Genomic DNA, 57671 nt, shown 5'->3' on the forward strand with positions numbered 1-57671 from the left:
ACTCTTTTAACTGGCTGATTAATATAAATTAATATTGCTCATCATCTAAAGTAAAACGCAATCTTGAATAGATTTAATATCAGAATCTGAATTAGAACCATTTTTTGCTTGGACGGTTAACTCACGAATACGTTGCAAGTTATTATTAATCTCATTCAAAGCCCCTTCTGTGGTTTGGGCTATCGAAATACCATCGTTCGCATTACGTACCGCTTGAGTTAAACCTTTAACATTAGCCGTAAAACGGTTTGCTATTGCTTGACCCGCTGCGTCATCCTTGGCGCTATTAATACGTAAACCAGAAGATAAACGTTGAATCGCATTACCTAATGCACTTTGTGAACGATTCAAATTATTTTGAGTGACCAATGACAGGTAATTGGTATTAATGACTTGTGCCATACAATATTCCTTCAACTTGATTTTAAAATACTTTTAAATGAATAGGTTTGTTATTACGTCACTGTAATAACGTTGCCTAAACACTATCGTCATCAAATTTGAGGGATTTACGATTTTTGGCGTCGCGAAAATAGCAAAAAAAGCCAGTTAGTTAATTTATAAGAAGTAATTGATTGCAGAAAAAAGTAAAAGAGATTGAGAGAAAAAATAAAACTAAAAAAAAGTGAGTTTAAATATAATAGACTGAGAATCTATATTTTAAATAATTCAAAGTGCAGAACTAAGCGACAAGCGAATATATCCTTAAAAACGTCTAGTTACATAAGCATGTAACTTGATAGATAAAGAAAAAATATAAATACTTTTTAACACAAAACAAAAAAAGGCCCTCTTACGAGGACCTTTTGAATATAGAAAGGTATCTTTTATGTCAGTGTACGAATTAACGTAACAGAGACAGAACAGTTTGTGGTACTTGGTTTGCTTGAGCAAGTACAGAAGTACCAGCTTGTTGCAGGATTTGACCACGGCTCATGTTAGAAACTTCTGTTGCGTAGTCAGCATCTAAGATACGGCTACGTGAAGCAGATAAGTTGTTAACAGTGTTGTTCAGGTTATTGATAGTAGATTCAAAACGGTTTTGAATCGCACCTAATTTAGAACGGCTTTCATCAATTGTATTGATAGCTTTATCTAAAGTTGCTAAAGCGTCATCTTTAACGTCTAAAGTTTTAACGTCTTTACCTGCATCAGCAGTAAATTCATTAGCAGTGGTTTTTGAACCTGCTTTGATATTGATTTCTTCTTTAGGAGTACCAGTCAGTTCAAGGTCTGAAGCTGATACTAAATAATCTTTAGTACCATCATTGAAAATGAATTTATCTGCTGACTCTACAGTATCAACAGTATATTTAGATAAAGTTGTACCAGTAGCCGTTTTTGTTGCACCTGAAACAACTTTATCAAGATCACCAGCTACTGTAATGCCACCGCCTTTTGCCGTTACGCCTTTTTTAGCTGTAGTTTCAGTAAACAGTTTGTCACTTGAAACACCTAAAGTATCGTTATCAACTTTATCTAAGTTAAACTTGATAACTTCTTTATCGTTAGTACCTACTTGGATAGTCATTTCAGACTTCTCACCACTCAGTACTTTAACACCGTTAAACTGAGTTTGTTCAGAAATACGGTTGATTTCTGCTAAACGTTCAGTTACTTCGTTTTGGATTGAAGTGATGTCTGAATTAGAGTTAGTACCATTTTTAGCTTGAACTGTTAACTCACGGATACGTTGTAAGTTGTTGTTGATTTCGTTCAGCGCACCTTCAGTAGTTTGAGCGATAGAGATACCATCGTTCGCATTACGTGATGCTTGAGTTAAACCATTTACGTTTGAAGTGAAACGGTTAGCAATCGCTTGACCTGCAGCATCGTCTTTAGCGCTGTTGATACGTAGACCAGAAGACAGACGCTCGATTGCACTTCCTAAAGCTCCCTGAGATTTGTTCAGGTTGTTTTGAGTTACCAGAGATAGATAGTTGGTATTAATGACTTGTGCCATAGCTAGATTCCTTTAAAATCAAGTCGATAAAATAAAAGTTTGCCTATTCATTTACGGTGTCAATCACCGGCAACAAGTTTATCGGCACCCCACATGCAACCTTTAATTTTTCCTACAAATATTTCTGCGATTTTTTATATAACCAACATCAACCCAATGATAAATAAGGAAATTAATTTATTATTTTTTTATTCATTTTTTATCAATTTTCGTCTCAAGCTATTTTTATTCATCTAAATTCGACTTTGGTTCCCAATGCCAATAAATGGCTTCTATATGGCAGCCTGTTTACGTCATCAAAAATACCAAATAGACGTAAACTTTTCGCCGATTCTACCGATAACGGTTCTTGAGGATTATTTTACGAACACAGAAAGGAGACCGGTATGGCTGGTATTGCTTCACTAGGCGTGGGCTCAGGGATGCCTCTTAGCCAAACATTGGCACAATTAGAGGCGGCGGAAAATAAACGCCTTGAACCCCTAGATAAAAAAATGAAAAGCTACGAAGCGCAAATTACCGCTTATGGTAAGATCCGTAGCCAACTTGATAAGTTACAAAAAGCGTCAGAAAACTTAAAGAAATTTGACGAAATTGTTGCCACCAAAGTAGACGATGAGTTTGATGCCTTTAAAGTGACGACGGATGGTAAAGCCAGCATTGGTAACTATACCGTCTCGATAGATAAAATTGCTCACGCACAAACATTGAAATCAAAAGCGGTAAGCGATGTAAAAGTACCTATTGGAAAAACATTAGGTGATGGTAATAAACGCACCTTAGTGATTACCCAAGAAGGTGAAAAAGAACCTTTACGCATTGAGTTAACTGATGAGCAAACCTCTATGATTGAATTGCGTGATGCAATCAATAAAAAAGAGGGTAATGTTTCTGCCACTATCGTTAAAGCAAAAGATGGTGTTAACCACTTAGTACTAACTTCTCGTAAAGAAGGTACTGATTCACAAATGGAAATCACTGTTGAGGGTGATGATGAGCTAAATAATTTTCTTAGTTATTCATCTAAATCTAACAGTGGCGCGATGCAAGAAATCGTTAAAGCAAACAATGCTAAATTAACGATTAATGGCATTGAAATTGAGCGTCAAACCAATGAGATTAAAGATGCCCCTGAAGGGATCACATTAAATCTTAAGAAAACAACGTTTGATAATAAAGACAAAGCAGATAAGCCTGAAATAGTCACTGTTGCTCGTGATATTGAGCCAATGAAAAAAGCGATCCAAGCTTGGACTGACGCTTATAACGAATTAAACAGTACCTACAAATCTCTTACTAAATACACGCAAGTAGAGAAAGGCGAAGCAGCATCGAAAGATAATGGTGTATTACTGGGTGATACTACCAGCCGTATGATTATGTCAGAACTAAAAAGCTTTGTAACAAGTTCACAAAGCACCTCTGATTTAGATACCCTTAATAAAATGGGGATTAAATTTAAGGTTGATGGCTCTTTAGATATCGATAGCAAAAAACTGGATGAAGCGTTAAAAGAAAAACCCGCTAACGTGAAAGAGTTTTTTATGGGTGACGGTAAAGAAACAGGCTTTGGTACTCAAACCTATAATTACCTAAAGAAAACTCTGCAATCTAATGATGGTACTTTAGATGTTGCCACTGATGGCGTGAAAAAACGCAAGAAAACATTAGATAGTCAAATTAAAAACACAGAGCGCAATATTGCCGCCACGATGGAACGCTATAAAAACCAGTTCCAACAGTTAGATAAAATGGTCAACTCCATGACTAACTCTAGTGCCTCAATTGGCCGTTTATTAGGTTAATTTTTAAAAAGTAGGATAATATGTATCAACAATCAGCCAGTAAAATGTATGCTCAAATCGACGTTGAAAGCGAGATTTTAAATGCTTCTCCTTACCAGCTGATCCAGATCCTATTTAATGGGGCGCTAAGCGCCCTTCGCCGTGCATTAATATTAATGGAACAAGGAAATATCGCCGGTAAAGGCGAAAATATTTCTAAAGCCATTAATATTATTGGTAACGGATTAAAACAAGGTCTGGATAAAGAAAAAGGCGGTGAGCTTGCAGAAAATCTGGAGCTCCTTTATGACTATATGGTTAATCAGCTACTCGATGCTAACTTAAAAAATAATCCAGAAAAAATTCATGAAGTCATCAAGCTCTTAACTGAAATTTCTGATGCTTGGCAACAAATCGGCACACAGATTAATTCTTATTAAATTAGAGTGGACAACAATATGGATATTATGGCGGCTTACGAGCATGTTTTAAAATCAAGTGAGCAAATGTTAACGCTTGCCAAAGATCAGCAATGGGACAAGCTGATAGAAATGGAAATGGATTATTTAAAAAGCGTAGAAAATATCACTAAGATGATAAAACCGGCTGATGGTGAGCTGAGACTACAACAACGCCTCACGGATATGCTAAAAAAAATCTTAGAAAACGAAAACGAGACGCGCAATTTATTACGGGCTCGTCTAGATGAGCTTGGCATATTAATAAGACAGACTGAACAAGAGCAGAGGGTACAGAATAGCTATGGTCAGTTTACAGAACATAGTTATTATCCTGATCTCAATCTTAAATAACTCTCCTCTGCGCCAAAAGCGGTTTTATTAGCTAATGGCGTCTTTACTTAGAAAAGCCACTCCTATTATTCAGCTTAACTTGTTATCGGTAACGTAAAAATCAACGTCTACCACTTTTTATTTTTGTTTTTTATTTTTGATTACATAGACATAGATTGCACAGATTGCACTAACACCATATCAATATGTGGAATGTTGTCTTCAAGATACGTTTCTGAATCGATAACAAAACCATGTGATTGATAAAATGAGACTAAATAAACCTGTGCCATTATTTTTATTGTATGGGTATTAAATTGATGGCATGTTGTTGCAATCGCCTCTTTTATTAACTGATGAGCAATACCTCTTCCCCGCTGTTTTTGAGCAACAATTACCCGCCCTATTGAAGCTTCTTTAAATGCGATGCCTTGTGGCAACAAACGAGCATAAGCAATAAGTTGCTGGCTATCTTCCTCTTTCGCAAGCAGATGTAATGTATTTTGATCTACCCCATCCAGATCTTGATAAGCACATTGCTGTTCACAAATAAAAACCTGATTTCTTAAAGCTAAAATAGCGTACAACTCATCGGTGGTGAGTTGTGAAAATGATTTTAAAATCCAATTCATGTGATTAGCTCGTGATTTTTATCTCTTGATTATAGTGCATTAGTATAATTTCAATAATTTTTTATTATCTTTCTACGAAAGCAAATAAAAAATCGCCTACTTAACTGTAGGCGACATATTAGCTCATAATAATCTGATAACTAGTAATTTATTTAATTACATCATAGAGTTGCTGATTAGATAAATAATCCGCTGTTAAACCCACTGATGGGTTATATTGTTCACCATAGATCTCAGAGAATGCTTTCCCCTCTTTACCTAATGAAACTTTGCGTTCATCTTTACCCGTACTTTCATGGATAGAGTAGGTTTTACGGCGCATTGCTATATATTTATCTGCATCATTAGCAATATCAGTCTGATAATCTGTTATTTGTGTATCCGTTAAGGCTAATTTATTTGCTAAATCACAACCCCAGCGAGTTAAACAGACTTCTGCAAAGTGGCGAACCACTAAACCCGGTGCATACAATGCATTTTCACCTGTACTACCATCAATAGAAGCATTGCCGACTAATGTGGCGTGGCGTCCTGAAATAGGGAAAATATGCATTTTAGTATCAGCAGCGACGGTTGGGATCACGCAAGTAAATCCTTTAGAGCGCTCATCTCTTGCATAAAATCCGACATATTCTTTGACGTTTTTACCCAGCGTGACTTTTTCTGGTTGGAAATTCAGTGGACCTGGAACAGGGTCAATAGCAAAAATATTCACTGGTATATCTTTTAATTGAGGATCTGCCAACATCGCATTCGCTAGCATATGGCAAGTAATACCACCACGACTCCACCCCACTAAGTTAACTTGTGTTGGAATAATGCCATCTTTACGGAAGATACGAATAATTTGCTGTTGAAGTTGTTGCTGAGTGACTTGACGGTCGCCATAGTCATATTTACGCCATAAAAAAGAGCCTGTGACTTTGACGTCTTCAATAGGAATACCAGCTTTTTTCAGTTGGTTATACTGCACTTCGGTTAACTTTTCACGTTGCCAATCAAAGTTACCTTTCATTAAGCAAAGTGCGTGATTGACATTTTCTTCCCAGCCACTGCCAAATAACGATCCCTTAATATCAGAGTAATTAGGGCTTTCAACCCATAAATCATCTTCTTGCAGATTACCACTACCCGGGCCATCAATAATAAACCACTGTGCAAACTCTCTTCCTTGATTATTTTGCGCTAACGTGGAGACTAATTCACCTTGCCAGAAAGTCGGATTATTATTATCAAATGAGTTAGACCCAGTACCACATAAATAAACGGTTAATACTGTCATAATTAAATTTCCTTTTATTAATAACTAAAAAATCAAAATAATGATTTTTATTTCCTTGTATTGAGCTATTCCTTAGCTCACCAGCACATTAACCATAAGCTTTTTTTTATTCAATGAGTAAAAGTAAATTAATAGAGCTGAGATCACATAATTAAATATTATTTAGGTAAAAGAAATGAAAAAAGTCTATCAGATCAATGTAATTATATTTTATAAGTGGATACCTTACTTTTTTATTAATTCTATTAGTTAATCAGTTCATAAAAAGTGTATTAAATAACCAAATTTTAAATTTAGATAAAAAAAATCCCACATTAATAAATGTGGGATTTTCTATTAGGAAGAATATGTTATAAACGATTAAAAGCAACTACTCTCACTGCAGGAATATCAGCTTGTGCTCCTTCAGCAACTTCCTGACATGCTTTTTCTAACGCAATATGGGGTGTGATCCCACTTTCTGTTTCTACAATTTTATGTCCGGCGTAGGTATCACCATTTCTGGAACGCACTTTATACGCAATAAACCAATATTCCATATCATCACCGTTTACGTTATTAATCATGTAATTACCATAGCGGTTTATGACCTACTTTAATGTGATAATAATCAATAAATTTTAGTTTAATAAAACCGTTTTATAAAAAGATGAACTTCATCGTAAGAAAATTAAGCGCACTTTCCTTTAGCTAAATTTTTGTCATTACATATTTGAATTATTTTTTGTTGCAATGATCTTTTCATATTCTCTCTAGTTTTATTTTTTGCGCGATAATAACTAGATAAGCGTAAATACGCTATCCATGAAATCTGTTCCATAATTGAATAAGTAACCAAGCCGCGATAATCCAGCAGATAACTGCCGTTGCCAGTGCCGAAAGTAATTTTACATAGTTGATCATCACATAGAGTGAAATTAGATAAACCAGATAAGGAATAACAGCCCATAGACTAAAAATAATGGTGGTACACAACGCTTCAATAGAGCGTTCAGAGCCAACAATATAGTGTGCAATAAGTGCAAACGTTGGAAATAACGGAACCAATCCCGCAATATAGTAATGACGAGATTTCGATAATACCGCGATTAATACCACTACAAATGCACCTATCAGCGCTTTAATCAGTAATCCCATGATGTTTTCATCAAGTTATAAAAATCTTAGTTTTATCATACCTATTCATATTTGTATGTGGGCTGGTTTTATTTTTAGTTATTTAAAATGTAATTAAATATTTAGAAAATATAATAGAAAAATTAAGAAGAAAGACGATGACCAAGCTTTATACAAAACTAATCCAACATAGGTTAAGTAACTTATTTAACAATTACTTTTGATCTTTTTTGAAAGATAAGAAGAGATAAGAGAGCAAGCTGCTTTGAAATGGATGTGCAAAATCGCACATCAATAAAATGACGTGTCTATCCCATCTGCAAAAATCGGGGCACTCATTACCATAAATAGCAAACAATAATATAAGTATTCGAATGTTTAATCACATTCGAAAGCTTATATCATCTATTCAATGATTTTGAGCAAGCTGCCCCATTCTATTGTGATTAGGTGCTTCTTTATAGTTATATAAAAGAAAAGCTACCGTTATCAAATGATAAGGTACTACACCTGCATCGACATGATTTCTTGATAAGCAGTCACGAGCTTATTACGCACTTGTATACCCATTTGCAATGAGATACTGGATTTTTGCATATCCACCATCACATCGTTTAATTCAACACCCGGTGTACCTAAAGTAAACGCTTGAACTTTGTTGGTTGCATTCATTCGAGTTTCATTAATTTTACCCACGGCTTGAACAAGCTGAGTTGCAAATCCGGCTTGTACGGGTTGGGGTTTCGCAATATTGGATGCTTGTAAAGTCTGGATTTGCATTTTATCCAGAACACTTTCAATAGCTGGAATTGACATATAAACCTCTGCGTTAATCATCTAATTCAATTATTGAATCAATGTCATAGTAAGGAAGTGAACCAACACGCTTACCGAGTTATACCCTAACACAGGGGCTTCATTCCAAAGCGAGTAATTAACGCAAAAGTTAAGGGCTAATTACGCCATTAAATGAAACGCAAAAGGCCAATAATGAGACACCTGAGAGTAGGTTTATTTATTTGCGTAAGGGGAGTCTGTTTTGTTACGCCACGCTTTTAGTATTCATCCCGAACTACAAGGCAAGGATTGTCTATGAATGCCGAAAAAACCGACGTTGTGAACCAGAATAAGGGTTTTAACGCCATTATTAACCGGATAAAAGCCGATCCGAAAATTCCGCTCATTATTGCGGGCTCGGCGGCGATTGCCATTTTTGTTGCTGCATTTTTATGGTTACAAAGCCCTGATTATAAGGTGCTTTATAGTAATCTTAGCGATAAAGACGGTGGCGAAATTGTCACACAGTTAACACAGATGAATGTACCTTATCGCTTGTCACAAAATGGCGCGGCGATTATGGTGCCTGACAATCAGGTTCATGAATTACGCCTGAAACTCGCACAAGCGGGGCTTCCAAAAGGCGGTGCTGCCGGTTTTGAACTGTTAGATAAAGAAAAGTTCGGGATCAGCCAATTTAGTGAACAGATTAATTATCAACGTGCACTTGAAGGTGAGCTTGCTCGCACTATCGAAACATTAGGTCCTGTACAAAATGCTCGAGTTCATTTAGCACTGCCAAAACCATCTCTTTTTGTTCGTGAACAGAAATCCCCTTCTGCATCCGTTACGGTGGGTCTTTTACAGGGTAGAGCGCTGGATGAAGGTCAAATTAATGCCATTGTGCATATCGTTGCGAGCAGTGTTGCAGGTATGCCTGACAGCAGTGTGACCATCGTTGACCAGAGTGGCAAACTATTGACACAACCAGATGCGTTAGGTCGCGATCTTAACTCTATCCAACTGAAATATGTTCAAGAGCTAGAAAGCCGTTATCAGCAGCGTATTGAAACGTTATTAGGCCCAATTGTGGGTCGTGGAAACGTTCATGCACAGGTGACAGCTCAAGTTGACTTCTCTCATACAGAAGAGACAGCGGAAGAGTACAAACCAAACCAGCCACCAAATCAAGCCGCGGTGCGTTCAAAACAGTTGAGCCAAAGTGAGCAAAATGGCGGCATGTTAGCTGGCGGTGTCCCCGGAGCATTATCTAATCAACCTGTTGCTCCACCACAAGCGCCAATTGAAACGCCAAAGGCGCAAGAAGGTGAAAAAACAGATGGTGCCAATGCAACGGGAACTAATCGCTCATTAACACGCAATCCAAACAGCAATAGCCGTTTAGATGAAACAACCAACTATGAAGTTGATCGCCGAATTCGCCATATCAAACGTCCTGTAGGTAATGTCGAACGTCTTTCTGTAGCTGTTATTGTGAACTACAAAACAGTTGAAGATAAGAAAGAAGCCGCTGAAGGCGAAGAGCCTGTTGTTGAAACTAAACTTGTTCCGCTAACTGATGAGCAAATCCAGCAAATTGAAGGACTTGTTCGTGAAGCGATGGGGTATTCCCAAGAACGTGGTGACTCTTTAAGTGTCGTAAACTCACAGTTCAACGATATTGAAGAGAAAGTGATCACCGTTCCTGTATGGGAAAATCCTGAAATTATTGCGAAAGCATTAGATTTAGGTCGCTGGTTATTACTTATCATCATCGCATGGATCTTGTGGCGCAAACTGGTGAAACCACAGATTGAAAAACGCCGTGAAGCTGAAGCTGCAGCACAGAAAGCCGTGCTGAAAACCAAGCTAGAAGTTAAAGATGATGTTGATGAAGCAGAATTAGATGACGAAGCAAGACGTAAGCAAGCACGTCAACGTGTAAGTGCCGAATTGCAGAGCCAACGTATCCGTGAAATGGCAGAGAAAGATCCTCGTGTCGTCGCAATGGTAATTCGTCAATGGATGAGTAAAGAACAATGAGTAATAACTTAACTGGAACCGAAAAAAGCGCCGTTATGTTACTAACACTCGGTGAAGATCGAGCGGCGGAAGTATTTAAACATCTAAGTACACGCGAAGTTCAACAGCTGAGTATTGCAATGTCTTCAATGCGTCAGATTTCAAATCAACAATTGATTGATGTTATGGCAAGTTTTGAAGAAGACGCTGTTCAATACGCAGCATTGAACGTCAATGCGAACGATTATTTACGCTCAGTTCTTGTTAAAGCCTTGGGTGAAGAACGTGCAAATAATCTATTAGATGAGATATCAGAAACTCGCGAAACAACGACGGGTATCGAGACACTTAACTTTATGGAGCCACAAATGGCTGCCGATATTATCCGCGACGAACATCCGCAGATTATCGCAACCATCTTGGTTCATCTCAAACGGGGTCAAGCAGCAGATATTCTTGCCCTATTTGATGAGAAATTACGTAATGACGTAATGTTACGTATCGCAACATTTGGTGGTGTTCAACCGTCAGCATTAGCAGAGTTAACTGAAGTACTGAATAACCTGCTTGATGGTCAAAACCTCAAACGCAGTAAAATGGGTGGTGTTCGTACTGCTGCTGAAATCATCAACTTGATGAAGAGCCAGCAAGAAGAGAATGTCATTACTGCGGTTCGTGATTATGACGGCGAATTGGCACAAAAAATTATCGACGAAATGTTCCTGTTCGAAAACCTTATCGATATCGACAACCGTTCTATCCAGCGCATTCTACAGGAAGTGGAATCCGACTCCTTGGTTGTGGCATTGAAAGGATGCGATCAAGAGCTACGCGATCACTTCCTCAACAATATGTCACAACGTGCTGCTGAAATCATGCGTGATGACTTGAGTTCTCGCGGCCCTGTTCGTATGTCTCAAGTGGAAGCAGAGCAGAAAGCCATTCTGCTTGTGGTACGCAAATTAGCAGAGACTGGAGAGGTTGTTCTTCATGGAGGAGACGATACCTATGTCTGATAAACATACTGATACTAACTGGAAGCCTTGGGTTCCAAAAGAACTCACTGATTGGGCATTAACTGTCGAGGAAACGACAGAAAACGAAAAGGAAGTCGAAAAACAGGAAAAAGAAGTCGTTCAGCAACAGAAAGTCCTTGAGCAAATTAATATGCTTGATGACATGAAAGAAAAGGCCCAGAAATTGGGCCACGCTGAAGGCCTTGAGGCAGGGAAAAACCAGGGTTATCAGGAAGGCTATCAGGCTGGATTACAATCAGGTATTGAAGAAGGTATTCGCCAAGGCATTGCTCAGCAATCACCATTAATTAATGAATGGCAAGGTTTGTTGGCTGAGTTTAGGCACTCTTTAAATGGGTTAGACAGTGTTATTGCTTCGCGTTTAATGCAAATCGCCCTCACTGCGGCAAAAGAAGTTCTCGGTCAGCCTGCGGTTTGTGATGGTTCTGCATTACTGGCGCAAATCACCTTAATGTTGCAACAAGAACAAATGTTCTCAAGTAATCCACAATTAAGAGTTAACCCAAAACATATTCCACAAATTGAGAAAGAGCTGGGTGATTCACTTTCTGCTCATGGTTGGAAAGTGGTTGCCGATAACAGTATTCATGTTGGTGGATGCCGTGTTGTGACAAATGATGGCGATCTTGATGCCACGATTGCAACTCGTTGGCATGAGCTTTGCCGTCTTGCTGCTCCGGAGGCGTTGTAATGACAGCAAGATTGGGGCGTTGGTTAGAAAAGCTCAGTGATGCAGAAGCGCGTTTAAATAAAATTCCGCGTGTACGTCAATATGGTCGTTTAACCAGAGCTACAGGTTTAGTCATGGAAGCTAAGGGGCTTGTTATGCCCCTTGGCTCTACATGTTTAATAGAACGTACCATTGGTAAAACTGTTGAAGAAGTTGAAAGTGAAGTCGTTGGGTTTAATGGTAGCCAAATGTTGTTAATGCCTTTACAAGAAGTCGAAGGATTAACACCGGGTGCTCGTGTTTATGCACAGGCTACTCCGGGTGGGGAAAATGAAGGTCGTCAATTACCTCTTGGAGATGCGCTGTTAGGGCGTGTTTTAGATGGCTCTGGTTATCCTTTAGATGGATTACCACCACCAGATACAGGTTATCGTGCCCCACTTATTACGCCACCTATCAATCCACTACAACGTACCCCTATTACTGATGTACTGGATGTGGGCGTGCGTGCAATCAATTCACTGTTGACTGTAGGTCGTGGTCAGCGTATGGGGCTTTTTGCAGGCTCTGGTGTCGGTAAAAGTGTGCTATTAGGCATGATGGCGCGTTTTACTCAAGCTGATGTGATTGTTGTTGGATTAATTGGTGAACGTGGACGTGAAGTTAAAGATTTTATTGAAAACATTCTCGGTACAGATGGTTTAGCGCGCTCTGTCGTTGTAGCAGCACCAGCGGACGTGTCACCACTTCTTCGAATGCAAGGCGCTTCCTATGCAACACGTATTGCCGAAGATTTTCGTGATCGCGGAAAACATGTCTTACTGATTATGGACTCACTCACACGTTACAGTATGGCGCAACGTGAAATTGCCCTTGCTGTCGGCGAGCCACCTGCAACCAAAGGCTATCCACCTTCTGTATTTGCTAAATTGCCCGCACTGGTCGAACGTGCAGGAAATGGCGTTGATGGTGGCGGTTCTATTACGGCTTTCTATACTGTTTTAACAGAAGGTGATGATCAGCAAGATCCTATTGCAGACTCTGCGCGTGCAATTTTAGATGGCCACATTGTGCTTTCGCGTTCTCTGGCAGAATCAGGGCACTACCCTGCTATCGATATCGAAGCGTCTATAAGCCGTGCAATGACCTCATTGATTGATAAAACACATTATCGTCGCGTACAAGTGTTTAAACAACTTTTGTCTAGTTATCAACGTAACCGCGATTTAATTAACGTAGGTGCTTATGCTGCGGGGAGTGATCCTATGCTTGATAAAGCCATTGCACTTTATCCATCCCTCGCGAAGTTCTTACAACAAGATATCCAAGAGCAATGCAGTTATCAAAGTGCATGTGAGCAACTTAATCAACTGATCACAATAAACTAATTCTGAACATAATCAGAGAAAGTAAAGAGGGTTCCAATGCGGGAGCAGTCACCTTTAGTGACACTGAGAGAACTGGCACAGACAGCGGCTGAACAAGCCGCTATTCAACTGGCTCAGGTCCGGCAGAGTCATCAACAAATGGAACAGCAACTCAATATGTTGATTGGGTATCAGGATGAATACCGTGTACGTCTAAATGAAACGTTGAATTTAGGGGGGATGTCGTCAGCATCGTGGCAAAACTACCAACAATTTCTAAAAACGCTCGAATTGACTATCGAACAACATAAACAACAACTTCAACATTGGCAGGCGCAGCTAGATCTTGCAACTGAGCAATGGAGAGAAAAACAGCAACGACTCAATGCATTTGAGACTTTGGAGCAACGCGCTGAAGATAGCCGTAAGCGACATCTTGATCGTATTGAACAGAAACAAATGGATGAGTACGCACAGCGTAGTACTTTACGGAGAACAACTTGATGGAGATAACGCTTCTGACCATGGATGTCGCAGCAGCCTCTCCGGGAACGACATCCGCTTCAAATAGTCAACCCGGTGATAATGCCCCGACATTTGCTCAGCTTTTGGGTTCTCAACCTCAAAATGCACAGAGTGATAAAAAGACAGCCAATATCACAAATCATTCAACAAAAGAAAATAAGGCACATTCACACTCTGATGAAGACAAAACAAAAGAAGACGGTAGTCATCTTGCGTCTGCTATCACAGAACCTAGTGTGGTAGAAGAGTCATCTCTTGAGAAATCTCAATTGGCTCTTACTTTGCCAGATAATGAACAATTTGCGACTATTGTTGAAAATAAAACCCCTTCTTTATTAATGTCAGCAGAAGAGCTTGCAGCCGAACTGCCTGTTCAATTAGCAGGATTACCTGGATTAAAACGCTTAACCCTGCCCACAGAACAACTGACTCAAGCATTACAACAGCATCAATCAGTTAAAGGTGATGAAGGCTTAGCCTCGTTAGCGCGTACTATTTCAAAAGATAGCGATATGTCGGAATTCAACCTTACCGACAAGCTAAATCTATCAAAATCAGATGAAAAGTCCTTGTTAACCCAGCTACGTCCAGAAGCTGCAACATTAGCAACAGAAAGTACACTTGTCGGCGCTAATCAAACAGAAAAATCTTCTGTGAAAAAAGGAGATAGCGTCGCAACGCTTTTAACGCCAACAGCAGAAAAAGTGAATGCATTACTAAACGGCGATAAGCAAGTTACAAATGCAAAATTAGCAGACAATGTTGCTCAACAACTGGTACCCCGTAATCCTGTTGTAGAAAGTGATCTTCATAACCCGCTTTCTAGCTCTTCTTCTTTGGCTTCACAAAGCATTGCGGGTCATGCTCACTCTTCAACACAACCACAAATGCAATTCTCACCGATGGCAACACAGGTATTAAATGCACAAGTGGGAACACAAGAGTGGCAACAGCAGCTAAATCAACAAATTGTGATGTTTAGTCGTAATGGCTTACAAAAGGCCGAGCTACGTTTACACCCTGAAGAGCTAGGTTCATTACATATCCGCATGAAAATAGAAGATGGGCAAGCACAGCTACACCTAGCTTCACAAAACGGACAAGTTCGTTCTGTATTAGAAAATGCCATGCATCAATTGCGTCAAGCGCTCTCTGAAAATGGGATCCAGCTCACGCAGAGTCAAGTGTCTAGCGACACTAATGACAGTTGGCAACAACAAAATATGTCAGATTCCTCTCAATTTAGTGGAGATGGTGCCGATAATCATCAAGGAAGCGAGGGTAATTCTCTGCAATTAGCCTCTGAAACGGCACTACAAAAGATAACTCTTACGCCTCAAGAATTAGCATCTGCTCGTGGTGGTGTTGATATTTTCGCCTAATACAAATGTATTGGGAGGAGACACTATGTCAATAAACGTAAGAGTTAATGGTTTTTTCCCTATCTGTTTCTGCAATTAAAAAACAGAAATAGCGGGATAATTAAGGTTGATTTAGATGGATATGGAAGTCCACAACAGTGAACACGTATCCACTACAAAACAGGAATTTAACTGTCCATGTCTAATTACAGCAATGAACGTAAAAGCTATAGCTTAATTCTGATCATCGTATTATTGGTGATCGCCATTATTGCAGCGGCATTCGGTGGATATAGTTGGTGGGCATTGAAGCATGCTAAATCAGGTTCAGCGGGCACAAGTCAGCAAAAAGTTATACCAGCACCCGTTTTTATGTCATTAGAACCCTTTACGGTAAATCTAATTGATGACGAAGAACACTTAGACAGAGTGCTCTACATAGGGATCACATTAAGATTACATAATGAAGACACTCGTAAGCGTCTACATGATTATTTACCTGAAGTTCGTAGTCGCTTGTTATTACTGCTTTCTCGTCAGCAGGCTAATAAGCTCGCGACAGACAATGGAAAACTCCAGCTAATGACGGATGTAAAAGAAACGCTGAGACCGACTCTCGTACCGGGAGAATCTGAACAGATCCTCTCCGATGTACTGTTTACCACGTTTATTCTGCGATAATCATTATGAGCGATAATATCCTTTCACAGGCAGAGATTGATGCTCTGCTGAATGATGACACATCAGGTGACGACGCCAAAAAAAGCGCGAACAGGGAACCTGCGATAGCGAAGGATCCGAATGAACCGGATATTCAGCCTTATGACCCCAACACGCAACGTCGTGTGGTTCGAGAACGTTTACAGTCGTTAGAGATTATTAACGAACGCTTTGCGCGTCAATTCCGTATGGGGCTGTTTAACATGCTTCGCCGGAGTCCTGACATTACTGTTGGTGGCATTAAAATTCATCCATATCACGACTTTGCTCGTAATTTACCTGTACCAACGAATCTTAACTTGGTGCATTTAAAACCGTTACGAGGAACAGCATTATTTACTTTTGAACCCAATCTGGTTTATATCGCGGTAGATAACCTGTTTGGTGGTGATGGACGTTTTCCAATCCCTGTGGAAGGGCGTGAATTTACCAACACAGAGCAGCGGATCATCAACAAAATGTTGAAATTGGCACTTGATGCCTACCGTGATGCTTGGGATTCCATATTCAAAATTCAGGTGGAATATGTTCGTTCTGAAATGCAGGTGAAATTTACCAATATCACCTCATCACCGAATGACATTGTTGTTACGACACCTTTTCAGGTAGAAATTGGCTCCATGGTTGGGGAGTTTAGCATTTGTATTCCATTTGCCATGATTGAGCCATTACGTGAACGACTGATCAATCCACCAATTGAAAATGTTCGTCAAGAAGATGGGGTTTGGTTAGATAGTTTAGTCAACCAAGTTCAGCATTCAGAGCTTGAACTGGTCGCAAACTTTACTGACATCCCACTGCGCTTATCAAAAGTGTTAACACTTAAAGAAGGGGATGTTATCCCGATTGATAAACCAGAAAGATTGATTGCACATGTTGATGGTGTGCCCGTATTAACGAGCCAATACGGTACAGTAAATGGGCAATATGCCCTTCGTGTTGAACACCTAATTAACCCTGTTTTAAACGCTCTGGATGAGGAACAAACCAATGAGTGATGCAAATCGCCCAACTGATAATTCACAATCGGCTGAGGATATGTGGGCTGATGCAATGGAACAGCAAACTGGTAAAAGCCAGGATAATAGTTCCGATCTATTTGAACATCTTTTACCTGAAGACGACACATTGAACCATCTATCTGACATTAATTTGATTATGGATATTCCAGTCAAATTAACAGTAGAGTTAGGTCGCACCAAAATGACCATTAAAAAATTACTTAGCCTGTCACAAGGTTCTGTCGTTTCACTGGATGGTTTAGCTGGTGAGCCTCTTGATATTCTTATCAATGGCTATTTAATCGCTCAAGGTGAAGTTGTGGTTGTTTCTGATAAATATGGTATTCGCATTACCGATATCATTACACCATCAGAACGTATGCGTCGCCTGAGTCGTTAATCTATGGAACAGCTTCCTTCCTTTTCCAGCCAAGGTGCGGTAAATACTACCGCGCCCGCTACAACACAAACTGTTCAAACACCGACACAACCGTTGCCTGTAGGCCAAAGCCTTGCTCAAGTTAGCACGGCACTTGCAGGCATCATTGTTCTTATTATTGTTGCAATGTGGTTATTTCGCCGTTTTGGCTTTACCCGTGGCTCATTAAAAGGAACGACTGCACAACTTAATGTTAAAGCAAGTTGTTCATTAGGTGCAAAAGAGCGTGTGGTGGTGGTTGAAATAGAACAGGAATGGCTCGTATTAGGGGTAACTACATCGCAGGTAAATCTGCTGCATAAATTACCCGTTCCTGATAAAGCCTCGCAGGAAGCGATCTCATCACCAACATCGTCACTGTTTACTCAAATATTACAAAAAACGCTAAAGCGAGATAAAGGCAACTCATAATGCATCAGTGTGTCACTTTTTTTAACGCATTAAAGCGTTGGCGTCTCTTCGCTAGTGTGCTGGTTTTACTCTTGTTACCTACCAGTGCGTTTGCCCAATTTCCGGGTATTATTACACAGCCTTTACCGGGTGGTGGTCAAAGTTGGTCATTACCAGTACAAACTTTAATCTTCATTACAGCATTAGGGTTTATTCCTGCTGTTTTACTGATGATGACAAGCTTTACCCGCATTATTATTGTCCTTGGATTATTACGTAATGCGTTAGGTACACCTTCTGCTCCGCCAAACCAAGTGGTTCTTGGTTTAGCGTTATTTATGACATTTTTCATTATGGCACCGGTTTTTGATAAAATTTATCAAGATGCCTATATGCCATTTACTGAAGATCAAATTACCTTCGAGCAAGCCTTAGAAAATGGTTCGAAACCTCTACGTCAGTTTATGATGCAACAAACTCGTGAAACTGACTTGGCTCTGTTTGCTCGTCTTGCTGATGCACCTGCGTTTGAAACTCGCGAAAGTGTGCCAATGCGTATTTTAGTGCCTGCTTATATCACCAGTGAACTAAAAACCGCCTTTCAAATTGGTTTTATGATTTTTATTCCTTTTCTTATTATCGACTTAGTTGTTGCCAGTGTGTTGATGGCGCTAGGTATGATGATGGTGCCACCAGCTACAGTTTCATTGCCATTTAAACTTATGCTTTTTGTTTTAGTAGATGGCTGGCAATTAATACTAGGCTCGCTTGCACAAAGCTTTTTTAATTAGCGCAGAGGTAACCCTATGACACCAGAATCCGTCTTAGCACTAGGTACTGAAGCGATGAAAATTGCTTTGTCACTAGCAGGCCCGCTTTTATTGTCCGCTCTGGTGACGGGGCTTGTGATCAGTATGCTTCAAGCTGCAACGCAAATAAACGAAATGACATTATCGTTTATTCCAAAAATTCTTGCTGTATTAGTCGCTATTTTAGTTGCGGGTCCTTGGATGCTAAGTTTACTTGTCGATTATATGCATAACTTATTTACAGGCATTCCAGGGATGATTGGTTAATAGCAATGATAACCCTGACCAGTGAAATGCTTAGCGGCTACATTAGTGATTTTTTCTGGCCATTTGTGCGAATACTCGCCCTTTTTAGCACCGCACCGCTATTTAGTGAAAAACAAACACCTAAAAAATTTCGTATTGCACTCGCCTTTTTAATTACCGCATTAGTCGCACCAGGTTTACCGCAAAGTCATGTGCCTTTATTCTCGCTAATTGCCTTTTGGGTACTATTGCAACAAATTTTGATTGGTACAATTCTAGGGTTATCAATGCAGTTAGCATTCGCTTCTGTTCGTCATGCGGGTGAAGTGATTGGTTTACAGATGGGGCTTTCATTCGCCACCTTTGTCGATCCATCAGGTGGCCCTAACATGCCTATTCTGGCACGTATTTTTAATATGCTAACAATGCTGTTATTTATGGTCTTTGATGGTCATTTATGGTTATTGTCTGTATTAGTTGATACATTCTATGTTGTTCCTATTGGAAATCAGACTTTTAACTCATTAGGTATACTGACTTTAGTTCAAAGTGGTGGCTCAATCTTTATTAACGGTATGATGTTAGCTATGCCATTAATCACCCTACTTTTAGTGCTCAACCTTTCATTAGGTATTCTAAACCGTATGACACCACAACTTTCTGTCTTTGTGGTGGGTTTTCCGCTGACATTAACCATTGGTATGCTCGCGCTATCAATGATTATGCCCGCTCTTCCTGTCTTTACTGAGCGTGTCTTTAGCGATACGTTTAATCGCATTACTTTAATATTACACCAGTTGGTTTCTTGATATAAAACTGATTAAAAATAAAAAATATCTACATTATTGCGCATTAATAAGTTTAAAAAGTATTTAAAACCGATGTGAAAAATTGGAAATAAATTTGTTTTTATCAAAAAAATAATATGTGTGGGACTATTGTTAGCCTATTCCCTGTAAACTTGCGATATAACAACGTTAATTTACAGGAAATATCAAAAAAACACTTATTAATCAAAGGTTGGGATTAGCCAAACAGAACCATGATAACTACCTGCTGCCGTATTTTCCCCTTGAATATGGCTACTCACACTGATAGTTTTTATATCATCAATCGTGACTTTCAACTCTTTTCCTGATTGCCCCGTTGAATCATCTGCCAATTTTAATTCACTGTAGATTTTATTATCCGGATTTTCCTTACTGACCAAAATCAATATCTTGTTTTAGTGATTCTTGTTTAATATTACAAGGTGTATTCACTACAGAACCTGTGAAATTAATTACACCCGTATTAGAACCAGTAACAGGTGTGACAGCATCGTCGGCCATAGAAGCGAATGACACAATAGCAGCAGCAAAAACAGAAGCAATAGCTAATTCAGTTAATTTTATTTACCTTTAGATTAAATATACATACGATGAGTCTTCTCAATAATAAAATTGATAAAAGGCTCTTTTATTAAAAATCAACATTATTATTGACAACACACTCATACTTGAATTGATGAGAATATGTATCCTATATAAAGCTATATATAAAGTTTTCATAGATAATAATAATTCTCTACAAAATAATTTATTAGTCATTTAATTAAAAAGAATAAAAATAAAAACCATACCTATTTTTACATTTTTTTATTTTCATACTCTCGTATAACATGACAATAAAAATCCCCCCAGTCTTTATCTAATTTTTGTAAAATGACATATAATGTTTCAATATTAATACTCGTCTCTGCATTTTCATATCTTGATATTTGTTGCTGACTGACATTCAATAGCATTCCTAATTGTTCACCTGACAATGATTTATTTATACGCGCTTCTTTTATATACTTTCCGATTATTTTACGTAATGGTTCGCAACAATGCCTTCTCATATTAATAACCTATTTTTTTATATATCATTAAATAAAATTTATAAAAAATAAAAATATAATCATTTTAATTTAGAAAACCTAACACTTCTAAATTTTCACTTAAAATACAATCTCATATATTCATAAGTATTTATTACTAACCAAATGAATTTTTTAACAATATAAATTTATAAATATTCACTGTAAATACGCTATTATCGATCAATAACACCATTCTTGATAGTTTTCACCTATCAAATAACCACAAAGTGATCGTTACACGCTATTGATGTAAGGTTTAAAATCTTATTTATCAAATAGATAATTAAAAACAGAAGAGAAAATCATTATTTTTTTATAAATATTAGCTTTACTTAACCCACAATGACCTATTTTTATACAAATCTTAAAAAATAATAATCAATTTTATATTAAATTAATGAATAAAATATATATCAAGACTAAAGTAAAAATAATATCCATTGACTTATCCGAATGAATTCCAATTAATTATCTTTAAAGGAATATCTTTATTAGATATTCTTTTTACTTTTTAAATCAATAATGTAAATTAAAAAAAGAAAATCATATTATGACGAGTGATAAATTGCTTTGTATAGTTTATACACACAACGACTCCTATTAGGATTTATCCTAATTGAAGTTTAATAACGACATTACTTTCAAATTTAGAATATAAAATCAAAAAAACAACTAATATGCGTAAAATAAACTGATGATAAGGCAGCTTTATTCTGCAAGGAGCATCTACACAAGAAGGCTGGATATAAAATTAGATGTAGTGAAATCACATTAGATAACTGGATAAAGCAAGGGAATTAAAAAACAATGATTAGGTATATCTCGTATTTTGTAGTTTATAAACAAAATAATTACTATGTTATCTAGACTTACTGTTGATATTATTTTAATAGGAAAGGCCTTGATGCTAATTTATTAAGAAAGGTAGTTTTACAATATTTTATACTGCCAAAAATATTGGCGTTAACTAACTATAATTAGTACCTTTAAAAAATATAAAACGGCTTTATCTTTATCAAGGTTTTGAAGCTTCATCAGAAAAACACTCTATTTCTAAAATTAGAAATAATCTGTCTGTTCTATCCATACATAATAAAAAAACCCTGATAAATAAATACCAGGGTGATATCAAAATGCTTTAAGACAAAGCTAAATAATTAGCGATACATTTTGAACATAGACATCTCTTTCATGTCGTTAAAGACTTTATAAGAAGCCTGTAATACAGACTCTTCTTGATAATAATCAGAAATGGCTTGTGTCCAATCTAAGTCACGTAACTCACTTAAACGTTTTGCATTTCTTAAAGATGCGTCAGCCCCTAAATCATCTAAATTATCGAGCTCTTGAAGTTGTAAACCTAATTTAGCTTCTACACTTGAAATATTATTTAATGTTGCTCGGTTCACACGGTTTGCTGCATCAATTTTATCTAATGCCGCATCACGGTCAGCTTGTGGTTTACCAATTAAAGGTTCACGTAATGCTTCGATAGCATCATCAAGAGCATTAAAAATATCAGGCTCTGTCCCTTTACCACCTGAAGATTGTAATGTTTCAATCCCCGTGAAGTTGGTGGTCATTTCAATATTACTATCTACTTTTTGGGTAATTTGCTTATCACCACCTTGATAGGTGATTTTACCCGTTGCATCAGCAACAAAAGGTGGCTTATCTGATTGGAAGCCAGCAAAAATATAACGACCCACGCCATCTTTTGTATTACCAATACCCACTAGCTGATCTTTTAAACCTTGTAATTGATCAGCTAAAGATGCACGGTCTTCATCACTTAATGTGGCATCATTACCCGCAGCAACCAATGTTTCTTGAATTTTGGTGGTGATATTCACCATTTGGCTGGATAAACTCATTTGCAAAGACATGCTGTTTTTAGCAAATCCACGTGCTGTCGCATACTGCTGATTGCGCGATTCAGATTGTTTAACCATAACAGCTTGAGAAGCAGCCATGGGATCATCTGAAGGCTTTTCAACGCGACGACCACTTGAAATTTTATTTCCTTCAGTCATCCATTTGCTTTGCGAGCTAGTGATATTATCCACGCGCTGGCTAAAAATTTGATTTGAACTTAAACGCACCGTGTTATTCCTTATTCTGATGAAGGGTTACTTAGAGAACTTGCATAATCGCATCAAACATACTGTTTGCAGTTTGAATTACTTTTGCATTTGCCATGTAATATTCTTGGATACGATACATTTCACCGTACTCTTCATCCAAGTTCACACCAGAAACAGACTGCTGTTGTTTTACAATACTTTTAGTAATAGAAACCTGAGCATCGAAATCAACTTGCGCGGTATTCACTTTATTACCCACCATACTGATCAGTGAGCCATAACCACCTGCAATCGTTGTTTTACCATCAATCACTTTTTGGTCTGGTAACTCAAACAGTTTTTTCATGTTTTCGTTATCACTTGGTGCCGTTGTTCCATCCGCGTTTAGCGAGCCAGCAGCAGCTATCTTGCTTGGATCTGTCACTGCAACTTCCATACCTGCAATTACATTACCGACAGATTGAACGACAATGGAATCACCTTCTTGGGCGCTACCATTGACTGTGATATTCATGCCTTCAAAGGTCAGTTCTTTCTTTGCTGCATCAAAATTAGCGGCAACTTTACGTCCACCCGGCTCAACCGTAACATTCCACTTACCAGCTGCATATTCAACCGTGTAGTCAGCAGCTTTCACTTCTTTGGTGTCGGTATATTTCACATCAAAAGTGGCATCACCTTTATTTTTACCGTTTGGCATAGTGTGAGCGCCACCGATTTTGAAGAACTCCTCACCTTTTTTTCCATCTAAATCAAAACCTTGCTCGTGTTGCTTATTAAATTGATCACCCAACACTAATGCTAATTGATTTAATTGGTTACGGCTTGGATCTAACACTTCTTCACGGCTACGATACGCACCACCAAGTTCGCCACCTTTAATGCGTTTTGCATCTACTTCACGAACTTCATCAATACCATTGCTATAGCCAAGAACAAGGCGTTCACTGTTTTTATTAGATGGAATAGCAGAAACTTCGTAAGAGCGAGTACCAGATACTAATGGCAAACCATTAGCAAATGTGACGTTAACAAAACCACCATCTTGTTGAGTCACTTGAACATCAACTAGTGTGTTTAGCTCTTGAATTAAACGATCGCGTTGGTCTAATAAGTCGTTAGGATCAGCACCATTAAACCCCTTAGAACGACTGATTTCGTTATTGAGTTTTGCGATCTGTTTTGTGTATTCATTGATATTTTTAGAGGTGTTTGTCACCTGACTATTAATATCTTTTTCTAAATCGCGCAATGATTGGTCTGCTTTAGCAAACATATTAACCATTGCTTCTGCTTTACCAATAACCGTTGTACGCGCAGGATTATCTTCTGCATTATTGGTAACGTTAGGTAAACTGGTAAAAAATTCGTCAATTGCACTGGAAACGTCATTCCCTTTATCTGCTAACAAATCATTGATTTGTGAGATATTTTGGGTATAGCTATTAAGTGCACTTTGTTTTGACATTGCTCGGTTCATTTGACCGGCAAGAAATTCGTTATACTCACGATGGATACGGCTAACATTAACACCATTACCGATATAACCATTACCGGTCATTGTGCCACTGTTTTCATTAAAAACAGTCATTTGACGGTTGTACCATTTTACATTTTGGTTAGCGATGTTATTACTTACAGTGCTCATCGCAGCTTGTGCCGCATTAAGTCCGCTCATCGCTGTATTAATTAAACTGTTGGACATTTGTCTATCCTTTTACGTTTAGTCATCACCCGTATGCACGGAGCATAGCTGGCAAGTTGGAATGAATGCTCTGGTCTTTATTATCGGTTCTTCCCCTCTAAACTTGAGGGGAAAATGATTAAAATAGATCGCTTAAATCGTGAGTATAAGTTTTAGCAACTTGCTCACCACTTCCTTTTAATTGACCAATAATTGAAACCAGTTTTTTTGCATAACCTGGGTCAGTGGCATAACCTGCTTCTTGAATACGATAAGCCGCTTGTTCAGGCGTTTGAGCTTGAGGTACTTTGGCGTAACGAGGACTTTCTGTGATCAGTCTGAGGTAATCTTGAATAGCTTCGACATAGGAGCCATAAACTCGGAAATTATCCCGCATTTTAATTGATTTACCGTCAATGACTTCGGTTGTCATGATATTTGTGACAGGCCCTTTCCAGCTACTTCCCGCTTTAATACCAAACAGGTTATAACTTGGTTTACCATCACCAGTTAGAATTTCACGTTTTCCCCAACCTGATTCAAGCGCAGCTTGAGCAACAACTAAAAGATGGTGTACACCAGTACCTTCTGTCGCTTTTTTCGCAGGCCCTAACAGTTTTGATGCAAAAGAAGCACTGCTTTCAGATAAGCCCTTAAGCTTACCAATCGTACTTTCAACTGCATTTTGATAAGGCTGCATTGCACGGTAAATTTGTCCCAAAGCTTGCGTTGGCATAGATTGAAAAATATCACTACCATCTAATGGCATTGGTGTTTTTCCAGCCATTTCACTTGGTTCCATCGTGACTTTGGCAGAAAGTTGTTTTTCTATCATGTCAGCAAAGCCCAAGCCTTTTTGTGATAAGTCTTGAGCAATTTGTTGATCATAAAGAGAGGTGTACATCTTGGTACTTTCTGAGTTGAACATGCTTTCTTGAGGAATAGCATCACGCATGCTTTTTAACATCATTTGAACAAAAACACCTTCAAGTTGTTGCGCCACTTGGCGCAACCCTTGCTGATCAGCATTTTGTCCAACCTGATATTTAAGTTTATTCAATGCATTGCTGTCATATGCCGGAGTAGAAACGTTCGGCATTGAAGAAAGCAGAGATAAATCTTTCATCAGATAATCTCCAATCTCGCACGTAAGCAACCCGCACTTTCCATTGCTTGCAAAATTGACATTAAGTCTGTTGGTGTTGCACCAAGTGCATTTAATGTACGGATCACTTCGTTTAAACTTGCACTAGCATTCACCTGCTGTAATGAGCCACCTTGTTCACTCATATTCACGCTAGTATTACGCGTTACAACAGTGCTCCCCCCCGCAAATGGGGTATTAGGTTGGCTAACATTGACTTGGCTATCAACGGTAACGGAGAGATTTCCTTGAGCAATAGCACAGCTTCCTAATGTCACATCACGATTCATAACAACAGAACCGGTTCTTGCATTAATGATCACTTTCGCATCAGCAACAACACGTTTAATTTCAAGATTCTGAACTTCAGCCAAGAAACGTACTTGTTCGCTTTTACCAATAGGAACACGCAATTGAACTGTACGTGCATCTAAAGGAATAGCCGTTCCCACACCGCGTAATTTATTGACGGTATCAGAGATATGTTGTGCCAGAGTGAAGTTTTCTTCATTTAGTTGTAAATTTAGCAGACCTGTTTGGCCAAATTGCGAAGGCAGTTCACGTTCAATAATAGCTCCGCTACTAATGCGCCCACCCGCTAGCTGATTAACTTTAACGCTATTACCACCCGCAGATGCGCCGGCTCCTCCGACAACAATATTGCCTTGTGCTAAAGCATAAATCTGATTATCAACACCTTTTAATGGTGTCATCAGCAACGTACCACCACGTAAGCTTTTTGCATTACCTAAGGATGAAACAACGACGTCGATTGATTGCCCGGTACGACCAAAAGGCGGTAATTTTGCAGTGACCATTACCGCAGCAACGTTTTTCAATTGCATATTGGTGCCGGGTGGTACTGTGATCCCCAATTGTGAGAGCATGTTATTCAGACTTTGCGTGGTAAACGGGGTTTGCATTGTTTGGTCACCCGTTCCATCTAATCCCACGACCAAACCATAACCAATCAGCGCATTTTCTCTTACCCCTTCAACAGAGGTGAGATCTCTGATCCGTTCGGCATGAGCGGAAAAACCGACACATGTCATCACGATAAAGAAAAGGCTCATCGCTATTTTTTTCATCTGGACCCTACTCATTAAAAAGGTGATACATTTAAGAAGAAGCGTTGTAGCCATCCCATAGATTGAGCTTCATTGATATAACCGTCTCCGATATATTCAATACGAGCATCAGCAACTTGGGTTGAATTTACGGTATTGGAACCACTAATTGTTCTTGGATTCACAACACCTGAAAAACGGATAAATTCAGTACCTTGATTGATAGCAATTTGCTTTTCACCAATAACGTGCAGGTTGCCATTGGCAAGAAGCTGATCGACGGTAACAGTAATGGTGCCTTTAAAGGTATTGTTCGCATTTGCGCCACCTTTACCGCCAAAGTCACTGTTTCCTTCCATTCCCATATCAGCGCGACTATTACCAAACAACCCTTCTAAGAATCTTGGGGTGATCGAAGCAAGGAACCCAGCTTTACCATTACGACTTGCATTAGCAGATGAGTTTTTGCTTGCACTGACATTCTCTTGCAACGTGATAGTCAGCGTGTCACCTATATTTCGAGGGCGTCTATCTTCAAATAAAGGCTGATAACCAAAATAAACAGGCTGAGTTGCCTGAAAAATAGAGCCATTTGGTGCAGGTGCTGTTGGTGCCGTTGGAACCGCCGTTGTGTTACCTTCTACCAACGGTTTTTTCGGTATATGTGCGCATCCCGCTAGTGTCAGTACCAACAGGGCGGTACCTAAACGTTGATGACGACGCCATCTGACACTAAGCTTTCTTGCCCCAGAATTGTCAGTAATGACCTTTGTATCCATCTTCGATACTCTTTTAGTAATATGCCTGACAGGAAATCCTGTCAGGCTAATGAACAAACGAAATTAGAGTTGCGTTAGTTTCTGTAACATCTGATCAGATGTTGAAATTGCTTTACTGTTAATTTCATAAGCACGTTGAGTCTGGATCATATTGACCAGCTCTTCAGCTACGTTAACGTTAGAGGTTTCAACATATCCCTGATACAACAAACCTGCGCCGTTGATACCTGGGGCATTTTCAGTAGGTGCGCCAGAACTTGCGGTTTCTAAATATAAGTTTTCACCAACACTTTCTAATCCGCTGTCATTAATAAAGGTTGTTAGTGTCAATTGCCCCACTTGTTGTGGTGCAGGTGAACCTTCAATTTCAACACTAACAGTACCATCACGACCAATCATGACCTTCTTCGCCGTTTCAGGCAAAATAATGGCTGGAACGACTTGGAAACCACTGGTTGTCACTAATTGCCCATTCTGATCCATTTGAAAAGAACCATCACGGGTATAAGCGTCTGTGCCATCAGGTAACTGAACATGGAAGAAACCCTGTCCTTTAATCGCTACATCACGCGTACCATTAGTTTGAGCCAAGTTACCTTGGCTATGTAAACGTTCAGTTGCAACAGGACGAACCCCCGTACCAATTTGTAAACCTGACGGCGCATTCGTCTGTTCTGATGTCATAGCACCCGGTTGACGAATAGTTTGATACAGTAAATCTTCGAAAACCGCACGTTGGCGTTTAAAACCATTGGTGCTGACGTTTGCGAGGTTGTTGGAAATCACATCCATGTTTGTCTGTTGTGCATCCAACCCAGTTTTAGCAATCCATAAAGAACGGATCATGGTTTTCCCCTTACACTATTTAACTCAGTGATAGCAATTGGTTAGCTCGTTGTGCATTATCGTCAGCACTATGAATAACCTTCATTTGCATTTCGAAACGTCTAGCGTTTGCTATCATATCGACCATGGCTTCTGCTGGATTAACATTACTGCCTTCTAACACACCAGCTAACACCTTCACGCTATCATCTGCTGGTAATTCCTCACCCGCACGTGCAACGCCTTTCGGTGATAAATGGAATAAACCATCATCGCCACGAATTAAATCGTTTTGCTCTGGTTTTACCATTTTCAAGCGACCAATTTGCCCCAACATTTTGGGTGGATCAGTCGGTACATGCGCGGTCACAATACCGTTATTGGCAATACTGACATTTGCTTGAGGAGGTACTTCAATCGCACCGTTATCCCCCATTAACAAACGTCCTTGTACCATCAACATGCCGTCAGCGTTACGTTGAATATTCCCGTTTCGGGTATAGGCTTCGGTACCATCATCAAGCTGAACAGCCAAATAGCCGTTATCGCTTAACGCAACGTCCATTGATCTGCCGGTATAGTTCATCGTTCCTTGACTCTGATCGCTACCTGGCGTTGAGGCGACCGTTAATGTACGAGTCGGTAAGGTATCGCCATTGACAGGTACGGCTCGCATTGCACTAAGCTGCGCTTTGAATCCCGGCGTTGATGCGTTTGCTAAGTTGTTCGCCACGACAGCTTGATTTTCCATCGAGTGTCTGGCGCCGCCCATCGCGGTATAAATCACATGATCCATAACAGATTATTTCCGGTTTTATTAGCGCAAGCTAACCAGAGTCTGCAGGATCTGATCCTGAGTCTTAATGGTTTGTGCGTTTGATTGATAGTTACGTTGAGCAACGATCATGTTGACTAACTCTTGGCTCATATCCACGTTAGACGCTTCTAATGCGTTATTGGTTAATTTGCCGAAAACACCAGAGCCTGCAACCCCCACGATTGGTGAACCTGAAGCGTTAGTTTCAGACCACATATTGTCGCCTTGTGAGCTTAAACCGCCAGCGTTTGCAAAGTTAGCTAATGCGATTTGACCAACCACTTGGCTTTGTTGGTTTGAGTAAGTCGCCATGATTGAACCATCTTGCTCAATACGGAAATTGGTGAATTCACCCGCTTGATAACCATTTTGTGCTAATTTAGAGACACTTGATTCTGATACTTTCTGTTGAGTACTACCGGTAAAATCAAGTTCAATTTTGCTCGCAGCAGAACCATTCAAAGAGGCAATATCCATATCGGTTTTTGTATAACTTTCCAGCACACCCGCGTTGGTATATTTTAAAGTGCCTAAATCTTGGTGAGGCGTTGGCGCACCACCTACTGCCTTGGTTGACGTATCTTGTCCATAAACTTTCCATTCATTGTCATTTGTCTTTACAAAGAATAAGTTCAGATTATGTTCATTACCTAAGCTATCGTAAGTGGTAACGTTAGTACTAAAGTTATAAGTATCACTATCTTTAGGATCGAACGTTGTTTTAGCAGGTTTTTCTTCACCTGAGTTCAGGTTAACCGCCATATCAATTTTATTGGTTGCACTGGCATTCATCATATCGGTAGGGATCACGATAGGTGTTGGTGTTGCCCCTTTTTGAACCACGTTTTTACCATCAACTACCTGCACGGGATAACCTGTGATACGCATACCTTGCATATTGGTCAGGAAACCATCTTTATTTTTTCCAAACTCACCATTACGTGAATAAAACACACCACCGTTTTGATCTTCAATACGGAAAAAACCACCGCCAGAAATTGCCACGTCAGTTGGGCGGTTAGTGGTTGTAATACTACCGTCTTTAAAGTTTTGGCTAATACCCGCAACTTTAACACCTAGACCAGCACCAGAGCCGGCGAAAACGTCAGCAAAAGAGACTGTTGCGCCTTTAAAACCGTAGGTTGCGGAGTTAGAAATATTGTTACCGATAGTATCTAAGTTAGCGGCTGCTGCGTTTAAACCACTTACTGCTTGTGAAAAGGACATGCGCCCTCCAAGTTGAATATGTGTTAGTTAAAGAACCTGACGAATTTCATCCAATGAAACGGTATTACCTAAGCCAACATCAAGGCGGGCACCACCATCCACCATGGACACACTATTCACCAGCGCATAATTCAGTGTCTTAACAGGGACCTGAGCATCATTAAGCGTGGCGTTAACGGTAAATTTATAGCTTCCTGTTGGAACAGGATTATCATCTTCATCAGTGCAATCCCAAGAGAAGTTATAAACATCCGGTAGCATCTTTTTGTCCATCTGGATTGTACGAACGGTAACACCACTCGCATTGGTGATGTTTATCGTAAGAGAATCGGTTGGACTGAGTAATTCAAAACCAAAAGGTGTTGAAAAAAGGTGTTCATCGCTAGGCGTAGTTGGGTCAGTACCTTCTGATTTATACGCTCCCATTTGCTGGCGCGTTTTTTCATTTTGAGTATCAGGTGTTGGAATTGTGTCATCCCCGTTACCAGGTTTTTCAGTCTCACCTTTACCGTCGGTTGGCTGAAAGACAACAATTTTATTCCCAGAGACCATGACACCATGGCCAACTAGAGAAGAAGCTCGCAATGCCTGACTTTGATCAATCTGACCAACAATGTTATTCACTGTTTTATTCAGTGTTTCAATGCCTTCAACGGTTGAAATTTGAGCTAACTGGGAGGTTAACTCATTATTTTGCATTGGATTTGTTGGGTCTTGGTTTTTCATCTGAGTGATGAGTAGTGTTAGGAAATTCCCTTTGATATCCTCGCTACCACTTTTTTTCGTATGGTATGAAGAAGGTGCATCCCCGATAATGGTATTATCATAAGGTTCATTCATTGAGGCGGAAATACCCACAATTTATTCTCCCTATTGACCTATCATCAGTGTTTTTTGCATCAGCGATTTTGCCGTGTTCATCACTTCGACGTTAGCTTGGTAGCTTCTTGAGGCAGAAATGGTGTTAATCATTTCACCCACGACATCAACATTCGGCATACGTACATACCCTTTTTCATCGGCAAAAGGATGTCCCGGCTGATATTCCATACGAAATGGAGCAGGATCATCCACCACTTCAGTGACACGAACACCACCAACCTCTTGGCCAGCAGGTGCATTGACCTGAAAAACAACCTGTTTTGCACGATAAGGTTCACCATCTGGGCCCGCAACACTGTCGGCATTTGCCATATTGCTGGCGCTTACGTTTAAACGTTGAGATTGCGCTGAAAGTGCTGAACCTGAAATATCAAAAATACTAAATAAAGACATGCTCTTTACCCTACTGTTGCAATACAGCCATCATGCTTTTAACTTGCGAGTTAATAAATGTCACATCAGCCTGATACTTAAGGCTATTGTCAGCAAAATTACTACGTTCCATATCCATATCCACGGTATTACCATCCATCGCCGTTTGATGAGGTACGCGATAGAGTAAGTCCGCTTCTAAGCGATAACCGGGTTTGATCGGGATATGGCGCTCTGATGTCATCGCCAATTGCATGCCATGACTACCAGTACGTCCGTTTTCAATGGCTTTCTTCAATTCAGAAGCAAAATCAATATCACGAGCCTGAAAGCCTGGGGTATCTGCGTTAGCGATGTTCGCAGCGAGAATTTCTTGGCGTTTATTGCGTATTGAGAGCGCTTCTTGTTGAAAATGAAACGTATTTTCTAATTTATCGAGCATCTTCTATCCTTGGTGGCTAAGCCACTTACCTCAGCTGATAAAACAATTTCAGTTGACAGAATAAACGCTCAAAAAAAAGATGATTGGAGGAATAGGCGTAAATTGGATTGCTATTTATGCGTTTAAGGCATGCAAAGTCGATGTACACTGTTGTTGCTAAATAATGACAAACGCACAATTAGCATCAACTCTGTAAGGTGATACAAATTATGTTAGTTAGAACTCTTATCGGTCTATTTTCTTTTTTCTTTATGGTGAATGTGAGTATCGCGAAATCACTCCCTGAAGAACTACAAGATTTCTTTGTCGCACTTCATCAACAAAGCGACAAAGTGACTGTGAGCGTTTTAACGCCAGAACAGAAATGGCCTATCTGCCAAACACAAGAGATCCAACGCCATGCGGGCTCTCGTAATTGGGGACGACTTTCAATCCCAATTCAGTGTGATAATCAGCGTCGCTTTATTCAAGTTGATGTGAGTGTAACGGGCAAATATTTAGTCGCCAAAAAAGACATCAATCGTGATGATGCGATTGAAACTGCATCAGTCAGCATGATAACAGGTGAATTAGAAAAGCAACCTTATGACGTATTACGTGATCCTACGTTAATTAAAAATGCCATTGCTATGCGCCAAATTTCTGCAGGAAAACCGATTACATCGACCATGATCCGTCGCCCTTGGGCTATTTTGGCAGGTCAAACCGTTACTGTTTTTGCACAAGGCGATCATTTTCAAATTCGTTATGAAGGCAAAGCAATCAACAATGCTGTTGCCAATGAGACTATTCGAGTCAGAGTAAAATCGGGCCAAATAGTCACCGGCGAAGCACTTGAAAACGGCTCAGTACGCATTCCTCTTTAATAGATGAAAAAACTGATAAGCAGAATAAGCCTATATTGGATTGTTTGTTAGACGTTTCAGTTATAGCAAGCCAAGGTAAACTCTCTTGCACTACATTTTTTACTCTAAATAATTTAAGTTTGTAGCCAACAACGCTACAGCTAAAAGTATGGCGAGTATAACAAGTAAATTAAAGTTTTTGATTTCACAGCCGATATAAAGAACCAAGATGATAGGCGAAAACACATAGGTTGTTTTACAATGGCTTCATCTGACTATTAATTGATGCCTAACAAAGGATTTTCCTATGAGTATTGAACGCGCAAATCCACTGCTTCCGATTAACGCAATTGCACAACGTAACCCAAGTGAAATCACGCAAGGCTCTCGTAAATCGGGAACAACTGAACAAAAAACTGCAACAGGCGACACATCTGTAAAACTGAGTGAAGCGCAGAAAAAACTTGTTCAACCTGGAAATAAAGACATTAACGTTGAGAAAGTTGCTCACTTAAAAGAAGCGATTGCCAACGGAACATTAACCATGGACAGCGGTAAAATTGCGGATGCTCTTTTCCGTGAAGCTGCTGAAAGCATAACTCAATAATATTTTAATGATTATGATGGAAGAACTCCGCCAGACTTTAGATCTTCAATTATCACAGCTTAATACCATTGCGAGTATTTTACGTGCTGAACAACAGTTATTATGCGCAGGTAATATTGATATCAATGCCCTACACGAAGTAACTGAACAGAAGAATTTTGTCTTGTCGGCTCTAGGTCATACAGACCAACAGCGCCATACGCTAAGCCAACAAGCCGGTGTAGAAAAACCTTATGCAGGGTTGCCGTTCTTATCTGATTTATGGACACAGATAATAGACATCACGGCGGAGTTAAGATATCTAAATCAACATAACGGATTACTACTTGATCAACACATCTCTCGTAATAGTGATGCAATCCGTTTTTTGCAGAAGAACCACAGCCCAACCCTTTATGGTTCTGATGGGCAAGCACAACGTTCAATATTAGCTGGGCGAAAAATCCAAGTATAAAATTTAAAGAAAATAACAGTCCTTGCATTATATCGACATAATACAAGGACTATTTTATGCAGCCTATTATTTTTACTTATATATAGTAACTATAAAATAAGCATTAAATTAATGTTACACGTTAAATCGATAGTAATAATAAACATGATATTTTTATCATTAATTTTTAATTAGAGTCTATTAAAGATTTTTATGGTTGATATTTTTATCTATAATAGTTGATGTACCTAATTGAAATTTCGGTTGTCCCTTTAATCCTGCTAAACCTTTTCCTGTTAACTCTATTTTATCTTTTTCATAAAAACTCCCGTACATCCCTTCTAACACAACACTACCTTCCCCATGGATTTTACCACGAATACTTATACCCGTATTGGAGGTAACATCAAAATAGCTTTTATTCAACGTAATGTTATTCATATTTATATAATTAACACGTGATATTAAATAGCTATTGTCGATAATATAATCGTTAAGTAACATCATATCTTGCGCATTAATAAATAAAGCACTATCTTTAACATAAAAAGATGATGTCTTACCACTATAATAAGTCTCTGAAATATCTAACCTTGATTTTTTTACATCATCATAAGATTTTTTATATAAATTTATATCTCTATTTAAATCTATAATTGAACCATCTTCGTTAAACCATCCATTGACACTTGCATTTAAAGATAAAGTATCAATATGACCATGATGGCTAACCTTAGCATTATTCCCTCTTATTATTAAATACCGACTGTTTAACGTTGCCCAATCGGTTATTAACAAATCCCCTTTGCGATTATAATCATTTGAATAGTTAAGGTTAAATTTATCTAAACCAATATCAAAACGGATGTATTTAGAATTAAAATCACCTTCACCCAACGCTACATTATTAGATATAATATTTATATATGCAGGTGAAATGTCTTTATAATGACGATTAATATGAGTAAACTCATTTCTAGGTAATTTATTAACAAAAGCAAAATTAACAGGTTTATCTGTTATAATAAATTCCTTAGAAAATTTCCCTACACTGCTACCTGAAATTAACTTAATATTATCGATTCCTGAGAAAGAGCAATCATAACAAGAAATTCCATTAGGGTTGGCTATAATTACTGTCGCCTTTTTTCCTTGTAACTCAAGATCACCACGCAACGCTGAATCTTCGTGAGAAATAACCTCATTAATAATTAATTCTGCTTTATCATTATCTAATGATAACCCATTATTATTAACATTAAAACGGTCGTAATAGATATGGGCTACATTATCTTGATTAGTGTTTATGATTTTAACTTGTGTTTTACCCATATCATCATTAATTGATACTTGTGCATCAGATAATGAATTAGTATTTAAAACAACATCTTGAGTAGCATAACAAGATACTGAAACAAATACAGATAATAATGAAAGAGTAAATAGAGGGATTTTTTTCATAGCCATTTCCTTTGGTTTTAAAGTAATTATTATAATTAATATATAATCCGATTAATTTTAAAAACCATCCACATAAAAATATTCACATAAAATATTTTATAATAAAACATATGCAAACAATTAATACTTAATAAGGATATTATCGCTATTTGTCGGATTAAACCTAATATTCGTACTATTTTGAATAAAAATTTTATCAAGGGAATCAATAAAGAAAATTTCCCCATTGAGCATTACTCTTTTTTCAGCATCAATAACCATTAACGAGTTAATATTAAATGATTTGCTTTCGAAAGAATGAATATAATTACGTACATTAGCAGAAAATTTACTCTTCTCTAAACGTAGGGAACCCTCATTAAAAAAGTTACCTTTAGATAAATTAAAATGAACATTAGTCTTATAAATAGTTAATCTAGAATTTTTTTCATTATTGAATGTCTTAGCATTAAATATGGTATTTCTTTCTGAAAAATCAGTGTTACTATATTTCTCATAAACATTTTTCAAAATGGAATCAATACGCCAATTTAATATATTTATTTCACCTGAATTAATTATTTTTCCCTTTGTATCTACAACTATCTCTCCCACATTAAAAATACCATTATTTATAAAAACATTATTTCCAGCAGAATAAATAAATTTCTTTGCATTAATAATCGAGCCAAAATCTAATAACAATTTTCCTTTATGATATTTTGAGGAGAATTTATTATACATATGGTAAATCTGCTTACCATTAATAATATTTAGTTTATTAGAAAACAACGTTAAATTTTCATTAAATTTAACATCCTTAGAAATAATATTTATTTTATCAAAAATAAATTTATTCTTCTCAGCTTCCTCACCTGTACTAAACTCAATACTTCCTTTATTAGAAACTCGATACTTACCTATATTTAAGTTATCACTCCTGCCATTGATTAAAGTGACTGTTTCAATACCATTAAATGAACATCCTTGACAATGTATTCCATTAGGATTTGCAATAACGATACTTACAGGGTTGCCATTAATAGATAGGTCACCTTTAAGCATTGTTTTATTTTTAGATGTCACTTCATTTATAATGGTTGTTACATATTGCTCTTTAGCGTTATTAAACACTACACCTTTTTCATCAACATTAAAGTCATTATAATAATTATGCGAAATCCCCCGAATATCATTTGTCTCAATATTAATTACAGCTTTTCCACTTTCATAATTAATAGAAAGTTTTTTTGCTTTATCATCATCTTTAACGATTAACATATCCGAAAAAGCTTGAGAGGAAAAAAATAGTGATGTTATAAATAAACCATGATAACAAAAACAAAGTATTTTTTTTAATTTCATTACTAAACTTAATTATATTATTTATTAGCAGAGATAATAAGAAGTATTTCATAAAATACTTCTTGTTAAATTTATTATTTCTAGAAAACAAATATCAGCACATTAAAGAAATATATAATTCACCTAAATTAACACCTATATATTTTATATTTAAAATAAAAGCGTTATTTTTTACATTAATTATCTAGATATATAAAGAGCACTATCCCCAGAAAAACCATCAATATTTAGTTTACTTTTAGTTATATTATAAGCACCTTTATCAAAATAAACTTCACCATAACCATGCTTAATATTGATTTTATTTAAATTAGCTTTAAACCCTTCAAAAAAAGAAACCTGCCCATTATGATTAAATTCATTTTTTGAAAAAAGATGATATGTTTTTAACCCACTCAATATATTTAATGTATTAATGGATTTATTTAATCTTCCCTCCATAAGAATTTTATTGGAAATAAGATTAATTTTTTGACTAGCAATCCGCTTTAGACCACGAATAGAGACATAATTCTTATCTGATAAAATAAAATCACTGACACTGTCATTAGTTTTTCCACTAATTAGTGTAAAATCAGTGACTCTGGAGGCAGAACATTGGTGACATTCAATACCATTAGGGTTAGCAATAATCACATGAGCCTTGAGTCCTTCGACTCTAACATTACCATTAATTAAACTCATTTCATTTCCAGTAACTTCATTAATAATAACATTGGCTTTGGCTTCTTTATTATTAAGAATGATCCCCTCTTTAGGAACATTAAATTTATGGTAAAAATTAAGTGAAATACCCTCCTCAAGGTTTGAATCTATATTAATTACATTTTTATTCTTTTCATTATCAAAAGTAAGCGTTGTCTTAGGCGACAACTCATTGTTTATAATGATACTTTCATCTGCCAAAACCATTTGTGAATTGAATAAAATAAGTAATGGGAAAAGTAAATTTTTATTTTTCATTAATAAATCTCCTATAAAGAAATTATATTAATGATAATAATTTTTATTAGATATTATAAATCAAACATCATCTATAAGGATGAAAACGAGATTGAGATAAAAAAAACACGCAACCAATCAAATTAGTCGCGTGTAATAACATATTCAAAATAAAGATTATTGGTCTATATGACACCTAATTATTAGTTTAGTGTGGCTGTCCACCAATCATCGACGTCATACGAATGCGACGACCTTCACTAATCTCCATATTTGATAATACGGCTAATTGTGGCAGGCTACGACGTAAAAAACGTGACAATAATGAACGTAGTGAATGATTCACTAATAATACAGGAGCGCCGCCAGACATCTCTTGGTGACGAACAGCATCTGCCGCTTGTTGTTCAATATTTTCAGCAAGCCCTGGCTCTAATCCACCGCCACTTTGCATCGCTTGAACCAGAATACGTTCTAAGCTTGCATCTAAACCAATGACTTGAATTTCATCTTGATCACCAAACCAGTGTTGTGTAATCGCACGGCGAAGTGCAACACGAACAACGGACGTTAATTCGGCTGGATCTTTCTGCTCTGGTGCATGCTCCGCTAAGGCTTCTAATATGGTTCTCATATCTCGAATAGGCACCTGTTCAGACAGCAGGTTTTGCAATACTTTGTGCAATACTGTGAGTGAAAGCATATCTGGGATCATATTTTCTGTCATTTTAGGGAGCTCTTTACTGACCCTATCAAATAACATTTGTGCTTCTTGACGACCAAATAATTCTGATGCGTATTTCGTTAATGCATGATTAAAGTGCGTTGCAATAACAGTACTTGCGGCAACAACTGTATAGCCTTGAACCTGTGCTTGCTCTCTTAAACTGTCATCGATCCACACAGCAGGTAAACCAAATGCAGGCTCTTGAGTAATATCACCCTCTAAAGAGCCAACAGCATTACCCGGATTGATGGCTAACCAACGCCCAGGATGTGCTTCACCGTGACCAATTTCAACCCCTTTCATTAGAATGCGATAAGAAGAGGGTTTTAATTCCATATTGTCTCGAATATGAACAACAGGAGGGAGATACCCTGTTTCCTGAGCAAACTTTTTACGAATACCACTAATTCGGCCTAACAGCTCACCATTTTGGCGGTTATCTACCATTGGAATTAAGCGATACCCTACTTCCATTGCTAATGGATCTTCAAGTTGTACATCTTCCCATGAAGCTTCAACAACACGGTTTTGCTTTTCGACTTCTTCCATCTCTTTTTGTTGTTGCACTTCAGGATTAGCGTTACGACGTAAGATATACCAACCTAATCCACCTAATGCTGCCGTGAAAAAGAGGAAAACAAAGTTAGGCATACCCGGCACTAAACCTAACAAACCTAGTACGCCTGCGGTTAACAGTAGAACACGAGGATTGTCAAACAGCTGGGTAACCATCTGCTGTCCAACATCTTCATCTGTTGCAACACGAGTTACGATAACACCCGCTGCTGTTGAGATAATCAATGCAGGAATTTGCGCAACCAGACCATCACCGATGGTTAAAAGGGTATAAGTCGTTGCAGCATCATTTAATGCCATTCCGTGTTGAGCAACACCGACGATAAGACCACCCACCACGTTAATCACAAGGATCATTAACCCTGCGATGGCATCTCCACGGACGAACTTACTCGCACCATCCATTGAACCGTAAAAGTCGGATTCCAATGAAACTTCTTTACGGCGTTTTTTTGCTTCCTCTTCGTTGATAATGCCCGCATTCAAGTCAGCATCGATTGCCATCTGTTTACCTGGCATTCCATCTAACACAAAACGCGCACCCACTTCAGCAATACGTCCCGCCCCTTTAGTGATTACCATAAAGTTAATCAAAATAAGGATGATAAAGACCACAATACCGATAGCAAAATTACCGCCAACAAGGAAATGACCAAAGGCCTCGACAACGCGCCCTGCAGCTTCTGGTCCTGTATGCCCTTCCATTAAGATGATACGTGTTGAAGCAACGTTTAATGATAAACGTAACAACGTAGTAAACAGCAAAATAGTCGGGAAAGCTGCAAAGTCCAACGTACGTCGAGTGAACATTGCAACCAACAGCACCATAATGGAGAGTGCGATGTTAAAGGTAAATAATAAATCCAATAGAAAAGGTGGCAATGGCAATACCATCATTGACAGTATCAACAAGATAAGCACTGGCCCTGCCAGTATCTGCCACTGAGAACTTTTCCAATTTCCCGGCAAGCGGAGTAATGAGGCCAAATTAGCCATGACGATTATCTTCTCCAGCAAAGTCCAGTGCGGGAGGCACTGGCAAGTTCATAGGTTGTTTAGGTTTTAAACCACCTTCGGTTTTCCATCGTTTCAGTTGATAAACCCATGCAAGTACTTCTGCAACCGCAGCATAGAGGGTTGAAGGTATTGCATGACCTATTTCACTGTGACGATATAACGCCCTAGCAAGCGGTGGTGCTTCTAGAAGCGGAATTCGATTTTCTGCACCAATCTCTTTAATTTTTAACGCAATAACACCAGCCCCCTTCGCTAAAACTTTAGGGGCTGCCATTTTATCGTTATATTGCAGTGCGACAGCATAGTGGGTTGGGTTCGTCACAATCACATCTGCTTTAGGCACATCGGCCATCATTCGACGACGTGACATTGCATGTTGTTGCTGGCGGATACGCGCTTTAAGTTGTGGATCACCCTCTTGCTGTTTAAATTCGTCTTTAATTTCTTGGCGCGTCATTCGTAATTTTTTCAAATGACTACGAATTTGAAAAATAATGTCAAATGCCACCATTGGTATCAGCATAAAAACCGTAATGTAGACAGCGAAAATTAGCAGTTGCATCGCATTGGCTAGCGCACTAAGTGGTGGAAGCGTGATCAGATGAAGAATATCGTTCCAGTTGTGCCATAAAAACACGGTTGCAGCGATCCCCACAAAGGTTGATTTCAGTATCGCTTTAAATAACTCAGCTAACGCATTCATAGAAAAAATACGTTTTAATCCAGAAATAGGATTCCATTTTTTGGGATCAAATTTAATGGATTTACTACTAAAGTTAATCCCGCCTAATAAGGCAGAGCCTCCAATTGCGACAAAGACTAAACCCAAAAACACGGGTGATAGTGCAAAAACGGCTTGTTTAATCAAGCTACCAAATCGAGGGATCAATAAATTCTCATTACCGATAAGGTGATGATTAAACGTAAACCCTTCTGTTAACATGGCATATAATTCACGAGTGATAAATCCACCACTCATCCACAGCAAACTCACGCCACCCAAGACCATTAATACGGACGATAGCTCTTTAGAACGAACAATTTGTCCATCTTTTTTTGCTTTTTCCCGTTTATGGGGTGTGGGTTCCTCTGTTTTTTCGAGATCGCTATCTTCAGCCACAGTCAGTCCGATTCAGGTAATGAGATTAAAAGCATGAATGAAATGACTCTAAGCATGACAAATTCGGAGGAAATTGATGGGCTGAACAATCGCAAATTTACGGGGCTTTTTGAGCTATGACAGCATTCGCTGAAAAAACAATCCAATGATAAAGATGGAGATATAAGCAATATTGACACTGATTATAAGGAAATCAGCAAAATTCACAGTAAAATAGAGTAATTCTACTTTTATGATGTTTATTTCGACAACGTCAAAAGCCGCTTAAAAAAAGCGGCTTACATTTTCTTCAATAGCGTGAACTATTAAAGCATTATTACATGATTTTTTATCCATAAAATACATCATCCTAAAAGAGCTGAGCATAGAGCGAATGCGTCCTGCGTATCTCAACGTCCTTATCGCCCTAAAACTCATTAGAAGGTTAGAAACCTAAACTTTCCAGTAAATCATCAACTTGATCTTGATTTTTGATCACACCAGCGTTGTTTTTATTAACCTGAGGACCATTTAATAAAGAGTCAGTCTCCTTCTTCACATTAGACTTTTCAAGTTGCTCTGGTGGCAGGTTTTCCATTAATACCATCACGAGTTGTTTTTCAATTTCTTGAACGACACTCATCATGCGTTTAATGACCTGACCGGTCAGATCTTGGAAATCCTGTGCCATCATGATTTCCAATAACTGACTGTTAGTAAAAGCCGTACTCTCAGGGATATCCCGCAAATAATTGCGGGTATCGGTTACAAGAGATCGTACATCTTTCAGCTCTTCTGGCTGTTCAAACCATTGGTCCCAACGTTCAGTCAGCTTAGTCGCATCGGCACTTAACGCATCCTGTTTAGGTTGCGCAGCTTCGACACAGTTCAATGTACGCTCAGCTGCCTGAGCGGTCATTTGAGCAACATAGTCCAGTCGTTCCCTAGCGTCAGGGATGGCTTCTGCTGCTTCGGCTATTGCTTTATCCAATCCTAATTCTCGCAAACTGTCGCGTAACATCCGCGTCAATTGTCCGATCCGGCTGATAATATCAGATGTCATTTCAATATTATCTTTCGGCATAATTGGATTCCCACTCATTGCGACTCCTTAGATGCCCAGTTTTTCAAAAATTTTATTTAGTTTTTCTTCAAGAATTGCTGCTGTAAAAGGTTTAACAACATATCCACTTGCACCAGCTTGTGCTGCTGCAATGATATTTTCTTTTTTAGCTTCAGCGGTTACCATAAGTACTGGTGTTGCTGCAAGTCCCGCGTCACTACGAATATTTTTAAGAAGCTCTAGACCATCCATGTTTGGCATGTTCCAGTCTGTAATCACAAAATCAAATGCCGAATTGCGTAATTTAACTAACGCGTCAGCACCATCTTCTGCTTCTTCTACATTCGTAAATCCTAATTCCTTTAGCAAATTACGAACTATGCGGCGCATTGTTGAAAAATCATCAACCACTAAAAATTTCAGATCCTTACTTGCCATCGAAAACTCCTTCAAAATATATCGGCAAATTACTGTGTTGCTTTTTAAACTGAACTTAATCAGATACGCAATGATTGTGTACTACTGATTTTCATCAGCACGGCTTTACTCATTGCGCTTATGCTTTTCACTTCGTCTACTGCGCCTAATTCAACCGCAGCACGAGGCATGCCAAAGACGACACAACTCGCTTCATCTTGTGCAAAGGTATAACTACCCGCACGACGCATTTCTAATAAACCAGCAGCACCGTCACTTCCCATTCCGGTTAAAATCACACCGATGGCATTACGTCCCGCATATTTTGCGACAGACCTAAATAACACATCGACAGAAGGACGATGACGGTTGACTGCGGGCTCTTTATTAATGTGAATCTGGTAGTTAGCACCATTACGACGAAGCTCCATGTGATAATCACCGGGCGCAATATAAGCATGCCCAGGTAATACACGTTCGCCGTCTTCTGCTTCTTTTACACTAATTTGACATAACCGATTTAATCGTTCTGCAAATGAGTGTGTAAACCCAGCGGGCATATGTTGCGTAATTAATATCGCCGGGCTGGTAATGGGTAATGGTTCTAGAAAATTACGAATAGCCTCTGTGCCACCAGTTGATGCACCGACAGCGATCAACTTTTCACTCGAAATCATCGGTGTAAATGACAATGATTTAGAAGGCGGTGCTTGTACTTCTCGGCGATTAATTCGTGCCTGTGCTGCCGCGCGAATTTTCTCGGCAATCAGTTCGCTATAAGCCATCATACCTTCACGCAAACCAAGCTGTGGTTTAGTCACAAAATCAACCGCACCCAACTCTAACGCTTTTAACGTTACTTCTGAGCCTTTGGCTGTTAATGATGAAACCATAACGACAGGCATAGGTCTTAATCGCATCAATTTTTCCAAGAAATCAATACCATCCATGCGTGGCATTTCAACGTCTAACGTTAATACCTGTGGGTTGTACTTTTTTATTAAGTCACGAGCCACTATAGGATCTGGTGCACAATCAACAACTTCCATATCGCTATGACTGTTGATGATTTCTCGCATGATTTGACGCATTAACGCCGAATCATCAACACAGAGTACCGTTATTTTATTCATAACCTCTCCTTGCTGGTGTCAGCCCGTAAACGGTATGCCCATGCAAGTAGAAATTCTTGCTAAGCTGGCTTACATTCTCTGAATGTCCAACAAACAGCATTCCGTCTGGCTTAAGTAATGAGGTAAAACGATTAAGTAAGGTTTGTTGTGTCTCTTTATCGAAATAAATCATGACATTACGACAAAAAATCGCATCAAAACTACCTTCTAAATCCCATTGCTTGTCGAGTAAATTCAAATACTGAAAAGAGACCATCTCGCTAATTTGATGTCTAATTTTCACGTATCCTTCAAACTCGCCGACACCTTTGAGAAAATATTTTTTCAAATATTCATCATTTAATGTTTTAAGCTCTTCCTGTCGGTAAACACCTTTTCGTGCTTTATCCAACACATTAGTATCGATATCACTGGCAATAATTTTGGTTTTATACGGGTTATTTCCAAAAACATCGCGTAAAGTCATCGCTATTGAATAAGGTTCTTCTCCAGTAGATGCTGCTGCACACCATACTCGGTAGACGCCTCCTGCTTTTTTTCTGGCATGTTTCGCCAAAATAGGAAAATGATGCGCTTCCCTGAAAAATGCAGTGAGATTGGTTGTTAATGCATTGACAAACTCTTGCCATTCAGGGTTGCGTACATCACTTTTAAGAAACGCAAGATAGTCACCAAAGTTATTCATCCGTAATTCACGTAACCTCCTCGTGAGACGGTTATAAACCATCTCCCTTTTGTTGTTAGTCAGCACAATACCGGCCTTTTGATAAATCAATTGGCATATAGATTGGAACTGATCATCGGACAACATGAACCGTTGGGTAAAAATATCCAACGGTTGAGCAGCGATATCTGATAAGACTTCAGTAACATTACGTTTCATTGTTTTTTAATGGGTCTTTTTAAAAAATGATTTTTTATCTGCTTTTTTCAACCCATTACCTTCTAGGGATGAAGAGTTATCTCCCTCATCCGTGTCAGGCAACTCGAATGCCGATACAGCATTAACAAGGTTATTAGCCTGATCTTCTAATGCTGCGGCAGCAGATGCTGATTGCTCCACCAAAGCAGCGTTTTGCTGTGTCACCTGATCCATCTGACTGACTGCATCAGCGACTTGGTGAATACCTCGGCTTTGTTCATCAGAAGCTGAGGCAATTTCTGCCATTAACTCAGTGACTTTATTTACTGATGTGACGAGTTCCTCCATTGTTTGCCCTGCATTATTAACAAGTTGAGAACCTTGAGAGACACGTAAAACGGACTCATCAATCAACAACTTAATTTCTTTTGCAGCATCAGCACTGCGTTGAGCAAGATTACGAACTTCTCCAGCAACAACAGAGAATCCACGCCCTTGTTCACCTGCGCGAGCAGCTTCAACCGCCGCGTTAAGTGCTAATATATTGGTTTGGAACGCAATACCATCAATCACACTGATAATAGCCCCTATCTTTTGAGAACTTTGTGTAATCGCATCCATGGTTTCAACAACACTATGTGTGATTTGGCCACCACGTATCGCTGTTTCAGAAGCAGACTCCGCGAGCTTGCTCGCTTGCAGAGCGTTATCAGCATTTTGTTTAACCGTTGCTGTTAACTCTTCCATGCTTGCCGCAGTTTCTTCTAACGAAGCAGCTTGTTGTTCAGTTCTTGAGGATAAATCCGTATTTCCTTTGGAAATTTCTTGAATACCAGAATACATAGCATGGCTATTATCACGAACGAGGCGAATAGAACGCGCGAGCTCACCACGCATCTCTCGTAGTTTTTTAAACACATTTCCTATTTCATCATCGGTAAAGACAAGAATTTCACGATTTAATTTACCAGTGGCAACATCATTAAAATAACGACTTAAACTTGCGAAAGGTTTAATGATATTAAAACTTAGCCAGCGATGAGCGGCGATTGATACAACAATAACCATCGTTATTGCACCGATAAACATCAAGATAGCAATAGTATAAGAGCGATGTCCTTGCTCTATAGATTCAGTAATTTCTCCCTGAACATAATTCATATAGGTATTAAATGAATTTTCCATCGCTGTTTGATAACGTTCCGTTGGTTGATCTAAAAAACCTTGGAAGTTATCGTTTTTTAACATGCTATGTAATTCGGTTAATGCACCATACAAAACGTGGTAATCGTTTTTCACTGCTTCAACAATTTCTTTTTCTTCTGTCGGGATTGCCTCTTTATTTATATCAGCAAGGAAATTTTGAAAATGAGTATTCGCCGTTTCCAAACGTGAAAGTGCAATTGATTCAATAGATTGAATATAATCCGTTGACTGTTCAGTTTTCACTGCGATAGCAACACGATTAATCGCATTACGTGTTTGTATTAAAGATGCCCAACTTAATCCTAATTCATCTCGCTTAGATGTATCTATATCTATTTTGGTGATCTGTTTGTTATCCAAATGAACGATCCCTAGCGAAATACCACTAGAAATCAATTGCATAACGCAAAACATCATCAGTAATAAATAGAGACTGGTGGATATCTTTAATTTGCGAAACCTAAACATGCCTTCACCTCGTTTAAAGCGGTGGTTTAAAGCCACCGCTTGTCAGCCACTTGTTGTTGTTAGAAAGTTTCCCAATTAGCGGGATCTTCAACACTGCTGCTCTTTTTCTTTTCTGAGGTTCCTGGTTTTATAAGTGGAGCAGCGGCTTTAACTACAGGGGTTGCATCCGATTCCTTTCTTTCTAGCGTTTTTTCTTCCTGACCCGGTAATTTGAAGATTGAAACTAAGCGGGTTAATGCAACTGCTTGATCTTCAAGACCAGCAGCCGCGGCTGCAGATTGTTCTACTAAAGAGGCGTTTTGCTGAGTGACTCGATCCATTTCAGAAACCGCAAGGCCAACTTGTGAAATACCTCGGCTTTGCTCATCTGATGCTGAAGCAATTTCGCCCATGATATCAGTAACGCGCGTTACTGAATCCACGATGCGCGTCATCGTCTCACCCGCACTTTCAACGAGTACAGAGCCCGTTTCAGTACGATTTACTGAATCTTCAATCAGTGTTTTTATTTCTTTAGCAGCTTCTGCACTTCTCTGTGCAAGGTTACGAACTTCACCGGCAACTACCGCAAATCCGCGACCATGCTCACCGGCTCTAGCAGCTTCAACAGCCGCATTCAGTGCCAAAATATTGGTCTGGAATGCAATGCCATCAATAACAGCTGTGATATCGGTGATTTTCTGAGAACTTCCGGCTATGTCGTGCATCGTTTGCACCACATTAGCAACAACTTTTCCACCTTGGCGGGCAATATCTGAGGCATCATTAGCAAGGTTACTTGCTTGGCGAGCATTGTCTGCGTTCTGTTTTACGGTCGCCGTTAACTGTTCCATACTTGCAGCAGTTTCTTCTAACGAAGCCACTTGCTCTTCTGTACGAGCAGATAAGTCATTATTCCCAGCAGCAATTTCACTTGTACTGTTATAAATGTTTTCCGTACTTTGATAGACACCACGAACAGTTTGAATAAGCTCTTGTTGCATATGTTTTAAACCACTTGCTAACAAGCTCATTTCATTACGTCCATTCACTTCGATATTTGGACGTAAATCACCTTCAGAGAAAGTTTTAATACTTAATAGAAGTGAATTTAATGGTCTAATTAAGGCATTACGTAATGCAAACCAACATAGAATTAATGCTGCGATAACGATAATGGCTAACACTGCCATAGTAATGATAGTACGTTGGTGAGAGGCCTCTAGTGCCACATTTAACTCTCCGTTAAATTTCTCATTACGCATAACATATGAAAGATACTCTTTGTAAAAAGCGTCTTGATAACCCGTAGTTGGTTGCTCAAAAAAGTCTTTTAAGTTCTTATCTTGAAGTAAAATTTCTAATTGGTTTAATGCAGAGAAATATTCGATAAAGCGCCCTTTTAGGCTACGAACATCATCTTCTGAGTGAATCTGATAAGCTGTAATATTCTTTTCAAATTCTTTAAATTTCTCGTCTGCACGAGACATATTTTTACGAGCAAGCCCCGCCAAATAATCAACAGACAGAGAATCATCTACATTAAGATTTTTATCTTGTAATAAAAAACTAATCGCAGCACGATTAATATTATTACGAGCTTGAAGTAAGTTAGCCCAGCTTTCATCTAGGCGTTCACGTTGCGATTGTATTGTCAGTGTTTTATTAAGGTCGTTTCTTGTCTCAACGATATTTGAGTAAAAAACGCCCCCTGAGACAAATTGCAAAACACCAAACAACAGAAGAATGGATAATAATCCAGTCACTATTTTCATTCGGCTAAACATAGTTTCCCTTTTTATAATAAACGGTAATGAGCAAGTTATCGGCAGACTTAAGAGAAACTTTATAGGATTCATTTCGTCTTGGTCACGTTTTTGCTCTATTAGAAAGCGGTGGTAATACTCTTTTTAATTAAAATTATAAGTATAAAAAACTTTAAAGTTATTTCCGTCAGTAGAAAAACATTACAGCTAAGTGATAGCTACTTATTAAGTTAATAAGTAATAAAATAGAACTTAACTAAAATTATTAGTTCTTTTTTATCTTTTAATTTTACTTAAAGTTAATTTAATGCTTTAGCACTCGCTAATAAAATAAAAAAGATAAAAATAACTATTCCGGCAAAATTACCGGAACAGTATTTAGGTTATTTTTTAAAAAATAAAAACTTATTTAGCTTGAATTGTTGCACTATCGACTAATTCCATTTCTTCACTATTGAGTAATTTTTCAATATCAACAAGAATAAGCATTCTTTCATCTAAAGTACCTAAACCTGTTAAATACTCAGTAGACATGGTGACTGCAAACTCTGGCGCAGGGCAGATTTGCTCTGGCTTTAGCGTAAGAACATCAGAAACGCCATCAACAACAATTCCCACAATTCGATTTAATAAGTTAACCACAATAACAACAGTATTGTCATTATAAGTTACACTTTCTTGTGAAAATTTAATACGCAGATCAACTATCGGAACAATAACGCCCCGTAAATTAGTTACACCTTTAATAAAGCTAGGTGAATTAGCAATACGTGTAACTTGATCATATCCACGAATTTCTTGAACCTTTAAAATATCAATTCCATATTCTTCATCACCCAGCGTAAAAATTAGAAATCCTTGTCCAACAGTTTCACCGGATAATTTCTCGAAATGTTCCGAAGCCATAATCTTATTTTATCCTCACTATTAAATGACTGCGCTTGCAGTTGTATTCTTTTTCTTATTCGTCATTTGTGTATGACTTAAACGTTGCAATTCTGGTACATCAAGAATTAAAGCTACACTACCGTCGCCCATAATTGTTGCAGCAGATATACCAGGAACTTTTCGGTAATTGCTCTCTATATTTTTAACAACAACTTGATGCTGACCAACTAATTGATCTACTAATAAAGCATAACGACGTCCGGCACTTTGAACAATAACCGCAATGGCTTGGGTAATATCAGTTTGAGCGCCTTCAATATTAAAAGTACGATGTAATTCAATCAGTGGTAGATATTCTCCTCTAACCTGCAATAATTTTTCATCGCCAGCCAATGGATAAATATCATCTTCTTCCGGTTGTAAAGAACTGACTACCGTTCCTAATGGTAAAATAAAGACTTCGTCATGAACTTTAACAGACATACCATCTAAAATTGCTAATGTTAGTGGAAGTAAAATACGAATACGCGTTCCTTTACCAACCTCAAAACTGATCTGAATTTGCCCCCCCATCTCTTGGATATTTCGTTTCACAACATCCATACCCACACCACGGCCAGAAACATCCGTTACGACTTCGGCGGTAGAGAAACCCGGTGCAAAAATTAGCATAGCAACTTCTTCGTTGCTCATATTTTCAGAAACTGCAAGTCCAGAAGAAATCGCTTTTTTCAAAATACGTTCGCGGTTTAATCCAGCACCATCATCAGTCACTTCAATACAAATATTACCACCCTGATGTTCCGCAGACAGAGTTAACTGCCCTGCTTCCGGTTTACCCAGAGCAATCCGATCCGCTGGCATTTCAATACCATGATCAAGGCTGTTACGAACTAAGTGAGTTAAAGGATCGATAATTTTTTCAATTAAGCTTTTATCAAGTTCTGTTGAGCTACCAATCATGTTTAACTCAACTTTCTTATTCATTTTACCTGCTACATCACGCACAACTCGTGGGAAGCGACTGAAAACATATTCCATCGGCATCATACGAATTGACATAACAGATTCTTGTAAATCACGAGAATTACGCTGCAACTGAGCAATACAACTTAGTAAATCACTATATATTGCAGGCTCAAGGCTACCGCTGTGTTGTGCCAACATTGACTGTGTAATAACTAGTTCACCAACTAAGTTGATTAATTGATCAACTTTTTCAACTGCAACACGAATACTGCTTGATTCTGTTTTTGGTGCTGCCGCTGTAACGGGTCTTTTCGCTGGTGCTGCCACTGGAGCTTTAGTTGGTTCTGCCGATGGCATCACTTTTTCAACCACTGTTTTTTCTACAGGTGCAGGTTGCTCAATGTGGTTTTCAACATGAGCATCATCAACAGATGTTGTACTTTCTTCTGTAACTGTATTTTTTTCTGGTGCTTTTTCTGCAAGCGCCTCTTTTTTAAACGAGATTTGTTCAGGTTCAATCACAAAACAAAGTACAGCGCTGATATCTTCTTCTGTTGCCGTAGTTTTCAATATTGCTTCAAGGCCATGATGCTGTTTTTCAACCTGGCTAACTTCACCAAGATGTTTTAATTCATCAAGCATTAAATCAATATCTGTCTCTTTCAGATCAGACAGAATGATATGATGGTAATAATGCCCATCAGCCGCCATTGTTGATGCGACTTCAACTATGTTTTCTACGGCTTCACTTTGCACATTTTCGGCGTCAGATGACAAAACAGGAGTTTCAATCATTGTGGCCTGTGAGTCTGAAGCTTCAGATCCAGCAACAGCCTCAACTCGAGGTGTGGATTGTTCTTCTTTTACATCGAGAGCCAGCTGACGCAACTTCTCACAAATATAGTTAAATGTTTCCTCATCAGGTTCTTGTGAGTTTTTATGTGCATCCAATTGCTGTTGCATAATATCTTTCGCTTCCAGAAACAGGTTAATAATGTCGTCGGTGAGCGCCATCTCATGACGTCTTGCACTATCGAGCAAGTTTTCAAGCACATGAGTGGTCTGTTGAAGTTTAACGAAGCCAAATGTTGCAGCTCCTCCTTTTATGGAGTGTGCACTACGGAAAATCGCATTCAACTGTTCTTGATCTGGATTTGCCGGATCAAGTAACAGCAAATGCTGTTCCATATCAGCTAACAACTCATCTGCTTCATCAAAAAATGTTTGATAAAACTCAGTAATATCCATCGTTACTCATTCACCTTTACGCGATTACTAACAAATTAGGGGGCTGTTCCCTGCTTTGTAGTAATATTTGTCGATTGTGATGGCAAACTTTCCCCAGAAACTCCTGTTTCAACATTTTCCTTTTTTGATTCGGGAAGCTCAGATGCAGAAGACACAGACGACCCCGTCTGTGTGTTTTCTGCTTTTTCTTGTGGGGTTTCTTGCCCTGAAAGTAGAGGTTTAATTTCTGCGGCCTCTGTTACTGTCGGTGCAACCCGCTCATTTTCTTGTACAATTTTTTGTTCTGCTTGCTTCGTTAAGACCAAAATACTGATCCGCCGGTTAGCCGCTGCAAAACCGTCCTCTTTAACTAAATGAACTGTTGATGCCATACCTACAACACGCAACACTTTCCATTCATTTAAGCCTGCACCAATTAACTCTCGACGAGAGGCATTTGCGCGATCCGTTGATAGTTCCCAGTTACTATATTTAAAAGCACCACTTGCATAAGGGATATCATCGGTATGACCTGATAAACTGATTTTGTATGGCGTGTCATTTAAAATTGGTGCAATTGCCGTCAAAATATCCTTCATATAAGGTTCAACGGTGGCACTACCGACTCTAAACATAGGTCGATTTGCTTTATCAATAATTTGAATGCGCAAACCCTCATCCATCATGTCGATCAATAAATGGGGCTTCAGATCTTTTAACCTAGGATCATTTAGAATGACTTGTTCTAAATTCTCTCTTAATCGGCGGAATTGTTGCTTTTCATTGAGCTGTTTATCTTCTTGACCTTTTGGCAAAATATCGCCTTCGTTATATACAGGATCACGCCCCCCTCCAGGAATAGGATTGGTTGCATCTCCACTAAATCGCCCTTTTTCAATAGCGACTTTTAATGGCGTACGAAAATATTCGGCTACACGAGTTAATTCTTGTGGGCTAGAGATTGAAAGTAACCACATCACCAGAAAGAAAGCCATCATTGCGGTCATAAAGTCAGCATAAGCTATCTTCCATGCACCACCGTGAGCTTGATGTTGCTTTCTCCCTCGCTTTTTAACTCGAATGATTTGTGAATTACTCTTCATAATTACTCTTCTTTCATTGCATCAGGATTTGCCTGCATTGGTGTCCGTACCTGACGTACATGTTCTTCCAATTCAATAAAAGAAGGTCTGTCTGCCAGAAAGAGGGTTTTACGTCCAAATTCAACAGCTATCTGTGGCGCATATCCATTCATGCTAGATAACAATGTTGTTTTAATGCACTCCATCATTTTCATTTGCTGACTAGAGCGCTGTCTGAGTCTAGAAGCTAATGGTGAAATAAAGCCATAAGCTAGTAAAATACCTAAGAAAGTACCAACCATTGCGTGTCCAATTAATACGCCCATTTCACCAGCAGGCCTATCCGCGGCACCTAACGCATTAACAACCCCCATAACCGCGGCAACGATACCAAACGCAGGTAGTGAATCACCCATCGCTGATAAGCCTGTTGCAGGTACTTCACTTTCTTCCTCAAAAGTTGCAATCTCTTCATCCATCAGAGATTCAATTTCATAAGGATTCATATTTCCTGTTACCATCAAACGCATATAGTCAGTAATAAAACTGAGCATATAAACATCTTTCATAATGCGCGGATATTGGGAAAAAATGTCACTTTGTTGTGGGTTTTCTATATCTCTCTCTAATGCCAACATTCCGTTTTGACGAGCTTTTGACAATAAACGAAACATAAGTGCCATTAAATCCATGTACATCGCTTTATTGTAATTTGTACTGCGAAGTAATTTCGGTAGGATCTTCATTGTCGATACAATTGCTCTACCATTATTACCTACAATAAAAGCACCGATACCGGCACCAAAGATGATTATAAATTCGGCTGGCTGGTATAAGGCACCTAAACTACCACCGACGAGAAGATATCCCCCGATGACGGCGCTCATAACCACGATATATCCTAAGAGTACTAACACGCGATATCCCTTTAGCTAATTTCGTTATTGAGAGAATGGCGAACATAGCAGCAAGAGATAGGAGGGGGAGAGGAAACGGTTCAGGTTATAGATAACTAAGCTCTATAACCTGATATTTAACTTTCAATCTCGAATCACATTGCAAACTGTTCAAGACCATCCAACAGTTGTAAGTTAATATCGGCAGGATTGGCGGAAAGTTTACGTTTTTTTATTGCGCGAGAAGGTGGCTGGCAAAGACTACAAACATAATTGCTAGCTGGCTGGTGTGCGTGTGTAATAAATGAACCATTACATTTGGTACAAACGGAAAGTTGCAACATACCACTTTCAACAAAACGTACTAATGTCCATGCTCTTGTTAGTGCTAAAATAGGTTCTTGATCTTTAACAGGCGGACATTGCTCTAAGTATAAACGATAAGCTTTAACAACAGCCTCAACGCCAACACAACCGCCATTTTTTAATAAAAAGCGATAAGCATTATAAAACATTGAGGAATGGATATTTTGTTCCCATGTCATAAACCAATCCGTTGAAAATGGCAGCATTCCTTTTGGAGGGGGGCTCCCTCTTAATTCTTTGTATAATTTAATTAAACGCCCCCGACTTAATTGAGTTTCACTTTCAAGCATTTGCAAGCGGGCACCCAAGGTGATTAATTCCATTGCTAAACGAATATCTTTCGCTTCTCGGACGATACTTTTCTCACTCATTGTTATGCCCGTTTCTTTGTCGCAGTAGTGTCTTGTTCCGATAACTGACGAAACAAGTTAGAAGAAAGAAGAATGCCAGTATGAATTTGTTGTAAATCATCCACTCTAGATTCTTTAGTGAGTTGTTCTATTGTTTCGCTGTCTTCAAAGCGGAAATTACAGATTAGCTGGTTTGTTTCAGCCAACTTAACCAATTGTGGCAATGTAAGCTCTGCCAGTGCATCCGCCATTGCATCACTAATCCCAAGCCGAAACATTGCGGAAGCCTTTTCTTGGTTAATTAACCTTTGCGCCAAAAGCAAATACGATAAATTTATGTCATAAATATGCTTAAGCAATTCAACCGTACTCATCTCTTTACATCCCGTCCGATTATATTGAACAAAGAGGATCTTTCTAATGAAAGATCCCGAGGAAATTAATATAAATGTAATATTAAATTCCAGGCCCCATTTTATGAACATGACACGTAGTAACACTACCTTGTATTACTTAGTTACGGTCATTTTCAAAAGTAGCGAAAAAATCATTTAAATTAAAAGTAAACTTTAAATGCTCGCCAATATAGCTCGTTAAGAATAATCCTAACGCAACAACTTTACTCCTTAACGATTAAGTTATTCAACGGATAAAGTAGTCTAATTTAAATACTATGTGAGTCACATCACAAAAAGATAATCATTATTATGGAATTAGTTCATTAACTATTCAAGTGATAAAAGTAATAAAACTTGGTGTAAATTAATAAGCTAATCTACCCAAATTAAAATATTAATGATAATTTTTTATTTTATACGATCTATTAAACTTATAAACCTAAAAATACAGCATAAAAATTTGACAAATCCACAATTAGAGATTTTTTTGATCACAGTAACATATATTGATATATCTCCCCCTCATCTTTATCTAAACAAGCTTCTTAAATTTAATAAATATTTCTATAGATATTATTTTTTTCACCATTTACGCAAACCTTCATAAATGATCACTTTTTGTTTACAATTTGTTTGAAAAACAATCAATTCTAATTATTTATAGTTATCCTAAATTTTTTTATTATTTTAAAATAATAATTTTACTTTGAAATCAACATGATATGATAACGATTTTATTAGACAGGACGATAAGTCATATAAAATTAAATTCTTAGTTATGCATCTTCGCCCTTAAATCATTGAATATTTATTTCTACATTATTAAAGTTTCAACTGTAATAATTTAATTTAACTAATGTTTTTCAAGTGCTATTTAACACTTAAATTACAGAACTCTTAATAAGAGTTTTATTGCCTGTAAATTAATCACAGAGAAATAATATCCACATATAAATAAGTTTTTTTTATGAATCACAGTATAATTTATGAACAATATAAATTTAAAATCACCACTAGATTAATATAAAAATAAAAGAATATTTTTTATTTAATTAAATAATCCCCCTTACTAATTTAATTATCAATTAAAAATTGAATATGAAAATAATACAACATTTAACTTAAACCAAATCAAAAAAAACACGCGTTTTTTTATAAAATAAAGTCACAGTCTATTAATATAAAAAATAAAATTAAAACTTTCCTATTTTTCACTGTATATATATATATTAGTCCAATAATCCATAGATAATTAAAAATATAAAAGACAGTAAAAAAATAAAGAAAAAGCAGATTTATAATATCATGTATTATATAACCACTTATCTTTTGTTATAAAAAAGACATTTTTTGAAATATAAATTTCAATTTCATAAAAAAAGATCTCAAGATCTCCAATATAAAGTAATTAATTCATAAAATAACAATGCAAAATATAAATTCTGTTTTTCCTGTTAACCATATTGCCTCAACATAATAAATGGCTGTAATGGCAAATTATGACAACTCCAAGTTAACACTTGTATAGATGTAGTTTCTCAATGTAAAGCAAGGAAGGTAAATATGATCAAAATAACATCTCATTGATTACTCTATTAGCATCGGTGCAAATGAAAAATATCAAATGTTAACTTTTAGCCCCGAAATAGTTTCTAACAACAATTTATTTTACGCTTACAAATGATGAGTATTGTTTCACCTTCCCTCTTATCATGTGGTTAGTCTCTTTTTTTCAACCTAGCTATCACAAGTCTCAAGACATTACGGAACCAAAAGTGCTGACTTCGTAACAACCCATTACTTAACAAAAGTTGATGTTGACGAACCTAGGAAAGTATAAAGATTTAAATATCAGAATGCCTTTACTTAACGCGCTAAAATATATCTCTAAATGTCCCTCTATTCTAACCACTAATTTGACTCATTTTATTACCCTTTTTATGAGTAATTTCAACTTTAAAAAGACTTTTCTTCTCGATCAAAACCTAATAAAAATATTGATATACCTAAATAATCAAGGCTTATATCTCATTTATTAGACTAGTCTTAAAAATCAATAACTATGCTTAGTATTCTATAACCCCAAAGTGTTCTAAATTTTTGGAGAAAGAAGGTTTTAAAAAATATTGTAACCGTATTTTTCTACAGTAATAATTGAGATCATTCATGATATGAATGCAAATAGTTTGTGTATTGCTTTTAGTTCTATTGAAACGAGTTACATCGTTTTTTAGTAAGCAAAGATGAAATGTTTGTTCACACTTTTATACCAGCAATGTTTTAAATTAGTGTTCCTCTTATACTTAGTTTTATCTTTTTTGGTAAATCAAAAAAGGTCAGTACCACAATTATCCTTTATATATATTTTCACAGGAAATACTAACGGAACATCTATTTCATACTAAGATAATTCTCCTTCTGTAATAAGTAAGATTTACATCCTTGACAAAGTTATAAACAATATAATTTTGAAATGATTATTTTATTGAACAGAAAGAGTGGTGTGATTTTTCTACTCTTCTTATAAGATTACTTATTGGTATCAATTTTTCCACATGGTCTTTACAAAAAAATCCACAATTTTTCAAAAGATTTTCATTCACCAATGATTAGTGATTGCAGACAACATACCACATCAATTCATCAGCTTTACTGTAGCAGTATAAATCCACCGTTTTCCTAAATTCCTCTTCATATTTTGAGAATCTAATTTGATTAAATTAAAAACATTACTCAAAAAAATCACACTTAAATTAAATGCGGTAGTAAATATTGATAAATTTTTAGCCAAATACATTGAAATAATTTGAGAGTATAACTTAGGTATTAAAAAAATCTAATATAATCAATAGAAAACATCATTTTTCACCCAAAATTCTATACTACTTTAAGCCCCTTAATAACAACTTTTTGTTCTACAATACTCCTAAGAGCCCCATTTAATCAGTCAACCATAGGTAGCAATCGCTTACTTGATTTTAGTTTTTTCTATTTATTAAAAACAAAATAAACAGAGATAAATCAAATCAAACCAAAAGGAGCGATTAATAAAAATGAGAAATCACACCAACCTCTCCCCAAATGTGGTTCAATTTTTTTCATTCATAACTCATTATATACGGGTTAACCACAATACAAATAATTGTGCATTAATCAATTTAGACAAAAATGTTTGTTTTTATTAAAACGAAAATGAACATATGCCGCCCAACCACGTATTTTAATTAGCTTTTTTTGAATATATTTTTCTGTTTTTTATTCCATAAAGTAATAGTTACACAAATAATAATTACACAAACAAAATACTTTATTTCTATATATCAGTAATAATACGTAACCTATGACTAAAGCCTCATTCTCCTCATTAGAGAAGTTAGTTTTAGAATTAAATA

General features: G+C 37.8%; 56 protein-coding genes and 1 pseudogene. 19 read left to right on the plus strand and 38 right to left on the minus strand.

The window, feature by feature from the left end:
* Nucleotides 1-60 precede the first annotated feature (60 nt).
* Both DK858_RS05030 and DK858_RS05035 read right to left on the minus strand, forming a co-directional pair.
* Nucleotides 61-402 (minus strand): annotated as a pseudogene (locus DK858_RS05030) (flagellin N-terminal helical domain-containing protein); the annotation flags it as partial.
* A gap of 442 nt (nucleotides 403-844) precedes the next feature.
* Nucleotides 845-1963 carry a FliC/FljB family flagellin gene (locus tag DK858_RS05035; protein WP_109396453.1) on the minus strand — a complete coding sequence of 373 codons (1119 nt, stop codon included), beginning with the start codon at nucleotides 1961-1963 and terminating at the stop codon, nucleotides 845-847.
* 386 nt (nucleotides 1964-2349) lie between these two features.
* Between DK858_RS05035 and fliD the strand changes: the two genes are divergently transcribed.
* From fliD to fliT, 3 genes are read left to right on the plus strand one after another with little or no spacing between them, the layout of a single operon-like run.
* Nucleotides 2350-3768, plus strand: coding sequence for a flagellar filament capping protein FliD (gene fliD / locus DK858_RS05040; RefSeq protein WP_109396454.1), 1419 nt, complete (start codon nucleotides 2350-2352; stop codon nucleotides 3766-3768).
* A gap of 20 nt (nucleotides 3769-3788) precedes the next feature.
* Complete coding sequence (gene fliS, locus DK858_RS05045) at nucleotides 3789-4187, plus strand: flagellar export chaperone FliS (protein WP_109396455.1); 399 nt, start codon at nucleotides 3789-3791, stop codon at nucleotides 4185-4187.
* Nucleotides 4188-4205: 18 nt separating this feature from the next.
* Nucleotides 4206-4559, plus strand: a complete 354-nt coding sequence (fliT, locus tag DK858_RS05050) for a flagellar protein FliT (protein WP_109396456.1) — start codon at nucleotides 4206-4208, stop codon at nucleotides 4557-4559.
* A gap of 140 nt (nucleotides 4560-4699) precedes the next feature.
* On the opposite strand, the gene DK858_RS05055 is transcribed toward fliT, so the two are convergent.
* From DK858_RS05055 to fliE, 5 genes are all read right to left on the minus strand, one after another.
* Nucleotides 4700-5170, minus strand: coding sequence for a GNAT family N-acetyltransferase (locus DK858_RS05055; RefSeq protein WP_109396457.1), 471 nt, complete (start codon nucleotides 5168-5170; stop codon nucleotides 4700-4702).
* Between the two features lie 148 nt (nucleotides 5171-5318).
* Entirely contained in the window at nucleotides 5319-6452 is a 1134-nt protein-coding gene (locus DK858_RS05060) for a hypothetical protein (RefSeq protein WP_109396458.1), read from the minus strand.
* 350 nt (nucleotides 6453-6802) lie between these two features.
* Nucleotides 6803-7018: a hypothetical protein gene (locus DK858_RS05065; RefSeq protein ID WP_023581839.1), complete on the minus strand. Its 216-nt coding sequence runs from the start codon at nucleotides 7016-7018 to the stop codon at nucleotides 6803-6805.
* 232 nt (nucleotides 7019-7250) lie between these two features.
* A complete protein-coding gene (locus DK858_RS05070; protein ID WP_194294825.1) occupies nucleotides 7251-7589 on the minus strand; it encodes a GlpM family protein in 339 nt (112 codons plus the stop codon).
* 483 nt (nucleotides 7590-8072) lie between these two features.
* A complete protein-coding gene (gene fliE, locus DK858_RS05075; RefSeq protein ID WP_162556427.1) occupies nucleotides 8073-8384 on the minus strand; it encodes a flagellar hook-basal body complex protein FliE in 312 nt (103 codons plus the stop codon).
* A gap of 276 nt (nucleotides 8385-8660) precedes the next feature.
* On the opposite strand from fliE, the gene fliF reads away from it, so the two are divergent.
* The 13 genes from fliF to fliR all read left to right on the plus strand — a co-directional run bounded on the left by fliF (nucleotide 8661) and on the right by fliR (nucleotide 19741).
* Entirely contained in the window at nucleotides 8661-10388 is a 1728-nt protein-coding gene (fliF, locus tag DK858_RS05080) for a flagellar basal-body MS-ring/collar protein FliF (RefSeq protein WP_109396461.1), read from the plus strand.
* Nucleotides 10385-11383, plus strand: coding sequence for a flagellar motor switch protein FliG (gene fliG / locus DK858_RS05085; RefSeq protein ID WP_109396462.1), 999 nt, complete (start codon nucleotides 10385-10387; stop codon nucleotides 11381-11383). Before fliF ends, fliG begins: the two co-directional genes overlap by 4 nt.
* A complete protein-coding gene (gene fliH, locus DK858_RS05090; RefSeq protein WP_109396463.1) occupies nucleotides 11376-12095 on the plus strand; it encodes a flagellar assembly protein FliH in 720 nt (239 codons plus the stop codon). Before fliG ends, fliH begins: the two co-directional genes overlap by 8 nt.
* Nucleotides 12095-13462 carry a flagellar protein export ATPase FliI gene (gene fliI, locus DK858_RS05095; protein WP_109396464.1) on the plus strand — a complete coding sequence of 456 codons (1368 nt, stop codon included), beginning with the start codon at nucleotides 12095-12097 and terminating at the stop codon, nucleotides 13460-13462. The genes fliH and fliI overlap by 1 nt, the downstream gene beginning before the upstream one ends.
* Nucleotides 13463-13498: 36 nt before the next feature.
* On the plus strand, nucleotides 13499-13945 hold the full coding sequence (fliJ, locus tag DK858_RS05100; protein WP_006533149.1) for a flagellar export protein FliJ: 447 nt from the start codon (nucleotides 13499-13501) through the stop codon (nucleotides 13943-13945).
* On the plus strand, nucleotides 13945-15348 hold the full coding sequence (locus tag DK858_RS05105) for a flagellar hook-length control protein FliK (protein WP_109396465.1): 1404 nt from the start codon (nucleotides 13945-13947) through the stop codon (nucleotides 15346-15348). The genes fliJ and DK858_RS05105 overlap by 1 nt, the downstream gene beginning before the upstream one ends.
* Before the next feature lie 177 nt (nucleotides 15349-15525).
* Nucleotides 15526-16008 carry a flagellar basal body-associated protein FliL gene (fliL, locus tag DK858_RS05110; RefSeq protein ID WP_006533151.1) on the plus strand — a complete coding sequence of 161 codons (483 nt, stop codon included), beginning with the start codon at nucleotides 15526-15528 and terminating at the stop codon, nucleotides 16006-16008.
* A gap of 5 nt (nucleotides 16009-16013) precedes the next feature.
* Nucleotides 16014-17045 (plus strand): flagellar motor switch protein FliM, encoded by a 1032-nt coding sequence (fliM, locus tag DK858_RS05115; RefSeq protein ID WP_006533152.1) that lies wholly within the window; start codon nucleotides 16014-16016, stop codon nucleotides 17043-17045.
* Nucleotides 17038-17448, plus strand: a complete 411-nt coding sequence (gene fliN, locus DK858_RS05120; RefSeq protein ID WP_006533153.1) for a flagellar motor switch protein FliN — start codon at nucleotides 17038-17040, stop codon at nucleotides 17446-17448. Before fliM ends, fliN begins: the two co-directional genes overlap by 8 nt.
* Before the next feature lie 3 nt (nucleotides 17449-17451).
* The gene (fliO, locus tag DK858_RS05125; protein WP_109396466.1) at nucleotides 17452-17898 is read left to right on the plus strand and encodes a flagellar biosynthetic protein FliO; all 447 of its coding nucleotides are present in this window, start codon (nucleotides 17452-17454) and stop codon (nucleotides 17896-17898) included.
* On the plus strand, nucleotides 17898-18668 hold the full coding sequence (fliP, locus tag DK858_RS05130) for a flagellar type III secretion system pore protein FliP (RefSeq protein WP_006533155.1): 771 nt from the start codon (nucleotides 17898-17900) through the stop codon (nucleotides 18666-18668). Before fliO ends, fliP begins: the two co-directional genes overlap by 1 nt.
* A gap of 15 nt (nucleotides 18669-18683) precedes the next feature.
* Nucleotides 18684-18953: a flagellar biosynthesis protein FliQ gene (gene fliQ / locus DK858_RS05135; protein WP_006533156.1), complete on the plus strand. Its 270-nt coding sequence runs from the start codon at nucleotides 18684-18686 to the stop codon at nucleotides 18951-18953.
* A 5-nt stretch (nucleotides 18954-18958) separates the two neighbouring features.
* On the plus strand, nucleotides 18959-19741 hold the full coding sequence (gene fliR, locus DK858_RS05140; protein WP_109396467.1) for a flagellar biosynthetic protein FliR: 783 nt from the start codon (nucleotides 18959-18961) through the stop codon (nucleotides 19739-19741).
* Between the two features lie 200 nt (nucleotides 19742-19941).
* On the opposite strand, the gene DK858_RS05145 is transcribed toward fliR, so the two are convergent.
* From DK858_RS05145 to flgB, 14 genes are all read right to left on the minus strand, one after another.
* Nucleotides 19942-20142 carry a hypothetical protein gene (locus DK858_RS05145; RefSeq protein WP_109396468.1) on the minus strand — a complete coding sequence of 67 codons (201 nt, stop codon included), beginning with the start codon at nucleotides 20140-20142 and terminating at the stop codon, nucleotides 19942-19944.
* Complete coding sequence (locus DK858_RS05150) at nucleotides 20132-20278, minus strand: hypothetical protein (protein WP_228407181.1); 147 nt, start codon at nucleotides 20276-20278, stop codon at nucleotides 20132-20134. The genes DK858_RS05145 and DK858_RS05150 overlap by 11 nt, the downstream gene beginning before the upstream one ends.
* A 281-nt stretch (nucleotides 20279-20559) precedes the next feature.
* Complete coding sequence (locus tag DK858_RS05155; RefSeq protein ID WP_109396469.1) at nucleotides 20560-20814, minus strand: helix-turn-helix domain-containing protein; 255 nt, start codon at nucleotides 20812-20814, stop codon at nucleotides 20560-20562.
* 1178 nt (nucleotides 20815-21992) lie between these two features.
* Complete coding sequence (gene flgL, locus DK858_RS05160; RefSeq protein ID WP_109396470.1) at nucleotides 21993-22937, minus strand: flagellar hook-associated protein FlgL; 945 nt, start codon at nucleotides 22935-22937, stop codon at nucleotides 21993-21995.
* Nucleotides 22938-22968: 31 nt separating this feature from the next.
* Nucleotides 22969-24624: a flagellar hook-associated protein FlgK gene (gene flgK / locus DK858_RS05165; protein WP_109396471.1), complete on the minus strand. Its 1656-nt coding sequence runs from the start codon at nucleotides 24622-24624 to the stop codon at nucleotides 22969-22971.
* A 118-nt stretch (nucleotides 24625-24742) separates the two neighbouring features.
* A complete protein-coding gene (flgJ, locus tag DK858_RS05170; RefSeq protein ID WP_109396472.1) occupies nucleotides 24743-25729 on the minus strand; it encodes a flagellar assembly peptidoglycan hydrolase FlgJ in 987 nt (328 codons plus the stop codon).
* Nucleotides 25729-26835 (minus strand): flagellar basal body P-ring protein FlgI, encoded by a 1107-nt coding sequence (locus tag DK858_RS05175; RefSeq protein WP_099075765.1) that lies wholly within the window; start codon nucleotides 26833-26835, stop codon nucleotides 25729-25731. The genes flgJ and DK858_RS05175 overlap by 1 nt, the downstream gene beginning before the upstream one ends.
* A gap of 14 nt (nucleotides 26836-26849) precedes the next feature.
* Nucleotides 26850-27593: a flagellar basal body L-ring protein FlgH gene (locus DK858_RS05180; protein ID WP_109396473.1), complete on the minus strand. Its 744-nt coding sequence runs from the start codon at nucleotides 27591-27593 to the stop codon at nucleotides 26850-26852.
* A 63-nt stretch (nucleotides 27594-27656) separates the two neighbouring features.
* Nucleotides 27657-28439 (minus strand): flagellar basal-body rod protein FlgG, encoded by a 783-nt coding sequence (gene flgG / locus DK858_RS05185; protein WP_036935743.1) that lies wholly within the window; start codon nucleotides 28437-28439, stop codon nucleotides 27657-27659.
* 19 nt (nucleotides 28440-28458) lie between these two features.
* On the minus strand, nucleotides 28459-29214 hold the full coding sequence (locus tag DK858_RS05190; protein WP_109396474.1) for a flagellar basal body rod protein FlgF: 756 nt from the start codon (nucleotides 29212-29214) through the stop codon (nucleotides 28459-28461).
* 21 nt (nucleotides 29215-29235) lie between these two features.
* Nucleotides 29236-30462 carry a flagellar hook protein FlgE gene (gene flgE / locus DK858_RS05195; protein ID WP_109396475.1) on the minus strand — a complete coding sequence of 409 codons (1227 nt, stop codon included), beginning with the start codon at nucleotides 30460-30462 and terminating at the stop codon, nucleotides 29236-29238.
* A gap of 27 nt (nucleotides 30463-30489) precedes the next feature.
* Nucleotides 30490-31320: a flagellar hook assembly protein FlgD gene (locus DK858_RS05200; protein ID WP_109396476.1), complete on the minus strand. Its 831-nt coding sequence runs from the start codon at nucleotides 31318-31320 to the stop codon at nucleotides 30490-30492.
* A gap of 12 nt (nucleotides 31321-31332) precedes the next feature.
* On the minus strand, nucleotides 31333-31737 hold the full coding sequence (flgC, locus tag DK858_RS05205) for a flagellar basal body rod protein FlgC (RefSeq protein ID WP_006533173.1): 405 nt from the start codon (nucleotides 31735-31737) through the stop codon (nucleotides 31333-31335).
* 10 nt (nucleotides 31738-31747) lie between these two features.
* Nucleotides 31748-32158 carry a flagellar basal body rod protein FlgB gene (flgB, locus tag DK858_RS05210; protein WP_109396477.1) on the minus strand — a complete coding sequence of 137 codons (411 nt, stop codon included), beginning with the start codon at nucleotides 32156-32158 and terminating at the stop codon, nucleotides 31748-31750.
* Between the two features lie 209 nt (nucleotides 32159-32367).
* Here flgB and flgA point away from each other — a divergent pair, with 209 nt between their 5' ends.
* The 3 genes from flgA to DK858_RS05225 all read left to right on the plus strand — a co-directional run bounded on the left by flgA (nucleotide 32368) and on the right by DK858_RS05225 (nucleotide 34064).
* Nucleotides 32368-33024, plus strand: a complete 657-nt coding sequence (gene flgA, locus DK858_RS05215) for a flagellar basal body P-ring formation chaperone FlgA (RefSeq protein ID WP_109396478.1) — start codon at nucleotides 32368-32370, stop codon at nucleotides 33022-33024.
* Nucleotides 33025-33310: 286 nt separating this feature from the next.
* Complete coding sequence (flgM, locus tag DK858_RS05220) at nucleotides 33311-33610, plus strand: flagellar biosynthesis anti-sigma factor FlgM (protein ID WP_109396479.1); 300 nt, start codon at nucleotides 33311-33313, stop codon at nucleotides 33608-33610.
* A gap of 13 nt (nucleotides 33611-33623) precedes the next feature.
* Nucleotides 33624-34064: a flagella synthesis protein FlgN gene (locus tag DK858_RS05225; protein WP_109396495.1), complete on the plus strand. Its 441-nt coding sequence runs from the start codon at nucleotides 33624-33626 to the stop codon at nucleotides 34062-34064.
* A 180-nt stretch (nucleotides 34065-34244) separates the two neighbouring features.
* Here the strand turns inward: DK858_RS05225 and DK858_RS05230 are convergent, their stop codons facing one another.
* From DK858_RS05230 to flhD, 17 genes are all read right to left on the minus strand, one after another.
* Nucleotides 34245-35504 (minus strand): filamentous hemagglutinin N-terminal domain-containing protein, encoded by a 1260-nt coding sequence (locus tag DK858_RS05230; protein ID WP_109396480.1) that lies wholly within the window; start codon nucleotides 35502-35504, stop codon nucleotides 34245-34247.
* A 120-nt stretch (nucleotides 35505-35624) separates the two neighbouring features.
* Nucleotides 35625-36848, minus strand: a complete 1224-nt coding sequence (locus DK858_RS05235; RefSeq protein ID WP_109396481.1) for a two-partner secretion domain-containing protein — start codon at nucleotides 36846-36848, stop codon at nucleotides 35625-35627.
* Nucleotides 36849-37028: 180 nt separating this feature from the next.
* The gene (locus DK858_RS05240) at nucleotides 37029-37811 is read right to left on the minus strand and encodes a two-partner secretion domain-containing protein (RefSeq protein WP_228407182.1); all 783 of its coding nucleotides are present in this window, start codon (nucleotides 37809-37811) and stop codon (nucleotides 37029-37031) included.
* 187 nt (nucleotides 37812-37998) lie between these two features.
* Nucleotides 37999-40089, minus strand: a complete 2091-nt coding sequence (gene flhA, locus DK858_RS05245; protein WP_109396482.1) for a flagellar biosynthesis protein FlhA — start codon at nucleotides 40087-40089, stop codon at nucleotides 37999-38001.
* Entirely contained in the window at nucleotides 40082-41230 is a 1149-nt protein-coding gene (gene flhB, locus DK858_RS05250; RefSeq protein ID WP_109396483.1) for a flagellar biosynthesis protein FlhB, read from the minus strand. The genes flhA and flhB overlap by 8 nt, the downstream gene beginning before the upstream one ends.
* A gap of 424 nt (nucleotides 41231-41654) precedes the next feature.
* Nucleotides 41655-42311: a protein phosphatase CheZ gene (gene cheZ / locus DK858_RS05255; protein ID WP_023581808.1), complete on the minus strand. Its 657-nt coding sequence runs from the start codon at nucleotides 42309-42311 to the stop codon at nucleotides 41655-41657.
* Nucleotides 42312-42320: 9 nt separating this feature from the next.
* On the minus strand, nucleotides 42321-42710 hold the full coding sequence (cheY, locus tag DK858_RS05260; RefSeq protein ID WP_109396484.1) for a chemotaxis response regulator CheY: 390 nt from the start codon (nucleotides 42708-42710) through the stop codon (nucleotides 42321-42323).
* Between the two features lie 59 nt (nucleotides 42711-42769).
* Complete coding sequence (locus DK858_RS05265) at nucleotides 42770-43822, minus strand: protein-glutamate methylesterase/protein-glutamine glutaminase (protein WP_109373805.1); 1053 nt, start codon at nucleotides 43820-43822, stop codon at nucleotides 42770-42772.
* The gene (gene cheR / locus DK858_RS05270; protein ID WP_072063121.1) at nucleotides 43815-44705 is read right to left on the minus strand and encodes a protein-glutamate O-methyltransferase CheR; all 891 of its coding nucleotides are present in this window, start codon (nucleotides 44703-44705) and stop codon (nucleotides 43815-43817) included. Before cheR ends, DK858_RS05265 begins: the two co-directional genes overlap by 8 nt.
* Before the next feature lie 6 nt (nucleotides 44706-44711).
* Complete coding sequence (locus DK858_RS05275; RefSeq protein ID WP_109396485.1) at nucleotides 44712-46358, minus strand: methyl-accepting chemotaxis protein; 1647 nt, start codon at nucleotides 46356-46358, stop codon at nucleotides 44712-44714.
* Between the two features lie 59 nt (nucleotides 46359-46417).
* Nucleotides 46418-48124, minus strand: a complete 1707-nt coding sequence (locus DK858_RS05280) for a methyl-accepting chemotaxis protein (protein ID WP_109396486.1) — start codon at nucleotides 48122-48124, stop codon at nucleotides 46418-46420.
* A gap of 384 nt (nucleotides 48125-48508) precedes the next feature.
* Nucleotides 48509-49009 (minus strand): chemotaxis protein CheW, encoded by a 501-nt coding sequence (cheW, locus tag DK858_RS05285; RefSeq protein ID WP_023581802.1) that lies wholly within the window; start codon nucleotides 49007-49009, stop codon nucleotides 48509-48511.
* Nucleotides 49010-49030: 21 nt separating this feature from the next.
* Nucleotides 49031-51208 carry a chemotaxis protein CheA gene (gene cheA, locus DK858_RS05290; protein ID WP_109396487.1) on the minus strand — a complete coding sequence of 726 codons (2178 nt, stop codon included), beginning with the start codon at nucleotides 51206-51208 and terminating at the stop codon, nucleotides 49031-49033.
* Between the two features lie 35 nt (nucleotides 51209-51243).
* Nucleotides 51244-52290, minus strand: a complete 1047-nt coding sequence (gene motB, locus DK858_RS05295; protein WP_109396488.1) for a flagellar motor protein MotB — start codon at nucleotides 52288-52290, stop codon at nucleotides 51244-51246.
* Nucleotides 52291-52292: 2 nt separating this feature from the next.
* On the minus strand, nucleotides 52293-53186 hold the full coding sequence (gene motA, locus DK858_RS05300; RefSeq protein ID WP_036935706.1) for a flagellar motor stator protein MotA: 894 nt from the start codon (nucleotides 53184-53186) through the stop codon (nucleotides 52293-52295).
* 134 nt (nucleotides 53187-53320) lie between these two features.
* Nucleotides 53321-53902 (minus strand): flagellar transcriptional regulator FlhC, encoded by a 582-nt coding sequence (gene flhC, locus DK858_RS05305; RefSeq protein ID WP_006533207.1) that lies wholly within the window; start codon nucleotides 53900-53902, stop codon nucleotides 53321-53323.
* Between the two features lie 2 nt (nucleotides 53903-53904).
* Nucleotides 53905-54255, minus strand: coding sequence for a flagellar transcriptional regulator FlhD (gene flhD / locus DK858_RS05310; RefSeq protein WP_072063484.1), 351 nt, complete (start codon nucleotides 54253-54255; stop codon nucleotides 53905-53907).
* Nucleotides 54256-57671: the final 3416 nt, after the last annotated feature.

The sequence above is a fragment of the Proteus faecis genome, from assembly GCF_003144395.1.
GTDB lineage: Bacteria > Pseudomonadota > Gammaproteobacteria > Enterobacterales > Enterobacteriaceae > Proteus > Proteus faecis.

Coding starts and splice junctions, on each gene's coding strand:
- flgA (WP_109396478.1), top strand. CDS start 32,368: ATGTTAGTTAGAACTCTTATCGGTCTATTTTCTTTTTTCTTTATGGTG.
- motB (WP_109396488.1), bottom strand. CDS start 52,290: ATGAAGAGTAATTCACAAATCATTCGAGTTAAAAAGCGAGGGAGAAAG.
- cheR (WP_072063121.1), bottom strand. CDS start 44,705: ATGAAACGTAATGTTACTGAAGTCTTATCAGATATCGCTGCTCAACCG.
- fliG (WP_109396462.1), top strand. CDS start 10,385: ATGAGTAATAACTTAACTGGAACCGAAAAAAGCGCCGTTATGTTACTA.
- DK858_RS05240 (WP_228407182.1), bottom strand. CDS start 37,811: ATGAAAAATAAAAATTTACTTTTCCCATTACTTATTTTATTCAATTCA.
- DK858_RS05105 (WP_109396465.1), top strand. CDS start 13,945: ATGGAGATAACGCTTCTGACCATGGATGTCGCAGCAGCCTCTCCGGGA.
- fliI (WP_109396464.1), top strand. CDS start 12,095: ATGACAGCAAGATTGGGGCGTTGGTTAGAAAAGCTCAGTGATGCAGAA.
- DK858_RS05190 (WP_109396474.1), bottom strand. CDS start 29,214: ATGGATCATGTGATTTATACCGCGATGGGCGGCGCCAGACACTCGATG.
- DK858_RS05230 (WP_109396480.1), bottom strand. CDS start 35,504: ATGAAAAAAATCCCTCTATTTACTCTTTCATTATTATCTGTATTTGTT.
- flgE (WP_109396475.1), bottom strand. CDS start 30,462: ATGTCCTTTTCACAAGCAGTAAGTGGTTTAAACGCAGCAGCCGCTAAC.
- fliR (WP_109396467.1), top strand. CDS start 18,959: ATGATAACCCTGACCAGTGAAATGCTTAGCGGCTACATTAGTGATTTT.
- fliL (WP_006533151.1), top strand. CDS start 15,526: ATGTCTAATTACAGCAATGAACGTAAAAGCTATAGCTTAATTCTGATC.
- DK858_RS05175 (WP_099075765.1), bottom strand. CDS start 26,835: ATGAAAAAAATAGCGATGAGCCTTTTCTTTATCGTGATGACATGTGTC.
- flhD (WP_072063484.1), bottom strand. CDS start 54,255: ATGAGTACGGTTGAATTGCTTAAGCATATTTATGACATAAATTTATCG.
- flgG (WP_036935743.1), bottom strand. CDS start 28,439: ATGATCCGTTCTTTATGGATTGCTAAAACTGGGTTGGATGCACAACAG.
- DK858_RS05055 (WP_109396457.1), bottom strand. CDS start 5,170: ATGAATTGGATTTTAAAATCATTTTCACAACTCACCACCGATGAGTTG.
- flgB (WP_109396477.1), bottom strand. CDS start 32,158: ATGCTCGATAAATTAGAAAATACGTTTCATTTTCAACAAGAAGCGCTC.
- flgM (WP_109396479.1), top strand. CDS start 33,311: ATGAGTATTGAACGCGCAAATCCACTGCTTCCGATTAACGCAATTGCA.
- DK858_RS05155 (WP_109396469.1), bottom strand. CDS start 20,814: ATGAGAAGGCATTGTTGCGAACCATTACGTAAAATAATCGGAAAGTAT.
- cheZ (WP_023581808.1), bottom strand. CDS start 42,311: ATGAGTGGGAATCCAATTATGCCGAAAGATAATATTGAAATGACATCT.
- DK858_RS05280 (WP_109396486.1), bottom strand. CDS start 48,124: ATGTTTAGCCGAATGAAAATAGTGACTGGATTATTATCCATTCTTCTG.
- DK858_RS05275 (WP_109396485.1), bottom strand. CDS start 46,358: ATGTTTAGGTTTCGCAAATTAAAGATATCCACCAGTCTCTATTTATTA.
- fliH (WP_109396463.1), top strand. CDS start 11,376: ATGTCTGATAAACATACTGATACTAACTGGAAGCCTTGGGTTCCAAAA.
- fliT (WP_109396456.1), top strand. CDS start 4,206: ATGGATATTATGGCGGCTTACGAGCATGTTTTAAAATCAAGTGAGCAA.
- DK858_RS05070 (WP_194294825.1), bottom strand. CDS start 7,589: ATGGGATTACTGATTAAAGCGCTGATAGGTGCATTTGTAGTGGTATTA.
- flhA (WP_109396482.1), bottom strand. CDS start 40,089: ATGGCTAATTTGGCCTCATTACTCCGCTTGCCGGGAAATTGGAAAAGT.
- DK858_RS05235 (WP_109396481.1), bottom strand. CDS start 36,848: ATGAAATTAAAAAAAATACTTTGTTTTTGTTATCATGGTTTATTTATA.
- fliO (WP_109396466.1), top strand. CDS start 17,452: ATGGAACAGCTTCCTTCCTTTTCCAGCCAAGGTGCGGTAAATACTACC.
- fliF (WP_109396461.1), top strand. CDS start 8,661: ATGAATGCCGAAAAAACCGACGTTGTGAACCAGAATAAGGGTTTTAAC.
- DK858_RS05225 (WP_109396495.1), top strand. CDS start 33,624: ATGATGGAAGAACTCCGCCAGACTTTAGATCTTCAATTATCACAGCTT.
- fliP (WP_006533155.1), top strand. CDS start 17,898: ATGCATCAGTGTGTCACTTTTTTTAACGCATTAAAGCGTTGGCGTCTC.
- flhC (WP_006533207.1), bottom strand. CDS start 53,902: ATGAGTGAGAAAAGTATCGTCCGAGAAGCGAAAGATATTCGTTTAGCA.
- flgJ (WP_109396472.1), bottom strand. CDS start 25,729: ATGAAAGATTTATCTCTGCTTTCTTCAATGCCGAACGTTTCTACTCCG.
- DK858_RS05065 (WP_023581839.1), bottom strand. CDS start 7,018: ATGATTAATAACGTAAACGGTGATGATATGGAATATTGGTTTATTGCG.
- fliS (WP_109396455.1), top strand. CDS start 3,789: ATGTATCAACAATCAGCCAGTAAAATGTATGCTCAAATCGACGTTGAA.
- DK858_RS05180 (WP_109396473.1), bottom strand. CDS start 27,593: ATGGATACAAAGGTCATTACTGACAATTCTGGGGCAAGAAAGCTTAGT.
- cheA (WP_109396487.1), bottom strand. CDS start 51,208: ATGGATATTACTGAGTTTTATCAAACATTTTTTGATGAAGCAGATGAG.
- flgK (WP_109396471.1), bottom strand. CDS start 24,624: ATGTCCAACAGTTTAATTAATACAGCGATGAGCGGACTTAATGCGGCA.
- fliD (WP_109396454.1), top strand. CDS start 2,350: ATGGCTGGTATTGCTTCACTAGGCGTGGGCTCAGGGATGCCTCTTAGC.
- DK858_RS05265 (WP_109373805.1), bottom strand. CDS start 43,822: ATGAATAAAATAACGGTACTCTGTGTTGATGATTCGGCGTTAATGCGT.
- cheW (WP_023581802.1), bottom strand. CDS start 49,009: ATGGCTTCGGAACATTTCGAGAAATTATCCGGTGAAACTGTTGGACAA.
- DK858_RS05035 (WP_109396453.1), bottom strand. CDS start 1,963: ATGGCACAAGTCATTAATACCAACTATCTATCTCTGGTAACTCAAAAC.
- flgC (WP_006533173.1), bottom strand. CDS start 31,737: ATGTCTTTATTTAGTATTTTTGATATTTCAGGTTCAGCACTTTCAGCG.
- cheY (WP_109396484.1), bottom strand. CDS start 42,710: ATGGCAAGTAAGGATCTGAAATTTTTAGTGGTTGATGATTTTTCAACA.
- fliE (WP_162556427.1), bottom strand. CDS start 8,384: ATGTCAATTCCAGCTATTGAAAGTGTTCTGGATAAAATGCAAATCCAG.
- fliQ (WP_006533156.1), top strand. CDS start 18,684: ATGACACCAGAATCCGTCTTAGCACTAGGTACTGAAGCGATGAAAATT.
- fliN (WP_006533153.1), top strand. CDS start 17,038: ATGAGTGATGCAAATCGCCCAACTGATAATTCACAATCGGCTGAGGAT.
- fliM (WP_006533152.1), top strand. CDS start 16,014: ATGAGCGATAATATCCTTTCACAGGCAGAGATTGATGCTCTGCTGAAT.
- fliJ (WP_006533149.1), top strand. CDS start 13,499: ATGCGGGAGCAGTCACCTTTAGTGACACTGAGAGAACTGGCACAGACA.
- DK858_RS05060 (WP_109396458.1), bottom strand. CDS start 6,452: ATGACAGTATTAACCGTTTATTTATGTGGTACTGGGTCTAACTCATTT.